This is a genomic window from Undibacterium sp. Ji83W (assembly GCF_049340385.1).
In the GTDB taxonomy this organism is placed as follows: Bacteria; Pseudomonadota; Gammaproteobacteria; order Burkholderiales; family Burkholderiaceae_D; genus Undibacterium.
The window spans coordinates 1-57,500 of the sequence record NZ_JBMPOZ010000029.1; the positions used below are offsets into that span (position 1 = coordinate 1).

Genomic DNA, 57,500 nt, shown 5'->3' on the forward strand with positions numbered 1-57,500 from the left:
ACTGATACAGATGGGGGAGATGTTCCCCAATTTATGAAGATCATCATGTTCCTGCAACGCATTTCATGCTTTTGCCTGAACATGATTTTGAAATTGAAGAAAATTAGAACTTAATCAGACATTCCCTTGTTTTAAAAATATTTCCGACGAAAACTACCAAGTAAAAATAAAAACCTTCACATCATCATGCAGGCAGGTGATATATGAAAGGCCTGCCCGCTCATAGTCATTCATGTCCATCGACTGTAGTCTTTCTGGCGGGTAGGCTTTTTTGACATCTTTGGCAAAAATGTAGAGGAGTTCTTTTTCGACCGCCTTGCCAAACATGACATGGCCGTAGGGTCCGCCGATATCCGGCAGATCAAATGGCAACTGCTCAAGAATGTTTTTAGGGACAGGAACAAAGGGCCAATAAACTTTTGCACCGGGATAGCTATGCCGCTTCATTTCGCAAAAAGGTCCAATGACTGCATTCAAGTCAAGCTCAAATCCCTTGGTGCAAATCAGCTCACCATCGTCATGTTCAAAATCTACAGGGACAAGGCAGAGATCAACTCCCATGGTTTTCTATACCTGTGAAAAATGCATTTTTACGCATCAACTCTTTCGCTGGCTCCATAGCCAATCTCAATTAAGCCCAGTTTCAAAGTGCGAAATATGATACTCGTCAGAATGTCGCATATTATCTGCACCAAGGATTCTTTACCTTGCCTTGCATTCAAAATGAAAGTGTTACTTTCAATATCACGAACTACTTGCACTTCAATGGTTTCGCCATTTGGCAAGTTAATTTCGCGCCATTCGCCCTTTTGTAATTTAACAATCTCTTCAATAGTCATTTTTGTTACATCAGGCGTTACGGACGGAGCAACTTCGAACTCATCTAGCAGCTCCCACTCTTCGGTGGCCGGGTTACCATAATGAATGTAGACTTTAGAATTTCTGCGTTCAATCATGACTTGCGTAAAATATATTTAATTGATTTTCCACCATGCTGTTGCCGGATAGTCATACAATATCACCGCATACACAGTGTGCATTTCATACTTAAAAATGAGCATTCATTTAACTTCAAATTTTGTCAAGCATGTAGGCCGAATTTTGAGCTGATAAAGCATAGCCATACCTACAAAGGTAATCACATTACCTTTTCCAAACTAATGAGACGAAATACGAAATTTTTTATAAATCGTGCCATTTATCAATAGCTATTAGCTGATCTATCCTCGCCTGAATGATGATATTGCTTTTTACACTCAATTCCCATTCTTCAACTGCCAGACATATATCTTCTGCAAAACATTCAATTTGCAACACCAATTTACCATGATGAAGATTTCTATGAATCCTTGTTCCAGTTGGTAGACTTGAGATGAATATAAATTGCTCTTCATTAGCTCTCTGAAGCATTCCTTGATGCAAACACTTACAGCGAAACATATAACAATCTGTAGCCGTAAACCTCAATTCTTTTGGGAAAGGGGCATTTAACGAATCACGTATTTCGTTAGTAATACCGTTCGCTAATACCGCAGACAATTGCGGTGCATTGGCAAGCGAATATTCCATATTAGATTTTGGGTCGTATTTGGCGTTCAAGTATTTCCGAAACCATTTTTTGTACCTATCGCCAACTCCTTTAGCAGGATCTTCCAGCGCCCCACATATATCAGGCATTGCCAAAGACAAAAATAAAGCACCAAAGAAATTTTGGTCTGAAACAGATTTCCTGATAGACGAAGTAAATCTTTTCATTGAAATTTGCCATCATGAGATTGGTTTTGATTTTTCACACTTATTAGATAATTACGAAATAGCTGAGTTCGTCGCTTAATTTTCTGAATTTCACTATCACACGTTGATCAATCGTACAGTGTTGGGCTGGTGAAGCGTAGTCTAGGGAGGCCCGGCCCAACCTACAAGCTCCGCCAACCTGTCCATGCACTAGCTACTGCCTCAATGCGCCTCTTCCCAATTTCCACCCGCGCCAACTTCGGCAAGCAAAGGCACATCCAGCTTCGCCACGGTCGCCATCAACTCTGGCAATTTTTTCTTAACGAGTTCCAGCTCAGCTTGCGGTACTTCGAGCACCAGTTCATCGTGTACCTGCATGATCATTCTGGATTGCAGTTGGTCTTTTTCCAGCCAGTCTTGCACAGCGATCATGGCGAGTTTGATGAGGTCGGCGGCTGTGCCTTGCATGGGGGCGTTGATCGCTGCACGTTCAGCTCCGGCGCGGCGGGGGCCGTTGGGGGAATTGATTTCTGCCAGCCACAGACGGCGGCCGAAGACTGTTTCTACATAGCCGTGGGCCTTGGCCTTGGTGCGGGTGTCAGCCATGTACTGGGCGACGCCGGGGTAGCGCTGGAAGTATTTGTCGATATAGCTTTGTGCGGCGCTGCGTTCTATGCCGAGGTTGCCTGCCAGGCCAAAAGCACTCATGCCATAGATGAGGCCAAAGTTGATGACCTTGGCATAGCGGCGTTGTTCGCTCGTTACTTCTGTCAGTGGCACGGCAAAAATCTCGGAAGCCGTGGCGCGGTGGATATCTTCGCCATTGGCAAAGGCAGCCAGCAAGCTGGCGTCACCAGAAATGTGGGCCATGATGCGCAATTCGATTTGCGAATAATCGGCAGAGATGATGACATTACCCGGCCCGGCTACAAAGGCTTCGCGTATGCGGCGGCCTTCGGCAGTGCGCACAGGGATGTTTTGCAGGTTGGGGTCATTCGATGACAGGCGACCCGTCACCGCCACTGCCTGCGCATAATTGGTGTGGACGCGGCCTGTGCTGGCGTTGACCATCTTGGGTAATTTGTCGGTGTAAGTCGATTTGAGTTTTGCCAGGCCACGATATTCAAGCAAGACCTTGGGCAGGGGATAATCCTCGGCCAGTTTTTGCAAGACTTCTTCATCAGTCGATGGTGCGCCGGATGGCGTTTTCTTGACGACAGGCAGGCCCAGCTTGCCAAAGAAAATCTCGCCCAGTTGTTTGGGGGAATTCAAATTGAAAGGCTGTTCTGCCAGTTCATAGGCCTTTTGTTCCAGCTCCAGCAGGCGAATGCCAATTTCATGCGACTGCGTTTCCAGCAAGTTTTTGTTGATGTGCACGCCATTGCGTTCTACCTTTTGCAGCACGACCGAGGTCGGTATTTCTATCTCGCGATAGACGCGCAGCAAATTGGCATCCGGTTCTATCTCTGGCCACATGGCGAGGTGCAGTTGCAGGGTAATGTCAGCATCTTCCGCCGCATAGGTGGTGGCGCGTTCTATGTCTACCTGGTCAAAGCCGATCTGGTTTGCGCCTTTGCCGCAGACTTCTTCAAAGCTGATGGTCTTCTTGCCGAGATGGCGCATGGCCAGACTATCCATGTCATGCGATTTATGCGATTCAAAAACATAGGATTGCAGCAGGGTGTCATGGACTATGCCGCGCAGATTCACACCCTGGTTGGCGAAGATGTGGCTATCGTATTTGAGGTTTTGGCCGACCTTGGCTTTGCTGTCGTCTTCCAGCCATGGCCTGAGTTTGTCCAGCACCAATGCCTTGGGCAACTGATCAGGCGCGCCGGGGTAGTTGTGGGCGACAGGTATATAGGCCGCATGCCCTACTTCGCAGCATAGCGAAATGCCGACCAGTTGCGCCGTCATCGGGTCCAGCGAGGTGGTTTCTGTATCCACCGATGTCAGTGCAGCGGCGTTGATGCGGACCAGCCACTCATCCAGTGCGGCTTCTGTCAGGATGGTCTCATAGTTCTGCTGAACTGGCGCAGCCGGGCTGTCAGTACCTGTCGCATCATCATTGAACAAACCAGCCTGTACTGAGTTACTGCCACTGGTGGCTGCTTTGGCGGCAGGTAGCGGCGTGGCACCAGCTGTAGCGTCGCCAGTCAATTCACGCAGCCAGGTCTTGAAGCCCCAGCGGCCAGCAAAGCCGACCAGCTCTGTCTTGTCTTCTTCTTTGGCGATCAGGCTGTCTTGTATGGAGGTGTAATGCCCGGTCAGGTCGCAATCAGTTTTTACGGTGATCAGTACACGGCCTTGTGGCAGCCATTCCAGCGCACTGCGCAGGTTGTCGCCCACCACGCCCTTGATCTTGTCGGCATTGGCGATGACGCCATCAAGACTGTCGTATTCAGCCAGCCATTTAACGGCGGTCTTGGGGCCGCATTTGGCAACACCCGGTACGTTATCGACGGTGTCACCGATCAATGTCAGGTAATCGATGATGCGGTTGGGTGGCACGCCAAATTTGGCCAGCACGGCGGGTTCGTCGAGCTTTTCATTGCTCATGGTGTTGATCAGGGTGACATTGGCATTGACCAGTTGCGCCAGGTCCTTGTCACCGGTAGAGACGATGGTGTTCATGCCCAGCTTGGTGGCTTCTACTGCCAGTGTGCCGATGACGTCATCTGCCTCTACCCCTTCGACCATCAGGATAGGCCAGCCCATGGCCTTGACGGCGATGTGGATAGGCTCTATCTGCAGGCGCAGGTCGTCTGGCATGGGGGCGCGCTGTGCCTTGTATTCTGCATACAGGTCATCGCGAAAGGTCTTGCCTTTGGCATCAAACACACAGGCAATGTATGCTGCCGGATAATCAGTACGCAAACGGCGTAACATATTGATCATGCCGTGTATGGCGCCCGTTGGCTCGCCTTGTGCATTACGCAGGTCAGGCAGGGCATGGAAGGCGCGGTACAGATAGCTAGAGCCATCAACTAACAAGAGAGTATTTTGCATATGAACGGAAACAGAAAAGGTGTAACGAGGTTGCGCCAGATTATCGATCAGGAAAAAGCAACTTCGCTGAAAGCGCGGGAATCATGGCATATGTTCACGATTATGGCAGAATTTATCGAGTCCACCGAGCGGCTTTCAACAATCCGCCCTGCAGTGACGATTTTTGGGTCTGCCCGCACCAAGGATGACCACCCTGATTATGCCAAATGCGTGGATTTGTCGCGCCGCCTGTCGGACGAGGGTTTTGCCGTCATCTCTGGCGGTGGCCCGGGCATCATGGAGGCAGCCAACAAGGGCGCTTTCGAGGGCGCATCGCCCTCAGTTGGCCTGAATATAGAATTGCCACACGAGCAACGTAGTAACCCCTGGCAAAACATCAGCCTGTCCTTCCGCCATTTTTTTGCGCGCAAGGTGGCTTTTGTCAAATATGCCGATGCCTATGTGGTTTTCCCTGGTGGCTTTGGCACGCTGGATGAGGTCAGTGAGGTTTTGACGCTGATACAAACCGGCAAGACCCGTAATATCCCGGTGATTTTGGTAGGCACCAGTTTCTGGCAAGGCTTGCTGGACTGGATCAGGGTGCAAATGGCGGGCAACGGCATGATCAACCATGATGATCTTTATCTGGTGCAATTGATTGATGAGCCAGCCAATATCGTCGATGCCATTTTTGCGTTTTACGAGGCCAGGGATATTAATTTGTCTGAGGATGAGCGCCAGAAGATGCTGTATTTGTAGAGCAAACATTAGTAGGGTGCGCCGTGCGCACCGCTTTTAAAATGGGAGAAACCGGTGCGCACAGCGCACCCTACCAAGGTTTTAACGCTACCAATCATCCTGCTTTTACTTCGCTTTCACAGCCCCCTGCTCTGTCTGCGGAAAACTCTGTATCACTTCGCCTTTGTCATCCAGGAAGTTCAACATGGCTTTACCTTCTGGCGTCACCAGCATCATGATACGTGCCTTGCCCTTGGCGTCGGCCATGATGATCGCAGACGATTTGCCACGGGTCTTGCCGACGAACATGCGGTTGGTTTGCTGGCCGCCAGCGTCTTTCCACTTCTGTAGCAATGCATCTTTATCGGGCCCGGCTGGGGCTTTTTCATAAGCCTGGTACAAACCATCGTAATCTTTTTGCAGGCCACGGTCATAGATTTTCAAGCCCGACTCCATGGTGCCACCACTTTCATAATGACCGAGTGAAAGTTGCTGGTCACCGCCGAATCTGTCCATGGAAAAATGCATGCCCGCGACGGGTTTGCCATTGTCATCAAGCTTGCCATCAAAAATGAAACCGCCATTTTCATCGCCCTGTGCATTATAGAAAATCATGCCGGGGCGCTGCGGGCCAATACGTTTGCTCTGCTTGCCGTCGGTGACAGGCTCAGGCAGACGCAGATGATTGGCGATGACCATTTCATGCTTGCCTTCGGGCGTGACGATGTTAATGCGCTCCACATCGATTTCAGAAAATTTTCCACGGTTTTCAGTCGTGGCAGCGGCTGTCAGCAGCATGATGCCCATCCCTGCGCCAGCGGCAAGCAACACCTGTTTGAGCAAGCGGTTTTGACGATTTAATTGTGTGATGAGTTCCTGTTGCTGGATCATGCTGTCTCCTTGGATATGGTTAGTATTGATGCGGCTACCTTCATGAATTAAGCAGCGCCGACGCATGATAAAAGCACGGTGCCTCATCAAACCAGTTCTCTGCGACTAGTGGAAATATGAGGGTCTTGAATGGCAGTTAAGAACGATGAACGGAGCTGCAGACTTAAGTCTGTATGGACGATTTTGGCTTGCGGTTACAATGGCGTCATACATCAATTCACTCCGCTCGCATGCACTATCATCTCATCAGCATCAAGCCAGAAGATTTACGTGCCCTGGCAGCGTCTGCCCTGCCAGACATACAAGGGTATAGCTGTGCAGTGGAAGCGCTGCCACCGCACTTTGTTGCCTCACGGGCGCTGGAACAGATGGCAGCCGGTGTGCCGGTCTACTGGTGCAGCACTTTTTATATAGTCGCCACGGCAAACCAGCACATCGTCGGCAGTTGCGGTTTCAAGCATGCCCCCAGAGATGGCATGGTCGAGATAGGCTATGGCATTTCACCCGACTGCAGAAAACAGGGTGCTGCCACAGCAGCCGTGCAAGCCTTGCTGCAACTGGCTTTTGAGGGTGGTGCCACGCAAGTAATGGCGCAAGTCAATCCAGATAATCTGGCATCAACAAGAGTGGTGCAAAAGCTGGGCTTCGTCAATACTGGCAGTTATGTTGATGATTTACAGGAGACGCTGGTGCGCTGGTGTTTTAACAGACACAAGGGTGACAAGGCATTGGCTAACGCAAACGATGAGAAACACAAGCCATGATACGCACACTGCTTTTAATCATCAGTGTCTTGGGCAGCTTGCTATTCGGCGCTGCGTTTGTGCTGTCTTATACCAATCCTGTCATGGTAGAAAACATAGCACGTGAAGTTGTACGCATGGAAGTAGAAAAACGTGTGACTGAAAAAATTGATACGTTGCAGGGCAGTAAAATCACGGCACTGGCAAGCCGCGTTGTAACTCATCAGAATGCCGAGATAGAAAACATCAGGCAACAGCTCGCTACAGGCCTGCCTGCGAAAATCGCCGGCATCGTGGCGGAGATGGGCAAGCTTGACTGCCCCTGCCGTCAGAAGATAGAGAAATCCATTACAAAAGGCCTGGAAGATCGCAGTCTGAGACTGACGCATCTCAATGAAAAACTGAACGATCTGATACGCAGCAAGTACATGGAAGTGGCGCAAGCCTTAACGAGCGAATTCCGTATATTTACCGCTGCCAATGCCCTGGTGTTTATCTTGCTGGCGGCCACAGTCTATTTGCGCCGACGCGCCAGCGTGCAATTACTACTGCCTGCTGTGGTACTGCTCGGTGCTGCCACTATCACTGGCTTTTTCTATCTGTTTAAACAAGATTGGTTGCACACGATTGTTTTTGCCGACTATGTTGGTCTGGCTTATTTTTCCTATCTGTCGTTGGCAATAGCCTGTCTGGCCGATGTGGTATTCAACAAGGCAAGGATATGCAGTGCAACAATCAATGCTGCGGCGCAAGTTGTGGGGGCTGCATTCCAGGTCCTGCCTTGTTGAGCCGGGTTCAGGCTGCCTCATCAAATAAGCGCAATGCTAGCAAGCCATGCCCGACAGCAGCACCTGCACGCAGTGCGGCGGCGATGAAGACTACCTCAGCAATTTCTTCCCGCGTTGCCCCTGCCCTCGCTGCATTTTTGCTGTGCGTATCTATGCAATAGGCACACTGCGTAGTCAGGGCAACGGCGATGGAAATCAGTTCGCGGTATTTTTCAGGGATGACACCATCGGCCCGTTCTGCCGTAGTCTTGAGTGCCAGAAAAGCTTGCGCTTCTTGGGGAGCGAGGCTGATGAGGTCTTTGGCTTTAGCCATGTCTTGCGGGTTTTGGTAGGTACTCATGATTACTCCTTTTAGGGGTTGGACGACATCTGCTTATCATGACAAGAGTGTGCAACGAGCCAAAAGGATTCACAGAGCACGATCTTTTTTTTTTGCATCTGCATGTATATGTACTGAAGGTATAATTATCAGACCAGTGCGCGCGGGTTCCCAGGCTTGCCTGGCATGATGAATGCCAGAATGCCGCAGTTTCAATCGATAGCAGAGGTGAAACAGGTATTTGAACTGATACATCAGACCAAAAGAATGACTTGAGGGGTTCACAACCAAAGAAGATTTTGGCGTGTTCACCGATATTCATTCTTGAGAATTTTTCGTGCTAACTAATAGCCTTGTTGAGGATGATTAAGTGAGGCCCACTTGTCATAAAGGCTAGTCAATAGTGGATTGCCAGTATGATCAACTAATTTCTTAAAAGAGATTTTTGCGTCCTCGAGTAACCATCCCGGACTATTTAATGCCTCCCAAGCCTTCTGATAGTCACAATTACTGATTGCAGCACTGAAACTTGCGTTGGGATCAAAATTTAATTTCATCCCGTTGCTAGCTAAGTCAAAACCAGTTTTCCCATATGTTGTTCCGCATTGGCGGTTCTGAAGATATTTTGGAATACCTGATTTGAAGACGTTCAATTTCAAATAATTTTTTTCGTCGATTGTTTGCAAGTTATCGAGTTCATCTACGCCCAATAGGGTACATAGTTGAGAAATCTCAATAGAAATATCTGAATCTTCTTCAAAATAATCTTGTGAAGACCTTCTAGCCAGGTAATAACAGAATTGCTTCTCATTGAGGCCAATTTCAAAAAGTTCAGACTCATCAATCATCAAATCAACAAAGCTAACTTTAAACTCAACGATGTCATACAAAAACGCACCAAAATACTGAAAAGACCCAATTGAATTTGCAATGGGTATAAGGGCAGGCGGAAAACCGAAACCATCATCAAATGGGATTTGAAGCCCAAGAATTTCACCAAAGCGTAGATTGGAATCTTTCAACCTATTTAACTGCTTCACATGTAAAGCGGCCAATATATGTTCATATTCCATGTCGTTATCTTATAGAAATTGAGATCCCACGCATCGGCAAGACATAATTCATAGTGCACCGATTCTAATTCTTACAAACTTATTTCGTCGCCTTGTCAATCGCCCTGTTCATGGCCTTCAGGCGCAGGTCTTCATCAGCCGCGCTGGAAGCTGGAGCACTTTTACCCAGTGCCTGCTCCATGATTTTTTTCTTCATTTCTTCATTCGTCATCGACGCTGAATAAGCACTGTCGGCGGCCTTGCCACCGTCTTCCTTGGCCATGGCAGCTTTAGGTGGCTCCATGCCTTTGGAGTCGTTGAGCTTGATTTTTTTGGTAGTGGGATTGGTGTCCACGCACAGGGTGTCTGAATACACGGTCTTGCCTTCAATGGTGCAGCGGCGTACGCCTTCACTGGTGGTGGCGGCCTGGCGCATGCCCGGGCCTTCGCTGATGCCGGTTGGCAGGCCAGTGCTGTCTTTGACGTCATTGCCGATGATGGCGGCAGCTTTACCAAAGCGTGCCCACATGTCTTGCATGGGCAGGTGGCCATAGCGCATGTAGTACAGGAAAGCCATGCCCAGTGATGCCACGAGCATGGAGATGATGGCGACTGCGATCAGGCTGATGCCGCGTTGTTTTGTATATTTCATGGCAGTTCCGAATTGTTCATGCGCTGCAGGATGACTTCACTACGTCTTTGCAAATAGCCTGAGCCTGGGTTTTTATAAAAGTAGCGTGGTTTGGGCAACATCACGGCAAGTCTGGCAGCTTGAGATGGCCCCAGGTTGGCAGCACTGGTATGGTAATAATTTTGAGCTGCTGCTTCTGCGCCGAAGACACCCACGCCCCATTCTACGACATTGAGATAAATCTCTAAAATACGTTGCTTGTCCATGCATTTTTCCAGCATATAGGTGATGATCAATTCTTCACCTTTGCGGAAATAGCTGCGGTCAGGCGAAAGAAACAGGTTCTTGGCCAATTGCTGGGTAATGGTGGAACCGCCAGAAACGACTTTGCCTTTTTTCTGGTTTTTTTCGTAAGCGGCTTGCATGGCTTCCCAATCCACACCTTCATGATCGACAAAGCCATCATCTTCTGAAGCGATGACGGCACGCTTCAAGTGATTCGAGATGCGGTTATACGGTACCCATTTATGCTTGAGCTGGAAGTCCGGTTTTTTCTCTTGCAAGACACTGAGTTGCTGACGCATGAAGCTGGTGGAGGTGGGGTTGTGATCTATCCACCACCATACGTGCGCCAGATAGTAGGCTTGTAAAAGTGTGAATAACAGCAGGGGCACGAGCACCAGCCAGAACAGGATGCGGCCAAATAATCTCATGCCTGGCTCGCCAGTAATGCAGCGCGCATTTCTGCCAGCACTTGCTCAGATGGCGGGCGCACGCCACGCCACAGGGCAAAGGCTACTGCCGCCTGTTCGACCAGCATGCCCAGGCCATCACGACATTGCGCGCCATGGCTGGCAGCCAGTCGCAGAAATGCAGTGGGGGTAGCTGCATACATCATGTCGTAAGCCAGCGTGTCTTTGCCAAATACTGTCGCGGCCAGAGGCGGCACATCATCGTTGATGCTGGCTGATGTGGCGTTGATGATGACATCAAAGGGCTGTTGCAAGTCTTCAAATCTACAAGCTTGCAGCTCACAATGATCATTCAGGCTGCGTGCCTGCTGCTGCAAATCCTGTGCTTTGGCGAGGGTACGGTTGGCGATAGTCAGGGCAGCAGGTTGCTCTTGCAACAGCGGCAGCAAGGCACCACGTGCGGCACCACCAGCGCCCAGCAAGAGCAGGCGTTTACCGCGCAGTTTGATACCGGCGTTGCGTACAATATCGGCCACCAGGCCTATACCGTCGGTATTGTCGCCATAAATGCGGCCCTGCTCAAACTTGAGAGTATTGACGGCACCCGCGATTTTGGCGCGCTCACTCAGTTCAGTTGCCAAGGCAAAGGCTTCCAGCTTGAATGGCAGGGTGACATTGGCCCCCTTACCACCTTTTGCGATGAAGTCATGCACGGTACTACCGAAACCATCCAGCGGTGCCAGCAGGCGCTGGTAGTCTAGCTGCTGGCCTGTCAGTTCAGCGAAGCGTGCATGAATGGCGGGCGACTTGCTATGCGCAATCGGGTTGCCTATGACGACATACTGGTCAGCGCTCAATTTGGCCCCTTGCGCAATTCAGTTTCCAACTGCTGCTCGCGAGTGAATTTGAAGCGGGCGAACATGATGAAAACTTCATTGCTGTCTGGACCCAGGCTAGCTTTTGGATAATGTCCAAATGGCCCGGAACGACGGACGATACGCAGTGCAGCCGCATCCAGCGCCTTGTCACCGGAAGAGACTTCTATACGTGGTCCGCCTTCTCTTTCATAGATAGTGCCATCCTGGAAAATGGGAATGGAGATAAACATTTCGCCATATAGTTTTTTACCATCCTTTTGCGGGAAATTCAGCGTACCAGTATCTTCGATGCGCTTTTGCACGGCCTTGTAATAAATTGCATGGTCAAGGCGTTTTGTGCTGGGCGTGATATAGGTTTTGCGCGGGCGCTTGTTCTGGTCTTCTATGGTTTGCGAAATTTCTGCAGCCATGCGCGCCAGTGCCTTGGTGGTATCGACGCTGTCCGTGCCAGTGGATGGCTGAGGTTTATCTTCGGTATTTTTCTTTTCCTGTTTCTCTTGGCGGAAATTATCCTTGAGCTTGGCCTGATCCAGCAATTGCTTTTGCTGTTCTTCCAGCTCGGCAATTTTGCGGCTATTGGTTTGCAGGGCATCACCATCTTCGCTGCGCTTCATGTCAGGCAAAGGTGATTTGCTGCGTCCGCTATCATGCGCGCCGCCACCGTCAAGGTCTGCCTGTGCCAGTGCTTCAGCAGTCACTGGAGACTTGGCATGCTTGGAATTGACGAGGATGATTTCGAGGTCAGCATCACGCGGCTTGTTGTCTATGGTTTTCGGCATGACAAAATGCACCAGCAAAGCCAGTGCATGTAAGACCAGCGAAGCCGTGATGGCGACGGTGAAAATCAGTTTTTCATGGCTGGCTTTGCCTGCCCCCAATTTTATGGTTTGAGATTTGGCGGAACCGCTTTTGACTTTGCTGCTCGTTGCTGCAGCACCAGTAACAGGGCTTACTGAAGCAACAGATGCAGCATCGCCTGCCCTGGCGGGCTGAGCTTGCTCGCCAGGCAGATTTTCTTGTTTAACCTGTTTCGCAGGTTTGGTTTTTTTATTCTGACTTTTCATTACTAGGCTTGTGGCTGTTCTTCGTCTGGAGTATTCGCGTCATCATTGGCAAGCTCAGTTGCAACGTCTGCTGCAACGTCTGTTGTAGCGCTCCCCGCCTCTGCTACTGTCCCTGCTGCAGGTGCACCCTCTTCTGCGCTGAAGTCTTCTGCAACTTCGGTACTTGTTTCATCGTCCAGTTCTTCTTCATCAAGTTCAGTGACCGTGGACAACAATTCCAGCAGGCGGGCTTCGACCTCAAGATCAACTTCATCCCAACGTAGAATATCCAGCCTGACCTGGGCACCGCGCGCAGTTTGTGGCATGCCCGGCAAACGGATGATGAGCGGAATATCGACCAGACGCAAGACTTCGTCTTTCAAAACAACAGCTTCGACCTGGCGTTGTTCTTGCTGCCCCATCCAGCGCAGGCACCAGTAGCGTTCCATATTGTTCTGGAAGTCAGCATAGGCGGCATAAGCGGCATCAAAGCCGGAAACGATGGCGAACAGGTCAGCATCCTTGGGTTTGAAGGTAGCTACCAGCGGTGCCGTGATGCCGTGTTGCACGCAAGCGATGATTTGCCATTGATTAACCAGGTCGGTATAGCGGCGCAGTGGCGATGTGCTCCAGGCATATTGATCCACGCCCAGGCCCTGATGCGGCGCTGCATGGGTCAGCATGCGAACCTGCATGCGCGCTGTCCAGCCACCTGGGCCACGACCACCCGCCACGCCCTGGGCGCGGTAGATGCCGGGAATGCCGTGATCTGCCATGAGTTTGCCCCAGGTACTGTTGGCAAAGATCATCAGCTCAGCTACGATCTTGTCCAGAGGTGCGCCACGCTTGCGGCGCACGATGGAAACGACATCATCTTCTACATAGAAATTGAAATCGACGCGGTTGTTTTGCTCGGGCTTCATGCCAAAACTTTCGCGCTTGACCATGCGGCCCTGCTCCAGCACTTGCGCCCATTTCCATAATTGGGCAATGTCTGCCTTGTGCGGATACTCACCAGCATCATTGGCCAGGTTGTCTTCCGTCACCAGCGCATCCAGGTCATTGTGACGCAGGTTGCTGGCCATGGGCACGGCTTCTACCTTCGTCTCGGTACTGACGACAGACCAGTCTTCAGTATTCAGGATTGCGTACAGCGACACAGCCGGGCGGGTCTGGCCTGCACCCAGGGTGTAGGTATTGACCAGTTCATCCGGCAGCATGGTGATTTTGTCGCCCGGCATATACACGGTGGACATGCGGCCACGGGCAATGTGGTCTATGGCATCACCACGCTGTATGCCCAGGGCTGGCGCGGCAATATGTATGCCTACGCGTAACTGACCATTGCCGAGATCGACGACTGAAAAGGCATCATCAATCTCGGTGGTAGTAACGTCATCGATAGAGAAAGCCTCAACATCAGCCACTGGCAAATCAGTAGGCAGGGCCGGTAAAGTAATCGCCGGAAAGCCCACACCTTTGGGGAAATGCTCGTAATGGAACCTGGCAAGGTGCAGATGCTTGGGGCTGGCGATGCCCCCCACTGCCAGCATCAGGCGTTGCGGTGACATTTGCATGGCATCGCAGGCTTCTGCCAGGGCTTTGTATTCTATGCTGTTCTTGTCGGGCTTGAACAAGAGTTGCAAGGCCAGCGATTTCATTGCATCTGGCAAGCGGTTCTGCTTGAGTTCTTCGACATAGCCAGCCTGTATCAGGGCTTGCTGTTTTTTCTTTTCTATACCGGCCAGTGCTGCTTTCAAGGATGCTTCAGGCGCAGCCTTGTAGCGGCCACGGCCTTTTTTGTAGAAATAAACGGGCGCGTTATGCAGGGCGTAGATCAAGCCTGCGGCTTCCACAGGTTGCGGTGCATGGCCAAAATATTCTGTACCCAGCTCAGCAAAGCCAAACTCTTCCTGCCCGGCGACTTCCCACAGAAATTCCAGGTCTATCTCAGCCGCAGCAGCCTTGGCCTGCTCAATCAGGCTGGCGGGATCGGGAGAGGCGAATTGCAGCAGCACATCCTTGGCCTTGACCTTGGTACGCTTGCCACTGGCCATCTCGACCTGATAAGCCTCACCAGCATGCGTCATGATGCTGCCTGCCTTGAAATCACCGGATTCTTCGAAAAATAAATTCATTCAATACTTCTTTATGTTTTAAGACCAAAAAGCTCAACACAGAGGCACGGAGACACAGAGGTGGCACTGAGAAAATCTTTGTCATTTACTCGTTCTGTTTTTTCTCTGCGTCTCTTGTTTGAGATGTCTGCTGTTCTATATTGACTTTGCTTTATCAGCAAAGCGGAAAATTATTCAAATACCTATTCTATTCCCTCCCCTTCAAGGGGAGGGTTAGGGTGGGGATGGGGTTCGGTTGATTAATCTGTAATCAAATTGCGTTAGAACCCCATCCCCCACCCAACCTCCCCCTTGAAGGGGGAGGAGTTTTAAACATTGCAGCTTGCATTTTGGCTACATCAGTTTGCTACGAACGCCGCTGGATTCCTGCCTCCGCAGGAATGACGACTTTACGATTGCAGCTTCATTAACAAAGTGACGCAATGCACTTCGAGTCCCTTTCTTGTCTTTCTCAGTGCCCCTCTGTGCCTCTGTGTCTCTGTGTTGAGAGGTCTAAGGTCTTAAGGTCTTAAGGTTTTAAGTCCTTAACGCTTTTCAACAATCCGCAAACCCTCGACCCCTGGCAAAAACACTTCCGTCACCTGCAAACACCCACCCTTGCGCCAGAACAGAGACCGGCGTGCCAGCATGCTGTGCACGCCTGCCAGCTCCGGCTGCCTCGCCACGATGCGGCGTATCAGCGGGTGGCTTTGGCGTAGCCTGGCGTAATGCAAATCACCACGGCGCACCAACGGGTCGTTGAACAAGGTGCTGCCCAAAGATTTTTCACCCAGGGCATGAAACAGCGGCCATTCATTCGCCGTGGCACTCAGCGGCACTATCGTATGGCCATACACCATGGCCTCGCCATCGCAACGCAAAAACACTTCGCGCTCATGGACTTTCATGGCGCGGGCCAAACCTATGGCCGCATATTCATCCTGCAGGCACACTGCCTTGTGCTGCGACAAACGCTGTACGCGAAACTGCTGACACCGAGCCACCAGCCTGGCCGTCAGTGAATCACGGTTACTGAGCCAGCCCTCCATCAGCGCGCTGGTATCAACGGCATTCACATGGGCATACCATTGCGCGGCCAGCGGGCGCTGCATTTGCTTTTTTGTCTGCAAACTCGTGTGCAAAATTGCTGCTTCCAAATCAGGCCCTGCCATCTGCAAAGGCCATCACCTGATCCAGGTAATCAGCAAATTCTGCAATGCCATGATCGCTGCCTTCAATCACCAACTGTTTTGCACTTGGGTAATGAGCGACCATCTCGCGCCAGTCCAATACTTCGTCACCGGTAGCGGCAATCAAAAAATAACGCTCAGGCTGTGTGATCTGTTCTACGGCCAGGGCACGCAGTTCAGCCATGTATTCAGCCTTGAATTCAAAGACGCGGTCGCTGTGATAATACGTCGTCACACCGACATAGCTTTCCAGGTCACGCGGTGGCTTGACAGCAGGGTTCAGCAAGATGGCTTTGCAGCCGTATTTTTCTGCCAGCCAGGTCGCATAATAGCCGCCCAGCGAAGAGCCTATGATGCAGATGTCTTCGGCCTTGTGCCCTGCCAGCACAGCTTCGGCCTGCTGTATCGCCAGCGCTGGCGAGGGTGACAGGTCGGGGCAGGCTATTTCATCGCTACGGCCCAGCTTCGCCATATGCGCAAGCATGACACGCGCCTTGTAAGAATCAGGCGATGAGCGAAAGCCATGCAGGTAGAGGATCATGCTGCAATCGCCCGATTACCAGCTTGATGACCGGCTTGACCACCAGCCTGCTGTGCGCGGTCTTGTAAAGCATCCAGCAATTTTTGGTGGATGCCACCAAAGCCGCCATTACTCATGATGAGTACATGGTCACCTGCTTTGGCCTTGCTGACGATGTCCTGCACCAGTTGATCTATCTTGTGATGGCAGGCTACCTTGTCGCCCAGCGGTGCCAATGCTTCTGCCAGATCCCAGCCCAAGGCTGATTTGCCGTCTGCCTCGCCAAAACCAAATACCAGGTCGGCCTGTGCCAGGCTACCAGGCAAGGCCTGTTTCATGGTGCCCAGCTTCATGGTGTTTGAGCGCGGTTCCAGCACTGCCAGGATACGGGCGTTGCCAACCTTGTGGCGCAAACCCTCAACGGTTGTTGCAACGGCTGTAGGGTGATGGGCGAAATCGTCGATGACGGTGACGCCATCCGCCACGCCGCGTACTTCCATACGGCGTTTGACGCTGACGAACTGGGCCAGCGCTTCTATCGAAATTTCTGGCGTAACACCGACATGGCGGGCAGCAGCAATCGCGGCCAGGGCATTCTGGCGGTTATGTTCGCCGTTCAAATTCCATTGCACCTTGCCTTGCAACTGGTCATTGAAATACACATCAAAGTCTTCACCGTCTTGCATGACCAGACGCCAGGCCTGCTCATTGCCAAAGAATTCTTTTTCGCTCCAGCAACCACGTTGCAGGACACGTTCCAGTGAGGCATTGTTGCCATTGACGATCAAACGACCTACACCGGGCACGGTACGCACCAGGTGGTGGAACTGGGTTTCTATGGCGGCTACATCCGGGAAGATGTCGGCATGGTCATATTCCAGATTGTTGAGTACGGCAGTTTTGGCATGGTAATGCACGAACTTGCTGCGCTTGTCGAAGAAGGCGGTATCGTATTCGTCAGCCTCGATGACAAAAAAGTCAGAGGCATGGTTGCCCCACAGGCGCGCAGAGATACCAAAGTTAAGCGGCACGCCGCCGATCAGGAAACCAGGGGAGTAACCAGCATATTCGAGTATCCAGGCCAGCATGGCCGATGTGGTGGTTTTACCATGGGTGCCGGCGACAGCCAGTACCCACTTGTCATGCAGGATATGCTCGCCCATCCATTGCGGGCCAGACACATAGGGCAAGCCACGGTTGAGGATTTCTTCCATCAGCGGGTTGCCGCGCGAGACTACATTGCCTATGACATACAAATCCGGTTCCAGCGCTATCTGTTCTGCCCCAAAACCCTGGGTCAGGCTGATACCCTGGGATTCGAGCTGGGTGCTCATGGGCGGATAGACATTGGCATCACAGCCAGTCACTGTATGACCTGCTTCTTTTGCCAATACGGCCAGGCCACCCATGAAAGTGCCGCAGATACCTAAAATATGAATATGCATAATTGAACCAAATTCCAGAATCCCGCAATTCTACCTGAGAGAAGGCATGTTCTTGTCACCACTCGTAACAGAAGCTGAAAACCTATGAGTACATAGGCAAAAAACCTGCATTTCCCTGCATTAAAAGGTCTTGTTTTTGGATTTACCCAAGGTTTCAGTTATGATTACCCCATGATGATCCATACACCTAATGAAGCAGAGAGCCTGCGGGCTGAGATTGCTGCGCTGGCGGCGCGTATGATAGCTGAGGATGGGGCCGACTATGGCTCGGCCAAGCGCAAGGCGGCCAAGCAATTGCTGGGCAACCATAAAGTCAAGGGTGATGTCATGCCTGACAATGCCCAGATCGAGCAGGAAGTCCGCGAATACAATGAATTATTCTTTGGCGACACCCAGCCACAACGCTTATTGCATTTACGACAACTCGCGTTGGAGCTCATGGATGAAATGGAGCGCTACAGCCCCTATATAGTTGGCGCAGTGCTGAATGGCACGGCAGGTAATCACTCTGATATCTATCTGCATTTGTTTGCCGACAATACCAAGGAGGTTGCCATTTACTTATTAAATAAGGATGTGCAGTTCGAAGTCTCAGAAAGTTTCAATAATCGCAATGAAAGCATAGAAACCCTGAGTTTCATGTACAAGAACGAGGGCGTACATCTGGTGTTAAGGGATCAGGATGCCATACGCAGTGGTCATGGCAAGAGTACTGAGCGCGCCAATGCCACTGCTTTGCGGGCGATCATGGCAGAGGCTGAGGCAACAGATTAAGCATCTCCACCAAAAAATCGCCTGAAGCAATCTTCCTGGCTTGCCCCTCTACTCTGATTACTGCACCATGGCCGCTGCCGCCTTCTTGAAACGGGCTATACGCTCATCCGTAGGCGGATGGCTGGCAGCGTAATTATTCATCGCACGCAACCATTTGGGCATTGCTTCAGCCCCAGACCGTTTGCGCTTCTGGCTCATTTCAGCTAATACATCAGCCAGGTGGCCAGGTGAAATCTGCCTTTGCACCAGTGCTGCAATGGCATAGGTATCGGCTTCCACTTCCATTTCACGGCTATACTCCTGGCCCAGCAAGGCCGCAGGTGCAAGGGCAGCAACCGAGCTAAAGTCACCAAACATGCTGCCCAGGGTGACCGTCAGCAAACCATTGCGCAACAAACGGCGCATGGCATGCCGATGTTCTATATGGCCGATTTCATGCGCCATCACGCCTGATAATTCATCCGCCAGAAAACCCGTCAACTCATTGCCTCCACTGCCAACGATGAGGGTAATCAACTGGTCAGTAACAACCACGGTACCACCCGGCAGGGCAAAGGCATTCGGGCCAATTTGCAGCGAGTCGCGCACTTCCAGGTGTATCGGCACCTGTGCATCCTTGTTGCGCAAGCGACGCAATAATTGCTCGGCCTGCGCTATTGTGCGGTCGTCAAGCTTGCTTGGTTTCAGCATGGATTGGTCCAGTACATTCATTATCTCGGCACCGAGGGCGCGTTCATAGCTGACAGGCACAAGAACTGCAAGCTTGTCGGCCAGCACAGGCACACCCCATTTGTAAGCCGAAAACAAAATGCCTGCCATGACGATGATGGCCAGCAAAGCTGCCTGCCATTTGTGTTGCCAGCGCTCTATGGCGGATGGGCTATAGCCCAGATATGCCAGCAGGCTTTGTTTGTCAGCCTGCGCATGGATTTCACAGTGGCTGCCATCGGCAAAATTGAGTATGCAGGGCGCATCCTGAAACGCTTCCTCCAGTTGCAACTGGCTCTTGTCTATCTGCCTGTCTATACCTTCGCCTGCCAGGCTGATGCCGACTGCTTGAAAATGCAGGATCACCTTGTGCAGCAAAGCCTGGCGGTGGTCAAAATAATGTGCTTGTATCATAAATACTTTCTACCAGGACAAATCAAAGCCAAACAAATCTGCGGTGCTGTCGCCGCTGGCCTGGCCAACCTGCCTTGATTTTCCTGTCTGTGCGACTGGTACTTGCTGGGTTGCCAGCAATTGTTCAAAGCTGACAGCTTTTACACTGACATGCTGCAAACGGAAGCGGTACACATTCACCACTGCAAATGGCCGGTATAAACCCAGCGTCAGCATGGTGAGAATGAGGTTCTTTACCTGCAAAAAATAAAAGGCTTTGTAAGGCAAATGCGAATCTACTTCTACACCGGGGAAATGGGTGGCATTCCAGGACTTGTTCCAGATTTTGACTTGCAACAATGTGCTACCGCTGAGGAAGATGATATAGGCCAGCAAGATCGCTAAAAACCCTAGCGGGAACAAGAGCCAGCCATACAGCTCCATAAAAATTTTATAGTTGTCAGGTGCATGATTTTTGAGCGTGGCAATGAAGATGGCGCTGCCCATGCCTATCATCACGACAAAGATCAACAGGACCAGGCCGACAGCAAAATAAGCCCATAAAAAAGAATTGCTGGTGAGGCTGCAACTACTTCTCAATTCTGAAAAAGCCAGTTCTTTATGCTGATACATGCGCATGCGTGCATGCAGCCAGGGCCAGCTCAAATAGGGGATGAATGCAAAAACCAGGATGCCGGGCTGATGTGGAATCAAAACACCTAACAAACCTGGCAACAACACCACAATGCCGACTGGAAAATACGTCCTGTAAGCGCCAGCTAGCGTGCCGTGAAATTGAAAACGCAAGCCCAGGTAACTACTATTGCGCAAGCGAAAGCGTAAGGCACTGCGCATCATCCACGGCACCCCCAGCAAGAAAATGGCAAACAGGACCAAGGCCAGCGTCTTAGAAAAAGTGAACAGGTAGTGATAGCAAAACAGCAGTATCACCGCGATGACCCGGCCACGGAATATGATCCTGGGATCCCCATGGAAATTGAAGACTGCCTCATTCAACTGGGTATTGCGGTCAAAATACTTGAGTCGCCTTACCTTAGCCCAGGCTGAATAAATACCCAGGGTCGCCAGACTCAGACAGAGATTGACGATCCAGATACGAAAATATTCTTTGCCTGTGCCAGTAAATGACAGATGGTATTCAGTCTGCTGCTCTGCCATCGGCACAATATTTGTGACTGCCGCTGCATCATGGTCTGGGATGGTCGTTGCTGGCTGAGTCTCTGCCGCAGGTGGCCACATGCCTGTAGCCCCGGTTTGTATTTGCATGCCTGAAATCTTTATGGTCTTGTGGTCTTGGTATCTTCTTCCCGCCTTTCGGGCAGGGCCGCTTTAGGCAGGGGCCCTTTGGGCAGGGAAAGAGGAAAATAACATAAGATCATCAGGTTTGTAAAATTTTGTTACAAGCTTTGGATATGGGCTGTTGCTTTAATAGAGCGCAAACTCATTTCATTAATAGAAATGAGAAGAAATGAGACGGCATCTAATTGCTACAGCACATTATTTCGCCGCCGCCCTGAACCTTGCCACCCTGTCTTCAGTTGCAGGATGGCTGGACATGTATTTGGTGATCCTTTTTGTGGATGAATCATGCTCAGCTTCGCGCTTGTGCAGTTTTTCCATCTGTTCCAGCGCATCAGCCAGACGGGCCGGCGACATGCCAGCTTGCTGCATGCGCTGGATGGCATAGTCGTCAGCTTCTGTTTCCATTTCGCGTGAGAATTCCATATTCACGACCCCGGCAGATGCCAGGCTGACGACAGAACTGAAGTCGGAAAACAGGCTGCCGGCAATCACCGCCACCATGGCGTCGCGCACCAGTCGGCGCATGCCGTGATTGCCTTCGACATGGCCAATCTCATGGGCCAGCACACCTGCCAGTTCTTCAGCGCCTTCTGCGCTCAGGCCCTTATCTTTGTTGGTGCTCAGCATTCGTATCATGGCGTCAGTGACAACAATGGTGCCGCCTGGCAGGGCAAAAGCATTGACGCCAATTTCTGGCGCATCCCTTACCTCAAGCCGTATTGGTATGCGGCCATGTTCAGGCATGACACGCTCAATCGCTGCCTTTGCCTGGGCGATACGCTGATCACTTAAACGACTGCGGTTGAGTACTGAATTGTCCAGTAATTTCATGACTTCTGCACCCAGGGCCTGCTCGTAGCGGCCAGGCAACCGGGCGGCGATATTGTCAGCCAGCCATGGCATTCCCCACTCACGCGCCGCCAGCAGCATGGCTGCCATGGCAATGATAGCGACCAGCGCCCATTTCCATTGTCTTTGCCAGCGCTGTACCCGGCTGGGCTGGTAGTCAAGATAATCGAGCAGGGTTTGCTGGTCCGCCTTGTCATGGATTTCGCAGTGGCTGCCATCAGCAAAATTGAGTATGCAGGGCGCATGCTCAAAAGGCTCTGCCACCTGCAGTTTATTTTTCTTGACGGGATAATGCTTGCCATCAAAAATGACATTCACGATGTCTTGCTGCAAGTCCAGGCAGATGGATTGCATCAGACTCTGACGATGGTCGAAATAATTGGCTTTAATCATAGCTGGGTTTCATAGCTCGGTTTCATAGCTCCGTTCACCAGGACAAATCAAAGCCAAACATATCGGCAGAACTATCACCAGTGGCCTGAGCCTGACCGGCTTTTTTGGTGGCTTGCACCTGATCCAGTTCTTCTGAACGCAGGCGCACATGCGCCAGCCGGAAACGATATAAGGCAACCACCGCAAATGGCCGGTAAAGCCCCAGGCTGAACATGGTAAAAAAGAAGTTTTTCACCTGCAAACGCCAGTAAGGCCAATACGGCAGTGAAGAGTCAATATCAACGCCCGGGAAGCTGGTATTGTCCCAGGACTTGTTCCAGGCCACGGCCTGTATATAACTCAGACACCCCAATGCCGCCAATACCGTCACCAGCAACATGACAAAACCGAGAACCAGGTAAAAAACGTCCTTGGTATTGCGCAGATACTGCAGCAAACTCCCTCCATGTTTTGCCAATACGACGGACACTATGCTGGCAAGAAAAATGCCTACAATCACCGAACAAAACAGCGCTAGCAGTACCCCGACATAACTCCAGCTGAAGGCCCCGCTTTTCATGTCACAACTGGCGCGCAAATTACCGTAACTGATATTGTCATGCTGGTAGATACGCATCCTGGCGTGCAGCCAGGGCCAGTAGAGATAGCCTATGAATGCGATACCCGCCATGTATTTTTCTTCAGGAAACAGGGCTCCAAACAAACCCGGCAAGAGAATGACGAAAGCAACCGGGGAATAAGCGGCATAGGCGTCCCGTATCGAACCATGAAACTGGAAGCGCAAACCACGGTAGCTGGTCTGGTGCAAGCGAAAACGCAATGCACTGCGCATCATGAAAGGTACACCCAGCAAAAACACGATGAAAAACGTCAGTGCCAGATTCCTGGAAAATGTAAACAGGTAGTGGTAACAGAACAGTAAAATCACAGCCACGATGCGGCCGCGCAAGATGGTTTTTGCTTCGCCATGAAAATTGAAGCTGGCCCCCGCCAGGCTGGTATTACGGTCAAAATACTCCAGTCGTCTGACCTTGGCCCAGGCTGAATAAATACCCAGGGTGGCCAGACTCAGGCAAAGATTGACTATCCAGATGCGAAAATACTCTTTGCCAGTACCGCTGAACTTGAGGTATTGCCAGTCGGGTATGATGACTTTATTGGCAATGCTGGCGACTGCAGCAACCTCTGCTACGGGCATGGGCTCACTTGTCTCGCCTGTCCAGTCCTGATAATCAGAGAGGGGAATCGTGGGCAGCCAGACTTCGGCGTCTTTGTGAATTTGCATTGCTGAGCGTGGATGGAATGACAGTCTGTGCGGGATGACAATAAAATAACACAGATCAGATGTTTACATGTTTTTTTGCAGTACTTTATATAGAGCCTCAGATGAAATTCATATGAGGCTCATCTGAATTTCATCTGAATTCAGGCGGTGCAGATCATGGATAAAACACACCCACATGAAAGCCAGCCGCTTTCAATGCTGGCAATTCAAAATAAAGTTTGATGCTTTGTTCACCGCCTGCGGCAAAACCTTTTTCGAGTTTGTCTTTTTCTGTCAGATAGTCAGCCGGCGTAAAGGCGCGTTGTAACAAGGGCTTGTCTTTGACGTCATTTAATACCAGCTCTATATTCGGCCATGTTTGCGCCACATCACTCTGGTTCTGGATTTGCATGACCAGCATGAAGACATTGCGTTCTGGTGCCAGGTTTTGCAATTCATTCGAATCAACAAAAATCTTTTCTATCTGCGCGGGCAAAGTCACCTGGCAACTCAGATATTTACAGGCTTGCTGCAACCATGGCTTGGTTTCCGGCACTCTGGCAGCGAGCTGGTTACGGAAGATGTAGGCAGACTGCCCCAGCAATAAAGGGATCAGTAAAACGATCATCAAACCCAACATGATGTTGGCAATGCGTTTGCGGGAACGCTGTTTTTCTGCCTGGATGACAAAGTTGGGTTTGACTGCCTCTTCTTCAGGATCACTGCTGGAATCTTCATTGGCAGCAGCCTGCTGGGCGAGCGCGGCTTCGGCCTCGCCTATGTAGGCTTCACCCTGTATGCCATCGGCACTACTGCCCGTGTTAGCCGTCGCGACCTCATCATTGATGGACACAGCATCATCTGGCGCAGCCACACCAGCATGGTCTTTATGGCGCCAGACTTTGCTGGCACTATGTGCATCGGCTATTTCAGTGGCAGTGAATTCTGGCAGTTTTTCTTTGCTGTCTGCCGCGTCTTCTGCACCTTCGCTGACTGACCAGTCGGCAGTTGGTGGGTCCATCAGGGCGGCGCGGGTTTCCAGCTCGATGCGGGTCAGATCGGCTTCCTGCACTTCTTCAGATGGCAACAGGAAGCCACCATCACCGAGGTCAAAATCAAGAGCAGATGAGCTACTGATGACAGGTTCTTTTTTTAAACCTGCCGGTTCAGGGTCAGCCTTGAGCTGGCCGAACGGGTCGAGCACAGGCTCAAGCTTCTGTGTCTCTGCGGTGGTGGGCGTCGCGCTGATTGGAGTAACAACGGCGGGCCTGGCCGCCGGAGGAATATCCCTGGGCATGTCAAAAGTTTCTGCCTCAAATTCCAGCTCGGCCTTGCTGATGGCGGCCAGCACTTTAGTTGCAGGCCTGGCCGTCACGCTGCTTGCTGGCTTGCCGACAACTGCGGGCCTTTCTGGCGGCACCAGACTGTCTGGCAAGAGTGTGTCTTCTTGCGGCAGCGCATCCGGCGGGAAGAAGCGGCCCACAGGAGTGACGGGAGACGGCGGAACTATACGCGTCTGTTCGAAATTGGGCTCAGGTTCGATCAGGGACGCCAGATGTTCTGCCGGCAGTGGCTTGGGTTCCGGCCTTGATTCTGGCTTGAGTTGCGGCCTGGATTCTGACTTGCTTTCTGCCACAACTTCGCTTGCGGTGGCAGACATGACTGGTTTTGCTGCTGGCGCTGGCACCGCTGCACTGACTTGCGGACTGGCGGGTGCAACAGGTTTGTCAGGTGTTACTGGTGTGACTGGTGTAGCACTGGCCGCCGCTGGAACGGTAACGACAGTTGCTTTTGCCACCGTTGCTACCGTCGCTGTCGCCTGAGTTGCAACACTCGCAACAGTTGCCGGTCTGGCAGGCGCTGGAGCAGGTGCCGGTGCCGGTGCAGGTGCAGGTGCAGGTTTTTGCCCATCGCCAGGTAACAGGTTTTCTACAGCATTAAAAGTTTGCTGGCATGAGCCGCAACGCACCAGGCCCGCATGCAACTTCAACTGATCGTTGGCTACCTTGAAGGCAGTCTGACAGTGGGGGCAGCGGGTCGCCAGTGCCATAGTCGCCTCAGTTACTCAAAGAGCCTGATAACGCGACCCAGCCTTCATGTTCAGCCCAGACTGTGAGCTTGATGAAAGGCGCATACGCTGCTGCCACTTCGTCGGCCTGCCTTGCCAGCACGCCTGAAAGTATCAGCGAACCACCAGGGGCAACCCGGCCAGCCAGCATCGGTGCCATGAGCTTCAAGGGGCTGGACAGGATATTCGCCACCACCACATCAAATTTCTGGGATGCCGGATGGGCTGCGCCAAAACCTTCTGGCAGTGCATATTCGATCTGGCAACTATTGCGCTCAGCATTGAAGTTGGCAGATTCTATCGCTTGCGGGTCGATATCCACACCAATGACACTGGCCGCACCCAGCTTGCTGGCGACCATGGCCAGAATGCCGGAACCGCAACCATAATCCAGCACGGACAAATCCTTGGGTGCATGCGCTTCCAGCCATTCCATGCACAGCTTGGTGGTAGGGTGACTGCCTGTACCAAAGGCCAGGCCTGGATCAAGTTCCAGGATCAAGGCATCAGGATCAGGGGCATCATGCCAGCTAGGTACAACCCAGATATTCTTGCCGATATGAATAGGCGCAAACTGCGATTGCGTCAGGCGCACCCAGTCTTGTTCTTCCACATTGCGGGTGATATAAGCTGGCACGACAGTCAGGCCGATGGCAGCGGCCGCTTCGGCCACCAGTTCAGCGTGGTCAGTGTCAATATCAGCGAGTGCCACTACACGGCTGCGGTCCCAGGCGGCTTCGTCAGGCTCCATGCCGGGTTCACCAAACAGCGGACGTTCAGCATCCGTACCTTCATCGGCATCTTCCACGGACACCGACAAGGCACCCGCGTCCATCAGTGCATCTGACAAAGCCTCAGCCTGCTCACGCGCTACTTCTATGACTATTTCTATCCAGCCCATATTGCTACTTTCTTATACGACGTTATTACTTCAAGAAACTTCAAAGTACTTCAAGACCAAAAGGCTCACCACAGAGCCCCCGAGGCACAGAGTAAGCACAGAGAAAATCAAGAGAAACTACTCATCGTTGAGGTCAACGGTACATCCCGACAATACATATCTGCGGCATTTCACTTATTTAATGCATTAAAACTTTTCAATAGCAAAAAGCTTACCACAGAGGCTCCATAACAAAGCCAAAAGCACAGGGAAAAACTTGTGTTTTCTCTGTGCTTCTTTTTCAACTTCGTAGGTTGGGCTACGCCTTATCAGCCCAACACTGGGCCTCAACAAATGTATACGTTATTTAAGCGCCGAGTGTTGGGCTGGTAAATCGTAGCCCAACCTACAGAACTCCAACGCTTTTCTCTGTGCCTCTGAGTCTCTGTGTTGAGAGGTCTTTACTACAAATTACTTAGACTTTTTAGACAACTCCGGCATATCTGCAAGCTTATGCTCAAGGTAATGAATATTCGTACCACCTTCAATAAACCGCGCATCTATCATCAACTCACGGTGCAGGGGGATGTTGGTTTGTATGCCTTCTACCACCATCTCAGACAAAGCGATCTGCATGCGGCGGATAGCCTGTTCGCGGGTTTCACCATAGGCGATGACCTTGCCTATCATGGAATCATAATTTGGCGGCACGAAATAACCGGCGTAAGCATGAGAATCCACGCGTATGCCAGGGCCACCAGGCGTATGCCATGAGGTGATGCGACCAGGCGACGGGGTGAATTTGAACGGATCTTCGGCATTGATACGGCACTCAATGGCATGGCCCTTGAGCGTAATATCGGTTTGCTTGAAGCGCAGCTTTTCATTGAAAGCGATGCGTATCTGTTCTTGCACGATATCGACACCAGTGATCATCTCGGTTACCGGATGTTCAACCTGAACACGGGTATTCATTTCTATGAAATAGAATTCGCCGTTTTCGTACAGGAATTCAAAGGTACCAGCGCCGCGATAATTGATCTTGCGGCAGGCAGCGGCGCAGCGGTCACCGATTTTTTCGATGATCTTGCGCGGGATGCCGGGTGCCGGCGCTTCTTCTATGACTTTTTGATGGCGGCGCTGCATGGAGCAATCGCGCTCACCCAGCCAGATGGCACTGCCATGCTGGTCAGCCAGGATCTGGATTTCCACATGACGCGGGTTTTCCAGAAACTTTTCCATATACACTTCAGGATTACCAAACGCCGCACCAGCCTCTGACTTGGTCATGGTGACCGCATTCAGCAAGGCAGCTTCAGTATGCACCACACGCATGCCGCGACCACCACCGCCACCGGCGGCCTTGATGATGACTGGATAACCGACCTTGCGGGCGATTTGCACAATGGCTTTAGGGTCATCCGGCAATGCGCCTTCAGAACCTGGTACGCATGGCACACCTGCCTTGATCATGGCATGTTTGGCGGATACCTTGTCACCCATCAGACGGATGGATTCAGCACGCGGGCCGATGAAGACAAAACCGGATTGCTCTACCCGTTCGGCAAAGTCGGCATTTTCAGACAAAAAACCGTAGCCTGGATGGATAGCCTGTGCATCAGTCACTTCAGCGGCGCTGATGATGGCTGGCATGCTCAGGTAACTCAGATTCGACGGAGCCGGGCCTATGCAAACAGATTCGTCGGCCAGCTTCACATATTTTGCTTCGCGGTCAGCTTCAGAGTGCACGACCACGGTTTTGATACCCATCTCGCGGCAGGCGCGCTGGATACGTAGCGCGATTTCGCCACGATTGGCGATAAGAATTTTTTCAAACATGATTTAACTTTGCGGTGGCAATGGTTGCAATTGCGTGAGCAGAAAACCCTGTCCAGTATGATTGCCCTCAACACGGGCACCGGACTTCAGTTCGCGCACGCGCGCCTGGATCAGCCAATCACGAACAGCGGCTGGCCGTATTCAACAGGCTGACCATTTTCAACCAGAATCTGTTTGATCGTGCCGCTGAAATCGCTTTCGATTTCATTCAGCAATTTCATTGCTTCGATAATGCAAAGGGTGTCGCCAGCATTGACGCTCTTGCCGATATCAGCAAAAGGAGCGGCGCCTGGGGAAGAGGAGCGGTAGAAAGTACCGACCATAGGGGATTTGACAATATGACCATCCGGCACGACCGGGGCGGCGGCCACTGGTGCGGCGGCGGCTGGTGCTGCTGGCATCATTTGATGCTGGGGTTGCTGCATCATGACTACCTGATTTTGCGGCATTGCAGAAGACTTGACGATGCGGACTTTGCCTTCACCTTCGGTTACTTCAAGTTCAGCGATATCTGATTCTGCTACGAGGTCAATCAGGGTCTTGAGTTTTCTTAAATCCATGTGGAATCCCCTTGAAAAAAGTGGTTCTGAATTAATTGGGACGCGCAATACAGAGCAAGGCTACAGCTCCGGGAATGCCGCCGAAGTTTGGATTATATACGAAATAAGCTGGCATTATCAGCAAATTACGCGAAGATGCAAGAATTTAAATATTTTTAAGGGAAAAGTCAATCGCCAGACGGTAACCTTCAGTACCTAGGCCACAGATGACCCCTTTGGCAATTGCAGACAAGTATGAGTGATGTCTGAAGGCTTCTCTTTGATGTACATTTGATATATGTACTTCAACAAACGGGATCGCCACTGCAGCCAGCGCATCCCGCAAAGCGACGCTGGTATGCGTCAGGCCGCCCGGGTTGATGATAATAGCATCGACTTGCTCATTTCGGGCAACGTGGATGCGATCAATTAATGCACCTTCATGATTGCTTTGAAAAAATGACAACTCTGCACCAGCTGCTTTTGCCTGCTCCTGCGCTGCTACTTCTATCTCCGCCAGGGTAGTGGCGCCATAGGTAGCAGGCTCGCGTGTACCGAGCAGGTTCAGATTGGGGCCATTCAGCAGCAGCAGTTTGCGCGCCATAGTCACATTCAATTTGACGAAGATGGCCGCATTTTGCCGCTAATCGACGCAGATTGGCAAGGAAAAACGATGCGACTTCTATTTTTCCAAAGAATATTTGGCAATATCGGTATGCAATTCATCCATCTTCAGGCGACCCAGATAGGATTTCACTACCTTGCCCTCACCATTAATCAGTACAGTAAATGGCAAACCACCACCGGCATTACCCAATTGACGCGACAGCTCAGAACCTTCCATGCCGGCAGCAACCAGGGGATAACTGATTTTATATTTTTTTGCAAAATCAGCAATATTCGTTGGGCTATCTATGCCCAATCCCAGGATCTGTATCTCCTTGCTCTTGAACTGTTGTTGCATGGTAGACAACTCTGGCATTTCTTGCACGCAGGGTGCGCACCAGGTTGCCCAGAAGTTCACCACCAGAAACTTGCCCTGCCATTGCGCCATTGCCTGGGGTTTACCATCGCTATCCTTGAATTGCTGCGCCATCAATTGTGCGACCGATTTGTCGGCTGGTGGCTTGGGCGTGGTCTGGCGGTTGCCTGCATAAATCCCCAAACCCGCAAACAGCAAACCCAGCGCTACTGCCAGGCTGATAAACTTCTTATTCATAGACATACTCATTAAGGGCAAAATTGCAGCTCAAGGCAGGGATATTAGCTTAGCTGAGGGATTTGTGCAGGAATGCCGGCAGAATCGATATCCGTTGATGTAAGAAATACCATGTATTTACAGCACGTAAGCATAAATTCCAGCCCCCTCCTCTCTCATTCTTATAGCTATCATTAATATCGCCATGCAAATGGTCTTTTGGTATTATCGCTGGTCGCTGACCCAGCGTAATTCGTTAGGACTTACGCAAAACGGCCCCAAAGCGTTGCAGCTCCCGCATTTAGCAAATTCGGTACTAAAGTACTGTCTTCGTCGCTACGGTGTAGTCGAGCATTGAGGCGACATGTTGCCTGTCGACGAAACGAACCTCCCTTACAAGGGAGGTTTCCTAAAGCGATAGCCTTGCTGGGACAATTTTGCGTAAGTCCTGTTCGTAATACCCATCACCTGGATAGTCTTAATGAAATCAATCTGCCATGACGCAATTGCCTATCTCAAATTAGCAGGCGAAACTGGCGTAGATACTTCAAACCATTTGCCGGAAGATCAGCAGGCCTGCATAGATGACCTGGGCAATGGCCTGGCGGTTGTGTATATGCTGGACGCAGACGACAAACTGGTCTATGTGCAAAACCGCGATTTGCAGCAGGCAGGCTATACCATGGCAGACCTGCGCAAAACCGGCTTGCAGAATTTGCGGCAAAGAACGGTTGAGAATTGCAAGATGCAAGAACGTGGCCCTATCCATGTCATTACTTGCGATGGTAACTTTGAAGCCAGCATCATCCTCATCAATGAACTATGGGATACCCAGTTTGCCACGCTGTTTAAAAATGGCATCATCGCCGCCATTCCCAGCCGCGATGTACTGGCCTTTTGTGACAGCAGGTCAGAAGAAGGCATAGAAGCGCTCAAGGAAATAATCAGGCGTGTACATAATGGCGGCGATCACTTACTGAGCACATCCCTGTATCGCCGTCAGCGTGGCAAGTGGGTAGAAATCAAGACAGGCATTGAAGCCGCCAAGCCAGAATCAATGGAAGAAGCCCATGCGCGCTTACACGCTGGCATGCAAGCCAATGCAGAAGTATTGCGCAAAATCGCCAAAGAGCATTTCAAGGTCGAAATCGCTTATGACATTGAAGGCGTGAACTGGGTCAATCAATTTCTGAGCGATGCACACACCAGTGGTAGCAGTGATGATCACAAGAATATCGTCATCTTTGCAGGTGCCTTTGTTGGTCAGTGCATAGTGCGCAACATAGGTGGAAAATGGGACTGGCATGGCGACGACTATGTCATCAGGACCAAAGACGACAAGCTGTTTTCGCCTTGCAGCAAAGTGGCAAAACAACTGGCTTGCGGCCCGACTGGCGATGATTCTGTGCTGGGCCTGTATAAAGTCATCAAAGACATGTATCCGGCCGCGCTCAGCAAAGCCCAGCGTTTGCTACAGGTACTCTACAAACGGCATGGTGACTATCAGTTTTGCATAGCCACCGTGCTTGACCAGCAATTGCAATGGCTTAATGTATGCGGCATGGAAGACAACTGGGTCAAGGTTGAACGCAAGCCTGTCAATGGCGAGTCCGCAGCATTGACAGTCGTCTGTTATCTGCACCAGATCCAAAGCTATTATGTACGCTCACCCGGTGGGGTCCTGATGCATGCTGAAGGTATAAGCGAGTCACTTGCAGCCCTGCTGCCGGATGAAGTAAAAAACCTCATCGCACCGACAAAAATCATCAAAACTTCGTTCACTGAAACTGAGTTGCAGCAAGCCCAGTCCATCGTCGATATCCAGCTTGTGAAATATGAGAGCGGGGACAATGGCAGCGGGGATGATGACAGCGATGTCTACACCATCAAGCTAAAAAATATAGCAGCGCAAAAAATCAAAATCAGTAAATTTGCGCATTTTTTCCAGCAAGAAGGTTTGTGGCAAATTGGCACAGCATTACAGACTTATTATCCGGCATCCGATTTCATGGACTGGTTCCAGCTCATGTCGGAATGGATTGAGCCTGGACAAGAAATCACGGCCACAGGCAGGTTGGGAGAACCACCGGTTTTGTGGGCATTCATGGGCGAAACAGAAGATGCAGCCCCGTTTACTGCCAGCCTGATACTGCGCGAAGTGCCTGCATCTGCCAAACAGCAGAAGGCAGATGCAAAGCGTAAAGCCAGCCCCTATTACAGCGCCAGCCAGTCAGCAAGCCCGGAAATGGAAAACGCGCTCAAGGAACTACGGCTCAATCTTGACCGTAACCGGACAGCCATGGATGCCGAGATACTGCAAAGAATTTCTGCAGCTAAACCGGATTGGATGGATTATGCCGAACCCTTACTCGAAATCATACTGCAGCAAAAACGACTGATCAGCGAAGGCCATGTGGTCTGGGCAGCGCTGGTGCAAGCCAATAGCCTGCTATTTGAAGCAGGCGAGCATGATCACCCTGCCATGCTGGTATATAGCGAAGATCCTTACTTTGAAGCCCGTCCGCATGAGTTGCGCTCTATCGCTGACAAGATATACCAACTAAAAAGCACTAAACCCGACGACCCCGAAGAACAACTGGTTGCAGCCCATGTGAGCAATGAGATGGATCGCAATATGGGTTGGCAACTACCAGGGCTGCTCACTGATAAAAATGTCAGGGCTGCCAGCTTCATGATATTTCGCAAGCACATTCCGAATGGAATGCTGGAAGCCACGACCTTCCCTCTGTTGATACATCCTGCGACTGCTGCGGTCCTGATAGTCCCAGTCGCATTCTGGCCAGTGTCCATGACAGCACTATGGCGACAGGGCAGATTATTTTTCTAGAATGCGCAATCAATGCTGCGCGCAGAATCCAGCTGACTCATAAAGTTGACTTCTTCAGCTAACTCAGCCGGATTCTGCGCTTTGGTTTAAAAAGCTGGCGCTTAGGTCTCCATATCCATCAAAAAAAAAGACTCTGACCAGGCCTCTGCACCAAGACCATGCACAGCTTTACGCAATTGAACCTCAAGCAGCGCGCAAGCAGCAGGATTAGCTGATGCATTAACCAATTGCTCAGTATGCAGCTGCGTTCTGTCACTCGCTTGCAAACCCTGTCTCTGGTCGCCTGATGGCAAAAGACGTTCCAGCATTTCTGGCTCCGTCATGAGACTAAAGAAGAGCCCGATCACTTCCTGGACACTGAGCTGGTCTTTGTAATTCTCCCAGACTGCCAGCTCCAGCCACTCGATGACGGCATCACCCAGTTGTATATCCTTCAGGCTGGCAAAGCTATCTGGCCATAAACGATCTTCAAAATAGTTCAGCAATAACGTCAGGCCAAGTGGCGTCAGGCCCTGATAATGCATATCCTGACTGTGCAAGTTCTGCATACCCAATCGCCGGGCATAGTCGTAAAACTCTTGCATGGCTTGTGCGTCGATAAACTCTCGCGTGGCGGGTGCAGCACTATCACTATTACCCCCCAGAGAACTGAGCATATCCATATCAGTTGTATCTGGCAGGCCGCGCTTGGACAACTTCATCGCCCTGAGCCTTTGCATGAGGTCTGGCGCTGAAGGTGCCGGTGGTGCCAAGGCCATCGCCATGGTCATTGCAGGCGCTGGCGCGCAGGCTGCCGCTGCACCTGCTACGGCGCCCATTCCACCCCAGCCTGCAGGCAGCATGTGCGCTACTTCTATCAAGGCAGGCATGTCGAGAGGTTTTTCATTTTCTGCCCGTTCCTCCACGATCAAAAAGCTGGTCTCTTTGGAGATCAATTGATATTGCATGGCCAGTTCCTGCACTGCAAACTCCGACACCACAAGCTCTTGCGCCTTTGCTCTTTGCATGCTGGACAAATAAGTCGCTGCAGCGACACGCGACAAGGAAGTTTCTTGCTGCAATTCCTGCGTCAACTCCAGGCGGCCTATCTCAATTTCTTCAGTTTCCCCCGGCATAGTACCGAACAATCTCATCGAACCTGTGGGTTGTTCCGGCAAGAGATAAAACATATTCAGGGTTTCGCCTTTGAATACCGATGCAGGCAAGGGAGTTTGCCAAATTGCCGCACTGGCAAAGCCGGTATCGACGCGGATACCCTGCCAGACTGGTGAACGCAATTTCATGAACATGCGCATGATGGCTGGTGCCACGTCTTCACCTGGTGCCACATATTCACATGAGCCACCGCTAGCTCTCGCCAGGCGTTCCAGATGTACTTCCGCCGGGCTGGAACCTATGCCTACAATAAACACCCTTTGCCCGGCTAAACGTGCGCTCTCAATCAAGCTATCGACACTATCGATTTCACCATCGGTAATCATCAGCACATCGCTGCGCCCGCTACTCTGGATGGCAAAGGTGGATTCCAGTGCCAATGCCATTTCTGTGCCACCTAAACTCGCATCCAGTTCATCCACCCAGCGCAATGCTGCAGCCTTGCTGGGCTTGGCAAATTTCCACATCACAGGTGAGCGATGCTGGACCTCGCTGCCAAAGCGTGACAGGGAAATGCGGTCGCCAGTATTGAGCTGTTCAACAATTTCTTTCAGTGCCGTGCGTGCAGCCCTGATGCTGTCGCCATTCATGGAGCCAGAACAATCGACCAATAACTTGACCGCCACGTCCGTCATATTTGCAGCAGCAATTTGCGGGCAAAAGCTGGCCAGCAAAGCCACGTGTTCAGGCTGGTGATAGTCACGCCCCAGGACACTGAATGCCTGCTGGCTGAACTGGTCTACGCACAACACAAAATCACGGTCCAGATTACCCTTGCGCGACAAGCTCACTGTCATGCCGCCTTCCCTGGACACGGCGCTGATGGGATGGCTGGGCGAAGCAATACGGGCACTTGCCACTTCTGCCGCCAGATGCAGCGTGATATCAAACGGATACTCCACCCGGATATCGTGTTTGGGCGTGGTCAGGCGTTCAAGCAGATTACGCTTCTTGCCAGCAATCGCCTGCGTCATTTCATAACGTGGCGCGATCACAGTCGGCACGCAGATGCGCAAGGCGTTCAAACCATCCATCTCGGCAAAACGCAGACTTTGCGCATAGCGCATGGTCAATGAGCAAGCTTCGCCCGGTGCCAGATTACCCAGGCTGAGGTGATAACTGCCATCCCCATTTTCTTGCAGCATGAAGGCAGAGTTACCTTCTGAAATTGCTTCCTCATAATCAATTTCTGCTTTTTTCCTGGGCACGACGGCACCAGATAATTTTTTTCCGTTCAGCTCTACTTCTATATCCAGCAAGACTGCATCGACAGGCAAAGGAAAGGTATACACCACCTCCGCATGCTCTTTGTCCGAGGGATTGATGAAGCTTTGCACAAGCTGCATTTCCAGCAGCAGCCCCTTGATAAAACCAGTTGCACTCACTTTAGCCAGTGCCATATCCTGACCCACGCTGGATCGTATTGTTGCTACTTGATGTCCATACATAGTTCTCTCCTTCTGTCAGTCAAGCACGCTTCAGGCGTCCTGACTTGCTTTCATGCGTTCTGCCAATTCGATTGCCTGTTTGACGAATTCCCTGAGCTGCTCCGGGGTCCAGCCTGCCTTGCCGGCATCAATCACCAGCTCGACCCCATGCGCTACGGTCAAATGCGTACAGACAGAAATTGACCCGATTTCCCGCTGTTTCACCTCCACCGGGGCAGGTGCGCCGTGTAGCAATTCACGTATGCGCTCCAGTGATACCCCCGCAGAACTCCACTTCTTGATCAGCAACAGTTGTTCGAGATGCTGCGCTCCATAACGCGCCGCCCGTGTCCCGCCCTCAGGCTTGCTGACCAGACCTATCTGCATGTAGTAACGCACAGTGCGTACTGACATCTCTGCCATCAAACAGAGTTCAGGAAGCAGATAGCTGCCGTCTTTTTTATCAGAAGAATTATTCATACAGTACTTTATAACAGTTAAACTGTCATTATTCAAGTTTACTTTTAAACTACCCTGAAGAATGAGATGGAATATTTTAAAAAGGCGAAAAAAAACGCGCCCATGAAAATGGACGCGTTTTTTTGCTTATCTAAAACTCAGACCTAATGCGCCCCACCCGCATCAACAGGTACCGCCGACTTTTTCGGCTTGGTCAGCCACACCAGGCCTATCAGGCCGATGAACATATAGGCCGACATCCAGAAAATATCGGTCGCGGCCATGGTGCTGGCCTGTACGCTGATAGTGCGGTCTATGATGGCGTAGGCACCCTGCTCTGGTATGCCTTGCTGCATCAGGCCTTGCACGGTTTGTACAAAGGTCGGGAAGCTGCTGCCGGTATTTTCTGCAATCTGGGCATGGTGCAGGGTGCTGCGGCTGTCCCAGATGGTGGTCATGATGGAGGCTCCCATACCACCGCACATGATACGCACGAAGTTAGACAAGCCTGACGCTGCCGGGATTTTATCCGGTGGCTGGCCCGACAGGATGATCGACGTCAATGGGATGAAGAACATCGACATCGCTGCACCCTGTATCAATGTAGGGATCAGCAGGGTATAAGTATCCACCTCGGTATTGAAACGCGAGCGCAGGAAGAACACCAGCGCAAACCCCATGAAGGCAGCTGACGCAACCTTCCTGGCATCCACCTTGGGCAATATCTTGCCTATGATAGGTGACAAAATAATCGCGAAGATGCCGACTGGCGCCATGACCTTGCCCGCCTCCGTCGCGGTGTAAGCCAACTGCGTTTGCAACCATAGCGGCATGATGACGAGGCTGCCAAAGAACAGGCCATAACCTATCGAAATCGCCACCACACCAGCACTAAAATTACGTCCCTTGAACAAGGACAGATCAACCACAGGATGGTCTTGCCCAAGTTCCCACACGACGAAATAAATCAGGCCTATCACAGCAATCACCGTCAGCAGGACGATCTCGCCAGAATTGAACCAGTCCAGTTCCTTGCCTTTGTCGAGCATGATTTGCAAGGCACCCACCCAGATCACCAGCAAGAACAAACCAACCTTGTCGATAGGCAGGCTCTTGATGGCAGATTCACGTTTGCGATAGATGGACCAGGTAGCCCAGGCAGTAAACAAACCTACCGGGATGTTGATATAGAAAATCCAGGGCCAGGAATAATTATCTGATATCCAGCCGCCCAGCAAAGGACCCATGATAGGCGCGACGAGAGTGGTCATCCCCCATAGCGCCAGCGCCATCGAGCTTTTGGCGGGCGGGTAACTGCCCAGCAACAAGGCCTGCGACAGCGGGATCATCGGGCCGGCAACTGCTCCTTGCAAAATACGTGCGGCAATCAGGATTTCGATATTCGGTGCCATGCCGCACAGCCACGATGAAATAACAAACAGCAGGATGGATGACAGGAACAACCTGACCTGTCCAAAATGCGTCGTCAGCCAGCCCGTCAGCGGCACAGAAATCGCATTAGCTACCGCAAACGAGGTGATGACCCAGGTACCTTGCTGTGGCGAGACGCCGAGGTTACCGGAGATCGCCGGTATCGATACGTTGGCGATCGATGAATCCAGCACATTCATGAAAACCGCCAGCGACAAGGCGAGCGTGCCCATTGCCAGTTGCCCACCTTTCAGTGGCGGATGTGGTGCCTGTGGACGTGGCGCGCTCATTACGCACCCTTGCCTGTAGTTTTAACGGCGGCAGCGCTGTGATTTTCTTTGTGATCTTTAGTGCCCGGCAAATTCGCCGCGATGATCTCGGCGATGCGCTGATCAGCATCTTTACCGTTTTGCTCAAACACTGCAGTCTGGTAAGCAGGCACCGTGCGTGCAGCAGCAGTCACTGGCGCACCTTGTTGTTGCGAGATATTGACCTGCACCTGCATGGAAACACCTATGCGCAATGGATGTGCTTCCAGCTCTTTAGGATCGAGGCTGATACGCACTGGCACGCGTTGCACTACTTTGATCCAGTTACCACTGGCATTTTGTGCTGGCAGCAAGGCAAAGGCCGAACCCGTACCTGCCGACATACCGAGCACCTTGCCGTGGTAAGTAACGTCACCGCCAAACAAATCAGAATGTAATTCCACATCCTGGCCTATACGCATATGGGCAAGCTGCACTTCCTTGAAGTTGGCATCTACCCACAAGGTATTCAAAGGGACGATGGACAGCAAAGGTGAGCCGGGGGCGATACGTTGGCCAACCTGCACTGCACGCTTGGCAACAAAACCATTCATGGGTGCTGGCAAGCTGGTGCGGCTCAGGGCCAGCAAAGTTTCACGTACACGGGCAGCGGCACGCAAGACATTTGGGTGCTGGGTGACGGTGGTGTTTTCTGTCAGCGTGCGGTTGGATGTCAGTTGTTCATTGGCCGCTTGCAAGGCAGCTTCTGCACTCTTGACGGCGTTGCGGGCATGTTCCAGTTCTTCAGCAGAGACTGCGCCTGTGCTCAGTAACTGGGTACGGCGTGCCAGGTCAGATTTGGCTCTTTCGACTTCGCTGCTGCGCAGACTGACATTGGCCTGCAGGCTGCCATTATTGGCAAACAGCACGCGTACTTCGCGCACGGTTTGTGCCAACTGGGCCTCAGCCTGATCGACCGCAACCTTTGCGTCTGTCTTGTCGAGTTCAACCAGGGCTTTGCCTGCCTGCACAACATCAGTGTCATCAGCATGAATCGCAACTACCGTACCGGCAACTTGCGATGTCACTTGCACGACATTGCCCGCGGCATAGGCATCTTCGGTATGTTCAAAATTGCGGCCTACCGTATACCACCATGCAGCATAGGCAGCAATCGCCACCAATACAATAAGGGTAATGATGATCAGCAGTACGCGGCGTTTGCCGTTTTTTTCTGGTGCGTATTCAGCCTGAGCGGAAATATTAGATGGCGCGCTGACTGGTTTGTTTTGATCTGGGGCGTTCATAACGCAGCCTCCGGTGTGTTTTTAACTTGGGATTGAATGATGGTTTGACTAGTGCTGGCAGCAGTGGAATTAGTCGCAGGCAGGCTCTTGCTTTCATAACCGCCGCCCAGCGCCTTGATCAGGTTGATGCGTGCTTCGGTATGCCGCACTGCCAGTTCCAGCGAGAGTTTTTGTTGTGACAGCACAGCACTTTCGGCAGCCAGCACAGGCAGCTTGTTGGCAGTGCCTGCTTTTTGTCTTTGCTGTGCCAGTTGCAGGCCAACGCGGGCAGCTTGCTCGGCAGCTTGCTGCTCAGCCAATTGCGACTGGCTCGCTTGCAGTATCTGCACCTGGTCTGCCACTTCATGCAGGGCGTCCGTCAGGCTCTGATTGTAGGTCGCAACAGCCACATCATAGGCCGCAACCTTGCCCTTCAATTGTGCGCGCAGACGGCCACCTTCAAATATCGGCAAGCGTATCGCCGGGCCTGCACCTATGATGCTGCTGCCACTGCTGGCCAGGTTGGAGAGACCCAGGCTGGACAAACCAACGAAGCCAACGATATTGATGTTGGGATAAAACTGGGTCTTGGCGACGTCGACATCACTTTGCCCGGCTTCTACGCGCCAGCGAGCAGAGACGATATCAGGACGGCGACCCAGCAATTCCAGCGGCAAATTACCTGGCAATGCCGTGTCTGCCACAGGCCGGAATTTTGGCGTGGCGATCAGCTTGCCTTCTTCTGGTCCCAGGCCTTGCAAGGCAGCGATCTGGTTACGTGTCAGCGCCATGGCTTCTTGCCATTGGGCGAGTTCATTTTTGAGGCCAGACAATTGCAACAGGTTTTGCTGCACTTCGACCTTGGTATCGAGACCGGCTTTGACACGTTGTTGCGTCAGGCTGTCAAACTGTTCACGCACTGCCAGTTGCTGCTTGCTGAGTTCCAGCTGTGCATTCTGGCGTGCCAGTTGCAACCAGGCGCGGGCGATGGCGTTGCTGAGCATCAGGCGCACGCTTTGCGCTTCGGCTTCTGCCACTTTTTCCTGCGACAATGCACCACGCATTTCGGCGCTGTGCTTGCCCCAGAAATCGAGTTCATAAGTAGCATTGAAACTGATCTGGTTATTGCTGTTGTAGGTACCTGCCAGTGGTGGTGGCACCAGGCCGTGCTCGGTAAAGCGCTGGTAAGTGCTGTCTACGCTCAGATTTGCCGATGGCAATTTGTTGGCACCCACGGCGGCAGTAGCTGCCTGTGCTGCCTGCAAACGTGCTGCGGCGGCCTGCAGGCTGGGGTGATTTTCCAGCGCACGGTTGATCAGTGTCTGCAACTCAGTGCCACCTATGCTGGTCGCCCATTGCAAATCAGGCCAGGCAGCATTGCCGCCCTGGTCAGGGAATGCCCCAGCTTGCGCCGTCAGGGTTTTGAGTTGCGCCTGACTTTGTATGCCTTGAAAGCTGACGCAAGCCGACAGCAGGCACAATGCAGATGCACTGAGCAGCAAACGCAGGCTGGCTGCGGCTGTGGCTGGTTTGAAAAGTGATTTTTTCATATGGACGTTGACTAAAAACGATGACTGAAATTGAAAGTCTTGAAATCTACAAAAATAAAGCTATAAGATTAATTGCCTGAGCAATCAATTATTTTTCTCCATCCAGGCTTCCAGAGTGGATCTGTTAGCCAGCAATTTGCGCAAGAGATACTTGAGGAAATTGATTTCTTCAGGAGCAAACCCGGTAAAACCCACATCCAGCACTTCTGAATACACAGCTGGCAATTGCGCTGCCAGGCTCTTGCCACTGGCTGTCAGCGCCAACTTGAACAGGCGCTTGTCACTCTCGTCCACGATACGCTGCACATAGCCCTTGGCTTCCAGCTTATCAAGCGTGCGTTTCATGGCAGCAGAATCGATAAACAACTCACGCGCCAGATCAGCCGCCGTATGGCAAGTGCCCATGGACAGCATCATGAACACACTGCCCTGGGCATGGGTAATGTCCAGGCGGCGCATGGACTCATCAATCGCCCGTGACAACATGGTGCGGGAACGGGCCAGCAGGTAGCCGACACTTTCTTCAACCTGATGGGCAAAAAATTCTGAATTTTGATTTTCATGATTCATGACAGCAACTATATTCATTGACTAGTCAACAGTTTATACCAGTTTTAAAATTTTTGCAGGACAACATAAAATCCACGACCAAGGGCAGGTCAATATGTCTTTTTCATAGGGAAATGCAATGCGCAGAGGGAGAGAGAGGGGAGAAAAAACTGAAACGCTTTTGAGCTAAGCATAGTCAGCGTTACAAAAAATAACAATTGCAATCCAATGCATCACATGACAACAATGCATTGAAAATTAAAATGAGGGAACAACAGAAAATTGCCTGGGCCGGACCAGGCGCTGGATGGCAGAGCACGTCAGAAATTGATGATGCAGTACTTCGCGCTCGCCATTAGTAACAGGGAGAGAGTACGATCTCACATCAATATTCACATCCATATATATATATGGAGTCGAATAACAAGAAATTTAAGAGACTGGCAAGATAAAAATTGCCAAACATCCATTAACAGCAGCGCGCTTCTCCAACATCCCTCTTGCAATTGCATGAAGAGAGATCAACTCCTGGACTTGGGAATATCCAGATTCATGACGCCTTGTTTTTTGCCCTTGCCTATCGCGGCATCAATGCGATTTATCAAACCCTCATCCTTGTCAGCACGGATGGCGAAGTGGATATTGTCCACCAGCAAAGGGCGTGGCAGCACACAGAATTCAATGGCAGGCAGACCATCGGCAGCCAATTGCTTGCCTACATAGCGATTGATACGCTCTTCCAGATCATGCGCATCATTGCCCGGGTCTTGCATGACCATAACGTCCATGCGCCGGTTAATCAGTTTATTGAAGCGTGGCATCAGGGAATTGGGGTCGCTCTCTACCCTGAAGAGTTTGCCCTTGTGCTCATCGAAACTGTCACCATAGTGCGTACCTGAAACAATGCCTACCGAACGGCCTCTGAGATCGGTGATCTCTTTATAGTCAAAGCGGGCATCCTTGCGCGTAACCAGCCAGACATAGTTGGCATACAGTGGCTTGGAAAAATGAAGCATTCTTTCCCTGGCACTGGTCTTGGAAATTCCAAAAATCAAGCCATCACCATTTTCTGCCAGCAGCAAAATACGCTTCCAGGGATAACGCTGGAAATCAAAATGCAGATCCGCCTCGTGGGCAATAAAGTCCAGCATACGCTGGCGGTCCGGCGGTATGGGTGCAGGTTCGCCTTTGGTATCTAGCGGGTCGGGCATCAGCACAGTCACATCACGGGTGGCAGCAAATGCAGCATGCATGCTCAACCACATCACCAGGATGCCTGACAGGAAAAGCTTGAACGTGAATAACTTTGCCGTAAATTGTGGCGGCAGGCAGCACTCATTTTTTGTTATGGATTTCATGTTTTCAATAACCAAATCTAGCGATGGCCGCCATCATAACAGCGAATAAATCGCTGGCGAGTGATTTATTTCCCAGTCAGCACAGAGATTTTCTTTATCAACGATGTTTTATTTCCACATGGAAAATAAATAAATTCCGCATGGAAATATCGGCCTGAATTCTGCCAAAATCATATCGACAAAATATTGATGGCAAGGACTTGCACAGACGCATTAAAGCTGCGCCAATGGCGCACGGGCATACTTGCCATCAAAAGGCTGGCAAGCAAATTATCGGTCAGCTACCCCATTTAATAGACAATGTATGCGCCAGGCAATACTAATCATTTCCAAAAACTGTCAAGAAAATCATATCTAATTACTAAGACGTTCTATAATCATTATAGATTTTGCACTTTCTCAACAATGAGATGCTTTCCCTTACTGGCTATACGCATTAATAGATGATGGAGGGCTACACTTCATGACGACCATGACAGCCTTAAATACCGACCTCCCAGAACCTGCGCAAAAAAAATTTCCGGTTACCACACTGGCAATCGGTTTTGTCATTCTGGTCTGCATGTCCCTGATCCTGTTGCAAGCCTGGGTCACCTGGCGTGCCCGTGAAGTGCAATTGGCAGAAACCAGAAGTGCCACTTCCAATCTCGCGCGCGCTGTTGGCCAGCATGCCTACGATACGATTAAAGGTGCAGACACCGTCCTGGTTGGCCTGGTCGAACGACTGGAAGTGGACGGCATCGGAGAATCGGCGCTCTCGCGTTTCCATGCCCTGGCGGTAAAGCGGGTCGAGGAATTACCACAGTTACACGGCATTTTTGTCTACGACCAGGATGGTAACTGGGTAGTGAACTCTCAACCAGCCATCAAAAAATCTGCCAATAATTCTGAGCGGGAATATTTTATCTATCATCGCGACCATGCTGACCGCGGTGTCCATATAGGCCCACCGATCAAAAGCAAATCTACCGGCGAATGGATCATCACCGTTTCCCGTCGCTTTAATAAAAGTGATGGCAGTTTTGGCGGCGTAGTACTGGCCACCATACATATGACGTATTTCAAGAAATTTTACGAGCAGTTTGATATAGGCGAGAACGGTGCAATTTTTGTAGCGCTAAGTAATGGCACGGTATTGTTGAGGCGGCCATTTGAAGAAAAGTCCCTGGGCAGGGATATTTCGCAACTACCACTATTTCGCGACTACCTCCCCGTCGCCAAAGTAGCTACCAAGACCTTTACCTCAGGCCAGGATGGCATCACACGCATCAACAGCTACCGGCAACTGGACAGCTATCCGCTGGTGGTTTCTGCCGCATTATCCAGGGATGAAGTGCTGGAAGAATGGAGATCGAATGCCATTATTCATGCTATCGGCGTGGCATGTCTGGTGCTTGGCCTGGCCATCATAGGATCGCGCCTGATCAGGCAAATAGCGCTGCGCGTGCGGGCAGAAGATGAATTGCAAAAAGCCCGTAGCTCGCTGGAGCAATTAAACCGGACGCTGGAAAAACTGGCCATGCAAGATGGCCTGACTGGTCTTGCCAACCGGCGTCAGTTTGACATAGCCTTGAAAGATGAATTCAGCCGGGCCATGCGCAATGCCAGTTCACTGGCACTGATCATGATCGATGTCGATTGCTTCAAGCAATATAACGATATCTATGGCCATGCCGCTGGTGATGAATGCCTGCGTGAAATCAGCAAAATAGTAGCCGCAGGCAAGCACAGGCCAGGGGACTTGAGTGCGCGTTATGGCGGCGAGGAAATGGCTATCCTGTTGCCGGGTACCGATGTGGCCGGTGCCATGAAAGTCGCTGAAAACATACGTCAGGCAATTTACCACCTGGAACTGAAGCACTCTGGCAATGCCACTGGTGTGGTCACCGTCAGTGCTGGCATCGATGCCTTTGTCCCCGTGAGGGAAAACAATCTGCCGCTGCAACTGATAGAAGCGGCCGACAAGGCACTGTATTACGCCAAGTCTCAGGGGCGCAATTGTATCCGTGTAGGGAACGGACATTTGGCCTGAATCAAACAAGGAAAATGAACTTGCGCTTATAATCATCCCGGTATTGTATAAAGAAGTTCTTTTTTCATGAAAATGTCCCGTCCATCCCGTGTTCTTGCGGTGTTTGTCATGCTGTGGAGCCTGCTGTTCATGCAGCTTGCCGTAGCAGCTTACGCCTGTCCGGGAATGGCCACGTCCAGCACTGCCGAAGTTGCCATCACGGCCAGCGTGGCAATGCCAAATTGCGCAGACATGGATCAGGATCAGCCTGCACTTTGTCATACCCATGCAGAAGATCCGTTTGGCAAGCAATCTGCCGATAAACCAGCCTTGCCCGATGTGCCCGCTTTTGTCAGTGCCAGCCTGCTGCTGATACTGACTGCTTTTGATACGCTTGAAACACCTGTTTCTGCATCTCCTTCTCCAATCGCGCTGGCACACTCAACCGCCCCGCCGCTTGCCATACGCAACTGCTGTTTCCGCATTTAATTTCCTGAACGCCTGATTCGTCGTCACCAGCTTTTGCTGGTGTACGTCCTGTTTCATCGTCTGGAGGTTTTATGATTTTGTTTTCTACGTTGCCCTGTCACGGGCGCTTATGTCTTGCGCGCATTTTCCTTGTCATGTGCGCCTTACTCCCTATGCAAGCATACTCAACTGAGCTGAGTATGCAGCAAGCCCAGCAACTTGCCCTGGCGCGCTCCAGGCAATTGTCTGCTCAAGACCTGGGCATCAGCGCGGCGCGTGACATGGCCGTGGCGGCCAGCCAGTTACCTGATCCTGTACTCAAGGCAGGTATCGACAACCTGCCCGTCAGTGGCCCTGACCGTGGCAGCCTCACGAATGACTTCATGACCATGCGCCGCATAGGCTTGATGCAAGAAATCACCCGCAGCGATAAACGTCAGCTGCGCGCCGAACGCTATGAACGCATCATCAATAAGTCACAAGCAGAAAAAATACAGGCCACGCTGGGCATAGCGCGTGACACCGCTATCGCCTGGCTGGATCGTTATTACAGCGAGCAAATGCTGGCGCTCGCCAAGGAACAGCTAAACCAGGCCAGGCTGGAAATCCAGGCTGCCGAACTGGCCTACCGCAGTGGCCGTGGCAGCCAGGCAGATTTACTGACCGCGCGCAGTGCACTGGCTTTAATGGAAGACCGCAACAGTGAACTGGCACGACGCGCACGCAATGCCAGCATCGTGCTGACACGCTGGACCGGTGAAACCACAAGTGACAGTCTGGGTGCATTACCTGCGATGGACCAGGTGGGACTGGATATATCTGCATTGGAATCCACTCTTGAGCACCATCCGCAAATCAGCATCATGAACAGGCAAGTTGAGCTGGCTGATACTGAAGCAAAACTGGCCGAGGCAAACAAGAAGCCAGACTGGAGCATAGAAGTCACTTACCAGCAACGCGGGCCTGCCTATTCCAACATGATATCTGTTGGCCTGTCTCTGCCATTGCAATGGGATCAAAAGAATCGTCAGCAACGCGAACTGTCATCACGTCTGGCCATGGCAGAGCAGGCCAGGGCAGAACGTGATGAAGCCCTGCGCAGCCATATTGCTGAAGTCAGCAGCTTGCTCAATGAATGGCAAAGCAAGCGCAACCGCGTGAGCCGTTATGACAATGAATTACTGCCCCTGGCCGGGCAAAAGGTGCAAGCAGTCCTGGCTGCTTATCGGGGTGGAAAATCCAGTCTGGGTGACTTGCTTACAGCACAGCGCAATCAAACTGACATGCATTTGCAAACTCTGCAACTACAGGCAGAAACAGCAGGCTTATGGGCGCAACTGCGCTACCTGACGCCACTCAACGAAACCAGAATCACGCCAGACTTGAACAGGGACTAAACATGAAAACCAGACATATATTACTTGTTACAGTCACCAGCGGGCTCCTGGCTGGTGCTGCTTATGGCCTGTATCAAATGGGTAAACGTGAAGGCATGCAGAATTCATTCTCAGATAAAAATACCAGCCTGCAAAATGCTGGCGCTGGCAAGAAAGTCCTGTACTGGCACGACCCCATGGTGCCCGGTCAAAAATTCGACAAGCCGGGTAAATCCCCTTTCATGGATATGCAACTGGTGCCGGTGTATGCAGACAATGCTGATCCTGGAAGTGGAAATTCCGTCAGCATCAATCCGCGCATACAGCAAAATCTTGGCATACGCACCGCCAGCGTGGTAGTGGGCAAACTCAATGCCGTAGTGCAGGCAGTTGGCAGTGTTGCCTATAACGAGCGCGATGTCGTCGTGCTGCAAGCCAGGAGCAATGGCTTTGTTGAAAAACTTTATGTGCGCGCGCCACTCGACCTGGTGCGCAAGGGCCAGCCGCTGGCAGAACTATATGTACCCGACTGGGTCGCTGCGCAAGAAGAATTCCTGGCGGTGAAACGCATGCAAGGCCAGGCTATCACTGGCTTGCTGGACGCAGCCCGGCAGCGCATGCGTCTGGCTGGTATGACGGATGAGCAGATACACACAGTAGAAAGCAGTGGCAAGCTGCATGCACGCATCACCATCACTGCCCCGCTGAGTGGCGTGATGACAGAACTGTCCGTGCGCGAAGGCATGACAGTGAGCATGGGCACGCCCATGTTCCGCATCAATGGCGTGGACACAATTTGGGTCAATGCCGACATCCCTGAAAACCTGGCACACACAGTACAGACTGGCAACATGATAGAAGCCAGGACAGCATCCCTGCCTGGCGTCGTTTTCCGCGGCAAGGTCGCCACCATGCTGCCGCAAGTGGATAGCAATACGCGCACATTGAAAGCCCGCATAGAGTTGATCAATCCCGTTAACTCTGGTGCGCAATTATTGCCAGGCATGTTCACCACGCTCAACTTTACAGGTACTGCGCGCAAGGACAGCCTGCTGGTACCCAGTGAAGCCGTTATCATCACTGGCACCCGCAGCGTAGTGATCCTGGCGCAGGATGGTGGCAGGTTCTTGCCTGTGGAGGTGGAAGTGGGGGCAGAAACTGATGGCCAGACAGAAATACTCAAGGGCTTGCAAGCCGGGCAAAAAGTCGTGGCATCTGGCCAGTTCCTCGTTGATTCAGAAGCCAGCCTGAAAGCGGGCATTACGCGCATGGAGGGTGCTGTCTCTGCAATCTCGGCATCAAGCTCAAGCCTGCCTGCAACTGTTCCTGCTGGAGTTCAGCAATGATTGCGCAACTCATACGCTGGTCTATCTGCAACCGCTTCCTGGTGTTGCTGGCCACACTGATACTGGCGGCGTGGGGTATCTGGGCTGTGGCACGTACACCCGTTGACGCCATTCCTGATCTGTCAGATGTGCAAGTCATCATACGTACCAGCTTGCCCGGCCAGGCACCGCAGATTGTAGAAAACCAGGTCACTTATCCACTGACAACGACCATGCTTTCGGTGCCCGGTGCCAAGACCGTGCGCGGTTATTCTTTCTTTGGTGATTCCTTTGTCTATGTCTTGTTTGAAGATGGCACGGATTTGTACTGGGCGCGTTCACGCGTGCTTGAATACCTGAACCAGGTGCAGGCCAGATTGCCAGCACAGGCTAAAACTTCATTGGGGCCGGATGCCACGGGTGTAGGCTGGGTCTATGAATATGCACTGGTTGACCGCAGCGGCAAAATGGATTTATCACAACTGCGTGCCTACCAGGACTGGTTCCTGAAATTTGAATTGAAGTCACTGCCAAATGTGTCAGAAGTTGCCAGCATAGGTGGCATGGTGCGCCAGTATCAAATCCAGTTATCCCCGGACAAGATGCGCGCCTATAACATCACCCACAGCAGGATTATTGAAGCCGTACAAAAAGCCAATCAGGAAAGCGGTGGTTCCGTACTGGAACTGGGTGAAGCCGAATACATGGTACGCGCCTCTGGCTATCTGAAAAGCCTCGACGATTTCCGCAAGATACCGTTGATTACGACAGGTGCTGGTGTGGTCGTAAGCCTGGGCGATGTGGCACGCATACAGGTGGGGCCAGAAATGCGGCGTGGCATTGCCGAACTGAATGGCGAAGGCGAAGTCGCTGGTGGCGTGGTTATCATGCGCTCAGGTAAAAATGCCCTGGCAACCATAGCCGCAGTCAAAGACAAGCTGGATCAGCTCAAGCCCGGCCTGCCACCTGGCGTGGAAATTATTCCCGTGTATGACCGCTCTGACCTGATCACGCGGGCAGTCGATAATCTGCAGCATAAACTGCTGGAAGAATTCATCGTGGTAGCCGTGGTCTGTGTCGCATTTTTATTTCACCTGCGTTCAGCCCTGGTGGCGATAGTGTCGCTGCCGCTGGGTATACTGGCGGCTTATATCATCATGCATTATCAGGGAGTGAATGCCAATATCATGTCGCTGGGCGGCATTGCCATTGCGATTGGTGCCATGGTCGATGCTGCAGTCGTCATGATAGAAAATGCACACAAGCATATCGAAGCCTGGCAGCATGCCCACCCGCATGACAAACTGGCGGGTGAACAGCATTGGCAAGTCATTGCAGAAGCCGCCGCAGAAGTAGGGCCAGCGCTGTTTTTTTCTTTATTGATCATTGTCCTGTCCTTCGTCCCGGTATTCACGCTGGAAGCGCAGGAAGGCCGTCTGTTTGCCCCGCTGGCACTGACAAAAACTTATGCGATGGCGGCGGCGGCAGGTTTGGCAGTGACGCTGATCCCTGTGCTGATGGGCTATCTGATACGCGGCAAGATACCGCTTGAACACAAGAATCCCTTGAATCGCTTGTTGATTGCGCTATACCGCCCCTTGCTGGAAAAGGTTTTGCAATTCCCCAGGATCACTCTGCTGGTGGCAGCATTGATAGCCGTGTTGACAGCCTGGCCGCTGGCACGCCTGGGTGGCGAATTCATGCCACCTCTGGATGAAGGCGATCTGCTCTACATGCCTTCTGCTCTGCCTGGCCTGAGCGCAGGCAAGGTGAGCGAGCTCTTGCAACAGACCGACAGGCTGATCAAGAGCGTGCCTGAAGTAAAAACCGTGTTTGGCAAGGCTGGGCGGGCTGAAAGCGCAACCGACCCGGCACCGCTGGAAATGTTTGAAACCACGATACAGTTCAAACCGCGTGAACAATGGCGCGCTGGCATGACACCGGTTAAGCTGCTGGAAGAACTCGACCGCAGCGTCAAAGTACCTGGCCTGTCCAACATCTGGGTACCACCCATACGCAACCGCATCGACATGCTGGCGACTGGCATCAAAAGCCCGGTGGGCATCAAGGTCGCTGGTGCAGACTTGAAGGAAATTGACAAGATCACCAGCGAGATAGAGCGTGTCGTCAAAAGCGTACCCGGTGTCAGCTCTGCCCTGGCAGAACGCCTGAACGGTGGCAGGTATATTGATGTGGACATCAACCGCGACCTCGCCGCACGCTATGATTTAAATATCGCCGATGTACAGAGCATCATCGCAGCGGCCATAGGAGGTGACAATATTGGCGAAACGGTAGAGGGTTTACAACGTTTCCCCATCAATCTGCGTTATCCGCGTGAGTTGCGCGACTCTGTAGAAAAGCTGCGCCAGCTGCCTGTGCTGACTGCAAGAGGTGCGCAGATCAGTCTGGGTGATATTGCCAGCATACGCATCAATGATGGCCCGCCCATGCTGAAGAGCGAAAATGCCAGGTTATCGGGCTGGGTATATGTTGATATCCGCGATCGCGATCTCAGTTCTACCGTGCGCGAGATGCAGCAGCGCGTCAGCAAAGAAGTTCGCTTGCCTGCGGCTTACTCCCTGTCCTGGTCGGGCCAGTTTGAATACCTGGAACGCGCCACCGCCAAACTCAAGATCGTCGTACCAGCCACGCTACTGATTATTTTTGTCTTGCTGTACATGACATTCAAGCGCCTGGATGAAGCCGCGCTGATTATGGCTACCCTGCCCTTTGCACTGGCAGGTGGCGTCTGGTTATTGTGGCTGTTGGGGCATCAATTATCAGTCGCCAGCGGGGTTGGTTTCATCGCCCTGGCAGGTGTATCTGCAGAATTTGGTGTCATCATGCTGCTTTACCTGAAGCAGGCCTGGGACCAGCGTCTGCAGAAAGGGCAAAACAGCGAGCAGGATTTACTCGATGCCATACGCGAAGGTGCTGTGTTGCGGGTACGCCCCAAGGCCATGACAGTGGCTGTCATCATCGCCGGGCTGGTGCCCATCATGTTGGGCAGTGGCACAGGTTCAGAAATCATGCAGCGTATCGCAGCGCCTATGGTGGGCGGCATGATCACAGCGCCGTTGCTGTCAATGTTTGTAGTGCCTGCGGTATACCTGCTGATACGCAGACGTCGTGTGAGTTAAGGGGTTAAGGGATTAAGGGATTAAGGGATCAAGGGGTTAAGACTTCACCTTCCTGCGCCAGATCGTGTAATAAATCAACCAGACCGGCATGATGAGGGCATTTGAAATCAGGAAGGCAAGACCCGGACTATCCATATGACCATTGATGCTCAGGCCTATTGCAAATAATTCTGCATAGACTAATGGCCCGACAACAAACAGGGCAAACCAGGTTTTCTTGACCCAGCTTTTTTGACTGCTGCTGATGCTGGCAATGGCGTGCGCTTCGTCTATCGATGCCTGGAAGGGATCATTCGGGCGATAGACGTATTGCGCTTCTTCCAGGGGCTCGGGTGTTTCCGGCTTGTCTGCTTTGACTGGTGCAGCAGCAGGGTCGGCAGAGATGGCACTGCCCTTGGGCAACTCCAGATAAAAATCGCCTGCTTTAAAGCGTTGCGGTGTTTGGCTCATGGTGCAATGTGGTACAAATCTGTACTGAAATAGAATGATCACATCTTACACACACGCCTAGCAAAATCAAATGATTCTTGCTCTGCGCTATACCTGCCGGATGATGCGGGCGTGTGCAAATCCGAAACTGATTTGCACACGCCTACAAGCCAAACCATCAAACTATCAGGCTGTCAATTTCAGTTGCAGGCTGGTCGCAGTATAAGTCGGCGTTGCAGTAAATCCGTCAACCGTGATGCTGCTGAATTTGCCTTTCAGGCTGCCTGCATTGATGACGGTGAGTGTATCGCCAACGCTGGGTTTATAGCCGTTCTGGAAGCGTATGCGCAAGCTGCCGCCAGCGATGGTGACTGTGCTGCTGACCTGCACCAGACTTTGCGCGTTGCGCAGGTTGATCTCGAGTGCGCCGCTGGTCAATTGTGTATATTTGCCGGTGATGCTGAGATTGCCTGCAGTATTGGCGACCACGCTGGCGCTGCTATATACATCGCCATTGCCAAAGGCCGTGGCAGAATTTGCTTCGACTGTGCCTGCATCAATTTGTGTACCGCCCGTCCAGCTATTATTGCCAGCCAGCTTCAATACACCACTGCCGAGTTTGCTGAGCTTGCCGTTGCCGTTGATATCGTTACGCCAGATATCCAGCGCATGGAAACCGCCCTTGGTTGCATCCATGTTGACAATGACATTGCCAACAAAACTGCCATAGCCATCTGCCGCAGCAAACAGGTTGAGCCTGCCCCAGCCTTCGGCATCATCCATGACTGGATAGCCAGATGCCACGGCAGTGGTTTTCAAGACCACGCGCCTTTGCGCATCGCTCAAATACGGCAAGCGGGTTTCCAGCAAGACTTCAGCCGCTTTGGGCACCGCTGCCGCAACATTGGTGGCGGCAATCGGGGCAAAGCCATAGGTCATGCGGCGCAAATAATTGGCCTTGTTGCTGGCATAGTCCGCAAACCTGTCCGTTGTTGCAGTGGCAGAATGGGCATAGGCATTGAAGCTATCTGCCGTGGTATTGGTTTGCGTGATCAGGGTGGTGTGAGCTTGTGCATAAGCGGCAGTTTTCTTGGCTGCATTGGCGGCATCATACAAGTTGGCAGCTGCCACGGCTTGTGCCTGTATGCGGCCACTCATGACATCCAGCGGCGAATGCATGCCTGCCATGATGCGGTTCTCACCGAGTTCCAGGCCACGGCTCAGCAACTCCTGGAAACGTTCAGGCACCAGATAAGCCATGGCAACCACGTCGCGGGTAGCCTCTGCCGAATGGCCGCTGGTAAAACCACCATCCGTTGCTGGCGTGGTGCTCTTGGCAGGTACCAGTGATGGGGCGACGATGACCTGGCTGCTCCAGCGGTAAGGGCGGGCGTATTTGTAAAAACGCTTGGCCGGTTCAGTAGAACCATTATTGCCTATCAACGAGACCAGATCGACGACATTGCCAAAGCTGGCATTGGCCGTGCCGCCCACGCCTATATTATTGCCACTGTCGTTGTACAAAACCGTGCCCGCATCGGCAGGTATGGCGGTGATGCTGGTAGTTTGCTGGGCCGCACTGCGCCATGCTGTGGTCAATGGGCCCAGGCCATCGGTCACGCTATAGCCTTTGCCACGACGGTCATCCAGGTAAGCTGTCAGTTCCTGCTCAGGCGTACGTTTGCTGGTCAGGCTGGCGACATAATTGATGTTTGCATCATGTACCGGGCGGTTCAGGATAGTGCCATCTGGCGTGCCGTCATTCGGTACACCTGTCCATTTAGAAGTAACAACTGCCGGAAAATTATCTACCGCAGGCGCAGTCACGCCAGCGTCCACGACGAGTGTCAGTGGCTGCCAGATCGCCAGAAAGCCAGACAGCACGCGCACACCAGCATTGGTTTCCAGCGTCGCATATCTGGCGTCCCCTCGCTGGTTGCTGGCGACGGTATCGACAAAGGCTGGCACACCGGCAGGCACGGGTGCGCTATCAACCACGCCTGGGTCGGCTGGAGGTGCTGGTATCACCAGCGGGCCTTCAATAACGACAGTATCTGTCGCCACGGTGTTCGAGCCACCACCGCAAGCCATCAGAGCAAGTGCGGTGCTGATCATCAAGGCCAGGGGCAGGCGTTTCAAGCAGTGAGTAGAATTCATGATGCAGGTCTGTTCTGAAGTGGAAAAGTCCGGCGATCATAGTGTATGCATGTGACAGTCGTATGACAACCGATCACATGCAATTATCCAACTCTGTGCTACTGACTGCTACCCCATCTGCAATCTCCTGGAAATCTATAGACATGTTGTAGGATAACCTACTCTCATTCAAGATTTGTCGCCTTGTCAGCCATCACGTCTGGCCCCAGATAACTGGGTGGCTGCTTGCCATTGTCCAGCACTATCTTGTCGATCACAATGCCAGGGCGTATGCCATATACATGCAGGCGATGCTTGCCCGCAGCCAGCTTGCCCAGGCTGGCGCGGATCATGCGTGTGGCATTCAGAACACCCTGCGCCCAGTCGGCACTGCCATCCTTGACATCCAGTTGCACCAGTTGTGGCGCGCCGTCATCAATGGCGATTGCCAGCTCCAGTACCGTGCCGCTTAAGGCATGCGTGGGAATCAGGTAAGCAGCAAAGTCGTAATTATCCGGCTGCACCAATGTGAAATCATAATCAAGCCGAGGTGCCGTCGTGGCTGCCTGTGCCAGCGGTATGGGCGTTGCCGTCGTCGGGAACAGTGCCATCGACCCAGTGCCTGTGCGGCCCAGACCGGGTATCAATTCCCAACGCATGCTGCCATGAGTACGTTGCTGATACTGCTCGGCTTCCATCGCAATGGCTGATGCTGAATTTGCTATCGAATCTGCAGGGGAAATTTCAGCAGGTTTCATCGATCCTGCAGGCGGCTGCCATTTTGCTATGCGCATGGATTTCCATTGTTCATCCGCCGGTTCTGCTGCCATGATGCCGCGCCATTTTCCGCCTGCCAGTTGACCATCCCAGTATGCATTGATTGTGCTCAGTTGCTGGTCAGCGGTGATAGCGGCTGCATTGTTGCCACGTTCAGTTTCAAAATAGCGGATATTCGCCAGCGCCGCTGCATGCACGGGATAAGCCAGCAGCTCAAAAAAAGCATCTTGCTTGTCTGCCGGTATTTGCTCGCGCAGCTTGTCTGTGCGGCTTTGCAATTGCCGGAATGCAGTCAGCCTTTGCGTGATTTCCAAAGGATTCAAATCACTGGGACGCGGGCTTGATTTGGGCAACCACCATTGCAAATGTTCTGGCTTGCGCTGGTAATTCAACTGGTAATACTCAGCCAGGATGGCAGCAATTTCTGTTGCATGGGCATGGCCAAATTCACGCGCGGCCCATTGCTGCAAATAATCCGGCAATTGAGCGCGCGGCCAGTGCTGTATATCCCAGGCCATTTGCAAAAAGAATTCTGTGCCAATTTCTGCCGGTTTCAAGTCACCCACATTGGCTATCCATATCGTGCGGGCACCTGCATCATAAGACTTGCTCATTTCTTCCCAGATCAGGGCTGGTGGCGTCGTGCCCAGCCACAAATAAGACAGCGGTGCACCAAGATAAGACAAGTGATAATACACACCAAAACCACCGGCACGCTGGCGCTCTTCGTTATTGGCAAAACTGCGCACGTATCCAAAATTATCATCCGGCCAGATGATGGTGACATCATCCGGTACCTGCAAACCCTGGCGATACAGCGACAACACCTCCTTATAGGCGCAAAACATTTGCGGCACTTGCTGTATATCGGGGTTCACATATTTATTCAGCAAGCGACGCTGGTCGCTGAAGATGGTTTCCAATACCTGCTCGCGCTCTGCATCTGTCTTTGGACCCTGCATTTTGGAATCATGGATACCGCGCATGCCCAGGGTGTAAATGTTTTCATAGCGGCCATTGCTGCGCAAGCGCTCTTCCCAATAAGCACGCACACCGTCTGCATTGCTGACATAGTTATAGCTTTCTGGCGCTGCCTTCCATTCACCAACATTATTGCGCAGCATGGGTTCGGCATGCGATGAACCCATGACGATGCCATAGTCATTTGCCAGCGCTGCGTTTGCAGCCAGTTGATTAAAAGGCGGGCTGACGGCGTGCATGGCTGGCCACAGGGTATTGGCTTTCAGGCGCAGCAACAGCTCAAATACTTTGGCATACGTTTTGGGGCCTATGCCCTTGTGCTCAGGTTCAAAATTCTTTGCTGCCCACACATGCAAACCCCAGTCTTCATCATTGATGAAGATGCCACGATACTTGACCGAAGGTGGGCCAAAACGCCGCGTACCTGCCGCCATGTACAGGGCAGGCTTTTTCTCCGGCACCACATCGGCCCACCAATGCCATGGCGACACACCTATGGCCTGCGACAATTCATAGATGCCAAAAGCCGTACCGCGCGGGTCACTGCCGATAATAACTACAGCACGATCAACGCCAGGCATGGGCGCAGCGACAGTGGCAATGATGAAGCTCTCCCAGGCGCCGTGCAGCTTGCCAATTTCCAGCTTGCCTGCTGCCACCAATCCATCCAGCAAGGGGGACTTGCCCAGCGTACCAACCAGTATCAGATTCGCAGGTGCAGCAGCAACAGTGGAGGCAAGCCTGGCCTTGCGCCCGGTGACACGCTCAAAATCGCTTGCCAGATCCGCTGCTGCCAGATGCACCACCCTGGCATCACCATCGGCAACCAGGATAGTGCTGGGCTTGCTGGCATCAGACAAAGCCACATGACCGGGCCTGGTCACGCTGCTGATCCAGTAGTCATCAACCTGCGCCTGTGCCAGACTGCAAGCCAGCAAAGGCAAGGCCAGTATTCTTGCAATGAACTGCTGCAGTCTGGCTGATGCATGCATGGTTTAGCCCTGTAAAGAAAATCAGTATGCTGCATTGTAGAAGATCATGAATTGCCCCGAACACGCATGCAGCAGCAGAGCTCAAAAAATCGGCAAGATGATTGCAGGCAGGGTGCAGCAAGTGCCTCAGGTAATTTTTTGAAACAGTTTCCTGGTTGTTAAATCGCCCTGCATCCCGTATCTTTGCTGCATCTTCGCTTACCACTGATTGCCATGACACCATCCCGCCTAGCCGTAGTAATGACTGCCTGCCTGATCATCAACCCGGTCTGGGCTGCCGATCTCGCCTATAAAAAACTCTCAGGCAGCACCTTTGAACTGGTACTCAGCAGTGACACCAGCCTGACCGTAGACCAGGCGCAAGTCATGATGGCTGAACCTGCGACAAAATTATGTAATGGCAAAATACCAGAATTTGGCAAATACAAATTTAACCGTACCGAGCCCCTGGCAGGACAAGCCGCAGATGGCAAAACCACGTTCAACATGGTACAAATGCTGAGCTGCGTGGCAGACATACCAGAACGCCCCAAGGCGGCAAGCAGCAAGCTCAGTGAAGATGACATCATCAAATTCAAGGTGGAAGGCAAGAAACTCACCAATGCCTATATGTCAGCCATAGACAATGGCTACTATGAAACTGCCTACAACATGCTGGGCAGGCGCTTGAAAAGCCTCAGTACCCTGGAAGAATGGCAAGCTCGTGTCACTGCATATCAGGCACAAATTGGCAAGCAAACCAGCCGTGACCTGTGGCGCGTCACCGTCTATGAAAACCCGGCCAACTCACCAGAACCTGGTACCTATATCGCGGTTGACTATGAAACCAGGCAAAGCATCGCCCCCATCACCTGCGGCTATCTAGTCTGGTTCTTGCCAGCAGGCAGCAAAAACAACTTCAGCCTGATGCGTGAAGAATATGGACATATCTCTGAAGACATACTGAAATCGACTGCGGCCAGTGATATGGGCAAGTTGCGCAAGCAGATGGGGTGCAAGGTGTAATTATTTGAGTTAATCTAAGCCTTTGCATTAAAGATGATGGTACAGATAAAAATGAAACTCAAAGTCCGGCAACGTGACTTGTATGCCATCAGCATAGTCTCACTTGTGAACGTGCTGATCTTCGCGTCCTTTGGTAAATTTTTTCACGCGATTGCTTTTTCAGTCAGTGCGCTGGTGTTTTTTTTATTAGCGAGAAAATTCTGACTGATGAGAGCGTAGATACGATTAGTGAAACGTAATCGTACGCACGTAAAGCGTTGAGGCAACAGCGATCTCTTTAGCAGAGCACCAAAATCGTTTTGTGATGAGTACTTGAGGATGGTTGGCTTATCATCCTGAGTTCACTTTAATATTGCGAACATCAGCTTTTGTCAACGTATATGGAGTAAGGCGACATGCGTACGATTACGCTCTGCTAATCATACCTTGTATTATGACGCTTCCGGTAGTTAGTTAATATAATTACCAACAAGTTCTTGGTAGGCATATCAAGATCGAGTGACTGGATGCCGCATCGTACCTTTGGTTTGAAACCTGCAACGTAGATTT

The 57,500-nt window shown here is 51.8% G+C and carries 47 protein-coding genes; 12 read left to right on the forward strand and 35 right to left on the reverse strand.

All coding sequences use genetic code 11. The annotated features are described in order from the left end of the window. Window positions 1-153 precede the first annotated feature (153 nt). From ACO0LD_RS28935 to polA, 4 genes are all read right to left on the reverse strand, one after another. Entirely contained in the window at window positions 154-561 is a 408-nt protein-coding gene (locus tag ACO0LD_RS28935) for a hypothetical protein (RefSeq protein ID WP_423012519.1), read from the reverse strand. 29 nt (window positions 562-590) lie between these two features. Then, entirely contained in the window at window positions 591-956 is a 366-nt protein-coding gene (locus tag ACO0LD_RS28940; protein WP_423012521.1) for a hypothetical protein, read from the reverse strand. Between the two features lie 226 nt (window positions 957-1,182). Further along, window positions 1,183-1,755, reverse strand: coding sequence for a hypothetical protein (locus ACO0LD_RS28945; RefSeq protein WP_423012523.1), 573 nt, complete (start codon window positions 1,753-1,755; stop codon window positions 1,183-1,185). 201 nt (window positions 1,756-1,956) lie between these two features. Continuing rightward, the gene (polA, locus tag ACO0LD_RS28950) at window positions 1,957-4,743 is read right to left on the reverse strand and encodes a DNA polymerase I (protein ID WP_423012525.1); all 2,787 of its coding nucleotides are present in this window, start codon (window positions 4,741-4,743) and stop codon (window positions 1,957-1,959) included. On the opposite strand from polA, the gene ACO0LD_RS28955 reads away from it, so the two are divergent. Next, window positions 4,744-5,481: a TIGR00730 family Rossman fold protein gene (locus ACO0LD_RS28955; RefSeq protein ID WP_423012527.1), complete on the forward strand. Its 738-nt coding sequence runs from the start codon at window positions 4,744-4,746 to the stop codon at window positions 5,479-5,481. 105 nt (window positions 5,482-5,586) lie between these two features. Here the strand turns inward: ACO0LD_RS28955 and ACO0LD_RS28960 are convergent, their stop codons facing one another. Continuing rightward, on the reverse strand, window positions 5,587-6,351 hold the full coding sequence (locus ACO0LD_RS28960) for a hypothetical protein (protein ID WP_423012530.1): 765 nt from the start codon (window positions 6,349-6,351) through the stop codon (window positions 5,587-5,589). A gap of 230 nt (window positions 6,352-6,581) precedes the next feature. Between ACO0LD_RS28960 and ACO0LD_RS28965 the strand changes: the two genes are divergently transcribed. Next, window positions 6,582-7,115, forward strand: a complete 534-nt coding sequence (locus ACO0LD_RS28965) for a GNAT family N-acetyltransferase (RefSeq protein WP_423012532.1) — start codon at window positions 6,582-6,584, stop codon at window positions 7,113-7,115. Continuing rightward, window positions 7,112-7,882: a hypothetical protein gene (locus ACO0LD_RS28970; RefSeq protein WP_423012534.1), complete on the forward strand. Its 771-nt coding sequence runs from the start codon at window positions 7,112-7,114 to the stop codon at window positions 7,880-7,882. The genes ACO0LD_RS28965 and ACO0LD_RS28970 overlap by 4 nt, the downstream gene beginning before the upstream one ends. Window positions 7,883-7,889: 7 nt before the next feature. On the opposite strand, the gene ACO0LD_RS28975 is transcribed toward ACO0LD_RS28970, so the two are convergent. From ACO0LD_RS28975 to mpl, 10 genes are all read right to left on the reverse strand, one after another. After that, window positions 7,890-8,222, reverse strand: coding sequence for a carboxymuconolactone decarboxylase family protein (locus tag ACO0LD_RS28975; protein WP_423012536.1), 333 nt, complete (start codon window positions 8,220-8,222; stop codon window positions 7,890-7,892). Window positions 8,223-8,545: 323 nt separating this feature from the next. After that, complete coding sequence (locus tag ACO0LD_RS28980) at window positions 8,546-9,274, reverse strand: hypothetical protein (protein WP_423012538.1); 729 nt, start codon at window positions 9,272-9,274, stop codon at window positions 8,546-8,548. 79 nt (window positions 9,275-9,353) lie between these two features. Further along, window positions 9,354-9,905 (reverse strand): hypothetical protein, encoded by a 552-nt coding sequence (locus ACO0LD_RS28985; RefSeq protein ID WP_423012540.1) that lies wholly within the window; start codon window positions 9,903-9,905, stop codon window positions 9,354-9,356. Beyond that, a complete protein-coding gene (mtgA, locus tag ACO0LD_RS28990) occupies window positions 9,902-10,597 on the reverse strand; it encodes a monofunctional biosynthetic peptidoglycan transglycosylase (protein ID WP_423012542.1) in 696 nt (231 codons plus the stop codon). The genes ACO0LD_RS28985 and mtgA overlap by 4 nt, the downstream gene beginning before the upstream one ends. Next, window positions 10,594-11,433: a shikimate dehydrogenase gene (gene aroE / locus ACO0LD_RS28995; protein WP_423012544.1), complete on the reverse strand. Its 840-nt coding sequence runs from the start codon at window positions 11,431-11,433 to the stop codon at window positions 10,594-10,596. The genes mtgA and aroE overlap by 4 nt, the downstream gene beginning before the upstream one ends. Next, window positions 11,430-12,518, reverse strand: a complete 1,089-nt coding sequence (locus ACO0LD_RS29000; RefSeq protein ID WP_423012546.1) for a TonB C-terminal domain-containing protein — start codon at window positions 12,516-12,518, stop codon at window positions 11,430-11,432. Before ACO0LD_RS29000 ends, aroE begins: the two co-directional genes overlap by 4 nt. Before the next feature lie 2 nt (window positions 12,519-12,520). Then, on the reverse strand, window positions 12,521-14,635 hold the full coding sequence (locus tag ACO0LD_RS29005; protein WP_423012548.1) for a ribonuclease catalytic domain-containing protein: 2,115 nt from the start codon (window positions 14,633-14,635) through the stop codon (window positions 12,521-12,523). 524 nt (window positions 14,636-15,159) lie between these two features. Then, window positions 15,160-15,744 (reverse strand): chorismate--pyruvate lyase family protein, encoded by a 585-nt coding sequence (locus tag ACO0LD_RS29010; protein WP_423012550.1) that lies wholly within the window; start codon window positions 15,742-15,744, stop codon window positions 15,160-15,162. A gap of 28 nt (window positions 15,745-15,772) precedes the next feature. After that, window positions 15,773-16,345, reverse strand: coding sequence for a YqiA/YcfP family alpha/beta fold hydrolase (locus ACO0LD_RS29015; protein ID WP_423012552.1), 573 nt, complete (start codon window positions 16,343-16,345; stop codon window positions 15,773-15,775). Further along, window positions 16,342-17,769 (reverse strand): UDP-N-acetylmuramate:L-alanyl-gamma-D-glutamyl-meso-diaminopimelate ligase, encoded by a 1,428-nt coding sequence (gene mpl, locus ACO0LD_RS29020; protein ID WP_423012554.1) that lies wholly within the window; start codon window positions 17,767-17,769, stop codon window positions 16,342-16,344. Before mpl ends, ACO0LD_RS29015 begins: the two co-directional genes overlap by 4 nt. 171 nt (window positions 17,770-17,940) lie before the next feature. Here mpl and ACO0LD_RS29025 point away from each other — a divergent pair, with 171 nt between their 5' ends. Next, complete coding sequence (locus ACO0LD_RS29025; RefSeq protein WP_423012556.1) at window positions 17,941-18,543, forward strand: hypothetical protein; 603 nt, start codon at window positions 17,941-17,943, stop codon at window positions 18,541-18,543. Window positions 18,544-18,600: 57 nt separating this feature from the next. Here the strand turns inward: ACO0LD_RS29025 and ACO0LD_RS29030 are convergent, their stop codons facing one another. From ACO0LD_RS29030 to ACO0LD_RS29075, 10 genes are all read right to left on the reverse strand, one after another. Further along, window positions 18,601-19,665 (reverse strand): M48 family metallopeptidase, encoded by a 1,065-nt coding sequence (locus ACO0LD_RS29030; RefSeq protein ID WP_423012558.1) that lies wholly within the window; start codon window positions 19,663-19,665, stop codon window positions 18,601-18,603. Between the two features lie 9 nt (window positions 19,666-19,674). Next, entirely contained in the window at window positions 19,675-20,931 is a 1,257-nt protein-coding gene (locus tag ACO0LD_RS29035) for a YjgN family protein (protein ID WP_423012560.1), read from the reverse strand. A gap of 231 nt (window positions 20,932-21,162) precedes the next feature. Continuing rightward, entirely contained in the window at window positions 21,163-22,209 is a 1,047-nt protein-coding gene (locus ACO0LD_RS29040; RefSeq protein ID WP_423012562.1) for a M48 family metallopeptidase, read from the reverse strand. Between the two features lie 34 nt (window positions 22,210-22,243). Further along, the gene (locus ACO0LD_RS29045; RefSeq protein ID WP_423012564.1) at window positions 22,244-23,494 is read right to left on the reverse strand and encodes a YjgN family protein; all 1,251 of its coding nucleotides are present in this window, start codon (window positions 23,492-23,494) and stop codon (window positions 22,244-22,246) included. A gap of 154 nt (window positions 23,495-23,648) precedes the next feature. After that, the gene (locus ACO0LD_RS29050; RefSeq protein WP_423012566.1) at window positions 23,649-25,523 is read right to left on the reverse strand and encodes a DUF3426 domain-containing protein; all 1,875 of its coding nucleotides are present in this window, start codon (window positions 25,521-25,523) and stop codon (window positions 23,649-23,651) included. Window positions 25,524-25,530: 7 nt separating this feature from the next. Next, window positions 25,531-26,442, reverse strand: coding sequence for a 50S ribosomal protein L11 methyltransferase (gene prmA / locus ACO0LD_RS29055; RefSeq protein ID WP_423012568.1), 912 nt, complete (start codon window positions 26,440-26,442; stop codon window positions 25,531-25,533). 450 nt (window positions 26,443-26,892) lie between these two features. Next, window positions 26,893-28,260 (reverse strand): acetyl-CoA carboxylase biotin carboxylase subunit, encoded by a 1,368-nt coding sequence (gene accC / locus ACO0LD_RS29060; RefSeq protein WP_423012570.1) that lies wholly within the window; start codon window positions 28,258-28,260, stop codon window positions 26,893-26,895. A gap of 110 nt (window positions 28,261-28,370) precedes the next feature. Then, window positions 28,371-28,820 (reverse strand): acetyl-CoA carboxylase biotin carboxyl carrier protein, encoded by a 450-nt coding sequence (gene accB / locus ACO0LD_RS29065; protein ID WP_423012572.1) that lies wholly within the window; start codon window positions 28,818-28,820, stop codon window positions 28,371-28,373. A gap of 145 nt (window positions 28,821-28,965) precedes the next feature. Further along, window positions 28,966-29,403: a type II 3-dehydroquinate dehydratase gene (gene aroQ / locus ACO0LD_RS29070; RefSeq protein WP_423012574.1), complete on the reverse strand. Its 438-nt coding sequence runs from the start codon at window positions 29,401-29,403 to the stop codon at window positions 28,966-28,968. 78 nt (window positions 29,404-29,481) lie between these two features. Beyond that, window positions 29,482-30,018, reverse strand: a complete 537-nt coding sequence (locus ACO0LD_RS29075; protein ID WP_423012576.1) for a redoxin family protein — start codon at window positions 30,016-30,018, stop codon at window positions 29,482-29,484. A gap of 460 nt (window positions 30,019-30,478) precedes the next feature. Between ACO0LD_RS29075 and ACO0LD_RS29080 the strand changes: the two genes are divergently transcribed. After that, entirely contained in the window at window positions 30,479-32,845 is a 2,367-nt protein-coding gene (locus tag ACO0LD_RS29080; protein WP_423012578.1) for a hypothetical protein, read from the forward strand. Window positions 32,846-32,946: 101 nt separating this feature from the next. Here ACO0LD_RS29080 and ACO0LD_RS29085 read toward each other — a convergent pair whose 3' ends face one another. The 7 genes from ACO0LD_RS29085 to ACO0LD_RS29115 form a co-directional block, all read right to left on the reverse strand. After that, window positions 32,947-35,448: a VIT and vWA domain-containing protein gene (locus tag ACO0LD_RS29085; protein WP_423012580.1), complete on the reverse strand. Its 2,502-nt coding sequence runs from the start codon at window positions 35,446-35,448 to the stop codon at window positions 32,947-32,949. 30 nt (window positions 35,449-35,478) lie between these two features. Next, on the reverse strand, window positions 35,479-35,907 hold the full coding sequence (locus ACO0LD_RS29090; RefSeq protein WP_423012582.1) for a MerR family transcriptional regulator: 429 nt from the start codon (window positions 35,905-35,907) through the stop codon (window positions 35,479-35,481). A gap of 143 nt (window positions 35,908-36,050) precedes the next feature. Continuing rightward, window positions 36,051-37,607 carry a DHA2 family efflux MFS transporter permease subunit gene (locus ACO0LD_RS29095; RefSeq protein ID WP_422950903.1) on the reverse strand — a complete coding sequence of 519 codons (1,557 nt, stop codon included), beginning with the start codon at window positions 37,605-37,607 and terminating at the stop codon, window positions 36,051-36,053. After that, window positions 37,607-38,872 (reverse strand): HlyD family efflux transporter periplasmic adaptor subunit, encoded by a 1,266-nt coding sequence (locus ACO0LD_RS29100; protein WP_423012584.1) that lies wholly within the window; start codon window positions 38,870-38,872, stop codon window positions 37,607-37,609. The genes ACO0LD_RS29095 and ACO0LD_RS29100 overlap by 1 nt, the downstream gene beginning before the upstream one ends. Next, a complete protein-coding gene (locus tag ACO0LD_RS29105; protein ID WP_423012586.1) occupies window positions 38,869-40,401 on the reverse strand; it encodes an efflux transporter outer membrane subunit in 1,533 nt (510 codons plus the stop codon). Before ACO0LD_RS29105 ends, ACO0LD_RS29100 begins: the two co-directional genes overlap by 4 nt. Before the next feature lie 84 nt (window positions 40,402-40,485). Beyond that, on the reverse strand, window positions 40,486-40,989 hold the full coding sequence (locus ACO0LD_RS29110; RefSeq protein ID WP_423012588.1) for a MarR family winged helix-turn-helix transcriptional regulator: 504 nt from the start codon (window positions 40,987-40,989) through the stop codon (window positions 40,486-40,488). 482 nt (window positions 40,990-41,471) lie between these two features. Beyond that, window positions 41,472-42,308, reverse strand: coding sequence for a substrate-binding periplasmic protein (locus tag ACO0LD_RS29115; RefSeq protein WP_423012590.1), 837 nt, complete (start codon window positions 42,306-42,308; stop codon window positions 41,472-41,474). Window positions 42,309-42,771: 463 nt separating this feature from the next. Between ACO0LD_RS29115 and ACO0LD_RS29120 the strand changes: the two genes are divergently transcribed. The 5 genes from ACO0LD_RS29120 to ACO0LD_RS29140 all read left to right on the forward strand — a co-directional run bounded on the left by ACO0LD_RS29120 (window position 42,772) and on the right by ACO0LD_RS29140 (window position 50,631). Then, complete coding sequence (locus tag ACO0LD_RS29120; RefSeq protein ID WP_423012592.1) at window positions 42,772-44,340, forward strand: sensor domain-containing diguanylate cyclase; 1,569 nt, start codon at window positions 42,772-42,774, stop codon at window positions 44,338-44,340. 66 nt (window positions 44,341-44,406) lie between these two features. Further along, complete coding sequence (locus tag ACO0LD_RS29125) at window positions 44,407-44,808, forward strand: hypothetical protein (RefSeq protein WP_423012594.1); 402 nt, start codon at window positions 44,407-44,409, stop codon at window positions 44,806-44,808. Between the two features lie 179 nt (window positions 44,809-44,987). Next, a complete protein-coding gene (locus ACO0LD_RS29130) occupies window positions 44,988-46,184 on the forward strand; it encodes a TolC family protein (RefSeq protein WP_423012596.1) in 1,197 nt (398 codons plus the stop codon). 2 nt (window positions 46,185-46,186) lie between these two features. After that, complete coding sequence (locus ACO0LD_RS29135; protein WP_423012598.1) at window positions 46,187-47,509, forward strand: efflux RND transporter periplasmic adaptor subunit; 1,323 nt, start codon at window positions 46,187-46,189, stop codon at window positions 47,507-47,509. Further along, window positions 47,506-50,631: an efflux RND transporter permease subunit gene (locus ACO0LD_RS29140; RefSeq protein ID WP_423012600.1), complete on the forward strand. Its 3,126-nt coding sequence runs from the start codon at window positions 47,506-47,508 to the stop codon at window positions 50,629-50,631. The genes ACO0LD_RS29135 and ACO0LD_RS29140 overlap by 4 nt, the downstream gene beginning before the upstream one ends. A 36-nt stretch (window positions 50,632-50,667) precedes the next feature. Here the strand turns inward: ACO0LD_RS29140 and ACO0LD_RS29145 are convergent, their stop codons facing one another. The 3 genes from ACO0LD_RS29145 to ACO0LD_RS29155 form a co-directional block, all read right to left on the reverse strand. Further along, entirely contained in the window at window positions 50,668-51,081 is a 414-nt protein-coding gene (locus ACO0LD_RS29145) for a hypothetical protein (RefSeq protein ID WP_423012602.1), read from the reverse strand. Window positions 51,082-51,246: 165 nt separating this feature from the next. Next, entirely contained in the window at window positions 51,247-53,217 is a 1,971-nt protein-coding gene (locus ACO0LD_RS29150; RefSeq protein WP_423012604.1) for a phosphatase PAP2 family protein, read from the reverse strand. Window positions 53,218-53,381: 164 nt separating this feature from the next. Then, on the reverse strand, window positions 53,382-55,946 hold the full coding sequence (locus ACO0LD_RS29155; RefSeq protein ID WP_423012606.1) for a glycosyl hydrolase 115 family protein: 2,565 nt from the start codon (window positions 55,944-55,946) through the stop codon (window positions 53,382-53,384). A gap of 213 nt (window positions 55,947-56,159) precedes the next feature. Here ACO0LD_RS29155 and ACO0LD_RS29160 point away from each other — a divergent pair, with 213 nt between their 5' ends. Both ACO0LD_RS29160 and ACO0LD_RS29165 read left to right on the forward strand, forming a co-directional pair. Then, complete coding sequence (locus ACO0LD_RS29160) at window positions 56,160-56,951, forward strand: DUF4019 domain-containing protein (RefSeq protein WP_423012608.1); 792 nt, start codon at window positions 56,160-56,162, stop codon at window positions 56,949-56,951. Window positions 56,952-57,002: 51 nt separating this feature from the next. Continuing rightward, a complete protein-coding gene (locus tag ACO0LD_RS29165; RefSeq protein WP_423012610.1) occupies window positions 57,003-57,155 on the forward strand; it encodes a hypothetical protein in 153 nt (50 codons plus the stop codon). The last annotated feature ends 345 nt before the right edge of the window (window positions 57,156-57,500 follow it).

Coding starts and splice junctions, on each gene's coding strand:
- ACO0LD_RS28935 (WP_423012519.1), bottom strand. CDS start 561: ATGGGAGTTGATCTCTGCCTTGTCCCTGTAGATTTTGAACATGACGAT.
- ACO0LD_RS28940 (WP_423012521.1), bottom strand. CDS start 956: ATGATTGAACGCAGAAATTCTAAAGTCTACATTCATTATGGTAACCCG.
- ACO0LD_RS28945 (WP_423012523.1), bottom strand. CDS start 1,755: ATGAAAAGATTTACTTCGTCTATCAGGAAATCTGTTTCAGACCAAAAT.
- polA (WP_423012525.1), bottom strand. CDS start 4,743: ATGCAAAATACTCTCTTGTTAGTTGATGGCTCTAGCTATCTGTACCGC.
- ACO0LD_RS28955 (WP_423012527.1), top strand. CDS start 4,744: ATGAACGGAAACAGAAAAGGTGTAACGAGGTTGCGCCAGATTATCGAT.
- ACO0LD_RS28960 (WP_423012530.1), bottom strand. CDS start 6,351: ATGATCCAGCAACAGGAACTCATCACACAATTAAATCGTCAAAACCGC.
- ACO0LD_RS28965 (WP_423012532.1), top strand. CDS start 6,582: ATGCACTATCATCTCATCAGCATCAAGCCAGAAGATTTACGTGCCCTG.
- ACO0LD_RS28970 (WP_423012534.1), top strand. CDS start 7,112: ATGATACGCACACTGCTTTTAATCATCAGTGTCTTGGGCAGCTTGCTA.
- ACO0LD_RS28975 (WP_423012536.1), bottom strand. CDS start 8,222: ATGAGTACCTACCAAAACCCGCAAGACATGGCTAAAGCCAAAGACCTC.
- ACO0LD_RS28980 (WP_423012538.1), bottom strand. CDS start 9,274: ATGGAATATGAACATATATTGGCCGCTTTACATGTGAAGCAGTTAAAT.
- ACO0LD_RS28985 (WP_423012540.1), bottom strand. CDS start 9,905: ATGAAATATACAAAACAACGCGGCATCAGCCTGATCGCAGTCGCCATC.
- mtgA (WP_423012542.1), bottom strand. CDS start 10,597: ATGAGATTATTTGGCCGCATCCTGTTCTGGCTGGTGCTCGTGCCCCTG.
- ACO0LD_RS29000 (WP_423012546.1), bottom strand. CDS start 12,518: ATGAAAAGTCAGAATAAAAAAACCAAACCTGCGAAACAGGTTAAACAA.
- ACO0LD_RS29005 (WP_423012548.1), bottom strand. CDS start 14,635: ATGAATTTATTTTTCGAAGAATCCGGTGATTTCAAGGCAGGCAGCATC.
- ACO0LD_RS29015 (WP_423012552.1), bottom strand. CDS start 16,345: ATGATCCTCTACCTGCATGGCTTTCGCTCATCGCCTGATTCTTACAAG.
- mpl (WP_423012554.1), bottom strand. CDS start 17,769: ATGCATATTCATATTTTAGGTATCTGCGGCACTTTCATGGGTGGCCTG.
- ACO0LD_RS29025 (WP_423012556.1), top strand. CDS start 17,941: ATGATGATCCATACACCTAATGAAGCAGAGAGCCTGCGGGCTGAGATT.
- ACO0LD_RS29030 (WP_423012558.1), bottom strand. CDS start 19,665: ATGATACAAGCACATTATTTTGACCACCGCCAGGCTTTGCTGCACAAG.
- ACO0LD_RS29035 (WP_423012560.1), bottom strand. CDS start 20,931: ATGCAAATACAAACCGGGGCTACAGGCATGTGGCCACCTGCGGCAGAG.
- ACO0LD_RS29040 (WP_423012562.1), bottom strand. CDS start 22,209: ATGATTAAAGCCAATTATTTCGACCATCGTCAGAGTCTGATGCAATCC.
- ACO0LD_RS29045 (WP_423012564.1), bottom strand. CDS start 23,494: ATGCAAATTCACAAAGACGCCGAAGTCTGGCTGCCCACGATTCCCCTC.
- ACO0LD_RS29050 (WP_423012566.1), bottom strand. CDS start 25,523: ATGGCACTGGCGACCCGCTGCCCCCACTGTCAGACTGCCTTCAAGGTA.
- prmA (WP_423012568.1), bottom strand. CDS start 26,442: ATGGGCTGGATAGAAATAGTCATAGAAGTAGCGCGTGAGCAGGCTGAG.
- accC (WP_423012570.1), bottom strand. CDS start 28,260: ATGTTTGAAAAAATTCTTATCGCCAATCGTGGCGAAATCGCGCTACGT.
- accB (WP_423012572.1), bottom strand. CDS start 28,820: ATGGATTTAAGAAAACTCAAGACCCTGATTGACCTCGTAGCAGAATCA.
- aroQ (WP_423012574.1), bottom strand. CDS start 29,403: ATGGCGCGCAAACTGCTGCTGCTGAATGGCCCCAATCTGAACCTGCTC.
- ACO0LD_RS29075 (WP_423012576.1), bottom strand. CDS start 30,018: ATGAATAAGAAGTTTATCAGCCTGGCAGTAGCGCTGGGTTTGCTGTTT.
- ACO0LD_RS29080 (WP_423012578.1), top strand. CDS start 30,479: ATGAAATCAATCTGCCATGACGCAATTGCCTATCTCAAATTAGCAGGC.
- ACO0LD_RS29085 (WP_423012580.1), bottom strand. CDS start 35,448: ATGTATGGACATCAAGTAGCAACAATACGATCCAGCGTGGGTCAGGAT.
- ACO0LD_RS29090 (WP_423012582.1), bottom strand. CDS start 35,907: ATGAATAATTCTTCTGATAAAAAAGACGGCAGCTATCTGCTTCCTGAA.
- ACO0LD_RS29095 (WP_422950903.1), bottom strand. CDS start 37,607: ATGAGCGCGCCACGTCCACAGGCACCACATCCGCCACTGAAAGGTGGG.
- ACO0LD_RS29100 (WP_423012584.1), bottom strand. CDS start 38,872: ATGAACGCCCCAGATCAAAACAAACCAGTCAGCGCGCCATCTAATATT.
- ACO0LD_RS29105 (WP_423012586.1), bottom strand. CDS start 40,401: ATGAAAAAATCACTTTTCAAACCAGCCACAGCCGCAGCCAGCCTGCGT.
- ACO0LD_RS29110 (WP_423012588.1), bottom strand. CDS start 40,989: ATGAATATAGTTGCTGTCATGAATCATGAAAATCAAAATTCAGAATTT.
- ACO0LD_RS29115 (WP_423012590.1), bottom strand. CDS start 42,308: ATGAAATCCATAACAAAAAATGAGTGCTGCCTGCCGCCACAATTTACG.
- ACO0LD_RS29120 (WP_423012592.1), top strand. CDS start 42,772: ATGACGACCATGACAGCCTTAAATACCGACCTCCCAGAACCTGCGCAA.
- ACO0LD_RS29125 (WP_423012594.1), top strand. CDS start 44,407: ATGAAAATGTCCCGTCCATCCCGTGTTCTTGCGGTGTTTGTCATGCTG.
- ACO0LD_RS29130 (WP_423012596.1), top strand. CDS start 44,988: ATGCAGCAAGCCCAGCAACTTGCCCTGGCGCGCTCCAGGCAATTGTCT.
- ACO0LD_RS29135 (WP_423012598.1), top strand. CDS start 46,187: ATGAAAACCAGACATATATTACTTGTTACAGTCACCAGCGGGCTCCTG.
- ACO0LD_RS29140 (WP_423012600.1), top strand. CDS start 47,506: ATGATTGCGCAACTCATACGCTGGTCTATCTGCAACCGCTTCCTGGTG.
- ACO0LD_RS29145 (WP_423012602.1), bottom strand. CDS start 51,081: ATGAGCCAAACACCGCAACGCTTTAAAGCAGGCGATTTTTATCTGGAG.
- ACO0LD_RS29150 (WP_423012604.1), bottom strand. CDS start 53,217: ATGAATTCTACTCACTGCTTGAAACGCCTGCCCCTGGCCTTGATGATC.
- ACO0LD_RS29155 (WP_423012606.1), bottom strand. CDS start 55,946: ATGCATGCATCAGCCAGACTGCAGCAGTTCATTGCAAGAATACTGGCC.
- ACO0LD_RS29160 (WP_423012608.1), top strand. CDS start 56,160: ATGACACCATCCCGCCTAGCCGTAGTAATGACTGCCTGCCTGATCATC.
- ACO0LD_RS29165 (WP_423012610.1), top strand. CDS start 57,003: ATGAAACTCAAAGTCCGGCAACGTGACTTGTATGCCATCAGCATAGTC.